Source organism: Dactylosporangium thailandense, from assembly GCF_059739745.1.
In genome coordinates this window covers 12153334-12210833 of the sequence record NZ_AP029195.1, presented here as the reverse complement: position 1 = coordinate 12210833, position 57500 = coordinate 12153334, and the positions used below count along the sequence as shown (strand labels likewise).

The 57500-nt window shown below is 71.9% G+C and carries 53 protein-coding genes (2 of these 53 only partly in view); 6 read left to right on the top strand and 47 right to left on the bottom strand.

Annotated elements, in window-relative coordinates; all coding sequences use genetic code 11:
* The 4 genes in view from carA to pyrR are tightly spaced (at most 26 nt apart) and all read right to left on the bottom strand, a layout consistent with a single transcriptional unit that may run on beyond the window.
* A protein-coding gene (carA, locus tag AC6JBM_RS55070; RefSeq protein WP_350612586.1) for a glutamine-hydrolyzing carbamoyl-phosphate synthase small subunit crosses the window boundary here: on the bottom strand, positions 1-809 show its 5' portion. It extends 304 nt beyond the left edge of the window; the window shows 809 of its 1113 coding nt (coding positions 1-809); it begins with the start codon at positions 807-809; the stop codon falls past the left edge of the window.
* The gene (locus AC6JBM_RS55065; RefSeq protein WP_497986748.1) at positions 806-2002 is read right to left on the bottom strand and encodes a dihydroorotase; all 1197 of its coding nucleotides are present in this window, start codon (positions 2000-2002) and stop codon (positions 806-808) included. Before AC6JBM_RS55065 ends, carA begins: the two co-directional genes overlap by 4 nt.
* Positions 2003-2028: 26 nt before the next feature.
* Positions 2029-2943 (bottom strand): aspartate carbamoyltransferase catalytic subunit, encoded by a 915-nt coding sequence (locus tag AC6JBM_RS55060; RefSeq protein WP_350612588.1) that lies wholly within the window; start codon positions 2941-2943, stop codon positions 2029-2031.
* Complete coding sequence (pyrR, locus tag AC6JBM_RS55055; RefSeq protein WP_497981395.1) at positions 2940-3509, bottom strand: bifunctional pyr operon transcriptional regulator/uracil phosphoribosyltransferase PyrR; 570 nt, start codon at positions 3507-3509, stop codon at positions 2940-2942. The genes AC6JBM_RS55060 and pyrR overlap by 4 nt, the downstream gene beginning before the upstream one ends.
* Positions 3510-3700: 191 nt before the next feature.
* Between pyrR and bldD the strand changes: the two genes are divergently transcribed.
* Positions 3701-4189 carry a transcriptional regulator BldD gene (bldD, locus tag AC6JBM_RS55050; RefSeq protein ID WP_033356835.1) on the top strand — a complete coding sequence of 163 codons (489 nt, stop codon included), beginning with the start codon at positions 3701-3703 and terminating at the stop codon, positions 4187-4189.
* Positions 4190-4345: 156 nt separating this feature from the next.
* Here bldD and nusB read toward each other — a convergent pair whose 3' ends face one another.
* Positions 4346-4753, bottom strand: coding sequence for a transcription antitermination factor NusB (nusB, locus tag AC6JBM_RS55045; protein WP_497986747.1), 408 nt, complete (start codon positions 4751-4753; stop codon positions 4346-4348).
* Positions 4754-4877: 124 nt separating this feature from the next.
* Positions 4878-5435: an elongation factor P gene (efp, locus tag AC6JBM_RS55040; protein WP_497981394.1), complete on the bottom strand. Its 558-nt coding sequence runs from the start codon at positions 5433-5435 to the stop codon at positions 4878-4880.
* 191 nt (positions 5436-5626) lie between these two features.
* Here efp and mptB point away from each other — a divergent pair, with 191 nt between their 5' ends.
* Positions 5627-6979, top strand: coding sequence for a polyprenol phosphomannose-dependent alpha 1,6 mannosyltransferase MptB (mptB, locus tag AC6JBM_RS55035; protein WP_497981393.1), 1353 nt, complete (start codon positions 5627-5629; stop codon positions 6977-6979).
* 133 nt (positions 6980-7112) lie between these two features.
* Here the strand turns inward: mptB and aroB are convergent, their stop codons facing one another.
* The 14 genes from aroB to AC6JBM_RS54965 all read right to left on the bottom strand — a co-directional run bounded on the left by aroB (position 7113) and on the right by AC6JBM_RS54965 (position 24481).
* Entirely contained in the window at positions 7113-8171 is a 1059-nt protein-coding gene (gene aroB, locus AC6JBM_RS55030; RefSeq protein ID WP_497981392.1) for a 3-dehydroquinate synthase, read from the bottom strand.
* Positions 8168-8665 (bottom strand): shikimate kinase, encoded by a 498-nt coding sequence (locus AC6JBM_RS55025; protein WP_497981391.1) that lies wholly within the window; start codon positions 8663-8665, stop codon positions 8168-8170. The genes aroB and AC6JBM_RS55025 overlap by 4 nt, the downstream gene beginning before the upstream one ends.
* Entirely contained in the window at positions 8662-9840 is a 1179-nt protein-coding gene (gene aroC, locus AC6JBM_RS55020; protein ID WP_497981390.1) for a chorismate synthase, read from the bottom strand. Before aroC ends, AC6JBM_RS55025 begins: the two co-directional genes overlap by 4 nt.
* A 55-nt stretch (positions 9841-9895) precedes the next feature.
* Positions 9896-10681, bottom strand: coding sequence for a shikimate dehydrogenase (locus AC6JBM_RS55015; RefSeq protein ID WP_497986746.1), 786 nt, complete (start codon positions 10679-10681; stop codon positions 9896-9898).
* Positions 10682-10696: 15 nt separating this feature from the next.
* Positions 10697-11893, bottom strand: coding sequence for an endolytic transglycosylase MltG (gene mltG, locus AC6JBM_RS55010; protein WP_497981389.1), 1197 nt, complete (start codon positions 11891-11893; stop codon positions 10697-10699).
* Positions 11894-11915: 22 nt separating this feature from the next.
* Entirely contained in the window at positions 11916-12383 is a 468-nt protein-coding gene (ruvX, locus tag AC6JBM_RS55005; RefSeq protein WP_350612604.1) for a Holliday junction resolvase RuvX, read from the bottom strand.
* Positions 12384-12656: 273 nt separating this feature from the next.
* Entirely contained in the window at positions 12657-15317 is a 2661-nt protein-coding gene (gene alaS, locus AC6JBM_RS55000; protein WP_497981388.1) for an alanine--tRNA ligase, read from the bottom strand.
* Complete coding sequence (locus AC6JBM_RS54995) at positions 15314-15580, bottom strand: hypothetical protein (RefSeq protein ID WP_497981387.1); 267 nt, start codon at positions 15578-15580, stop codon at positions 15314-15316. The genes alaS and AC6JBM_RS54995 overlap by 4 nt, the downstream gene beginning before the upstream one ends.
* Before the next feature lie 52 nt (positions 15581-15632).
* The gene (locus AC6JBM_RS54990; protein WP_497986745.1) at positions 15633-16079 is read right to left on the bottom strand and encodes a DUF948 domain-containing protein; all 447 of its coding nucleotides are present in this window, start codon (positions 16077-16079) and stop codon (positions 15633-15635) included.
* Positions 16080-16198: 119 nt separating this feature from the next.
* Positions 16199-17926 (bottom strand): hypothetical protein, encoded by a 1728-nt coding sequence (locus tag AC6JBM_RS54985; RefSeq protein WP_497981386.1) that lies wholly within the window; start codon positions 17924-17926, stop codon positions 16199-16201.
* A gap of 1214 nt (positions 17927-19140) precedes the next feature.
* Positions 19141-20574 carry a replication-associated recombination protein A gene (locus AC6JBM_RS54980; protein ID WP_497981385.1) on the bottom strand — a complete coding sequence of 478 codons (1434 nt, stop codon included), beginning with the start codon at positions 20572-20574 and terminating at the stop codon, positions 19141-19143.
* A 25-nt stretch (positions 20575-20599) separates the two neighbouring features.
* Positions 20600-22423: an aspartate--tRNA ligase gene (aspS, locus tag AC6JBM_RS54975; RefSeq protein ID WP_497981384.1), complete on the bottom strand. Its 1824-nt coding sequence runs from the start codon at positions 22421-22423 to the stop codon at positions 20600-20602.
* Positions 22424-22465: 42 nt separating this feature from the next.
* Entirely contained in the window at positions 22466-23791 is a 1326-nt protein-coding gene (hisS, locus tag AC6JBM_RS54970) for a histidine--tRNA ligase (protein WP_497981383.1), read from the bottom strand.
* A gap of 6 nt (positions 23792-23797) precedes the next feature.
* Positions 23798-24481, bottom strand: a complete 684-nt coding sequence (locus tag AC6JBM_RS54965; protein WP_350612616.1) for an MBL fold metallo-hydrolase — start codon at positions 24479-24481, stop codon at positions 23798-23800.
* Between the two features lie 169 nt (positions 24482-24650).
* Between AC6JBM_RS54965 and AC6JBM_RS54960 the strand changes: the two genes are divergently transcribed.
* Positions 24651-25556, top strand: a complete 906-nt coding sequence (locus AC6JBM_RS54960; RefSeq protein ID WP_497981382.1) for a peptidylprolyl isomerase — start codon at positions 24651-24653, stop codon at positions 25554-25556.
* Between the two features lie 44 nt (positions 25557-25600).
* Positions 25601-26482 (top strand): peptidylprolyl isomerase, encoded by an 882-nt coding sequence (locus AC6JBM_RS54955; protein WP_497981381.1) that lies wholly within the window; start codon positions 25601-25603, stop codon positions 26480-26482.
* A gap of 104 nt (positions 26483-26586) precedes the next feature.
* Here AC6JBM_RS54955 and AC6JBM_RS54950 read toward each other — a convergent pair whose 3' ends face one another.
* The 8 genes from AC6JBM_RS54950 to ruvC all read right to left on the bottom strand — a co-directional run bounded on the left by AC6JBM_RS54950 (position 26587) and on the right by ruvC (position 35542).
* Complete coding sequence (locus AC6JBM_RS54950) at positions 26587-29169, bottom strand: RelA/SpoT family protein (protein ID WP_497981380.1); 2583 nt, start codon at positions 29167-29169, stop codon at positions 26587-26589.
* Positions 29170-29223: 54 nt separating this feature from the next.
* The gene (locus tag AC6JBM_RS54945) at positions 29224-29760 is read right to left on the bottom strand and encodes an adenine phosphoribosyltransferase (RefSeq protein WP_497981379.1); all 537 of its coding nucleotides are present in this window, start codon (positions 29758-29760) and stop codon (positions 29224-29226) included.
* A gap of 62 nt (positions 29761-29822) precedes the next feature.
* Positions 29823-30989 (bottom strand): protein translocase subunit SecF, encoded by a 1167-nt coding sequence (gene secF, locus AC6JBM_RS54940; protein ID WP_497981378.1) that lies wholly within the window; start codon positions 30987-30989, stop codon positions 29823-29825.
* 2 nt (positions 30990-30991) lie between these two features.
* Entirely contained in the window at positions 30992-32842 is a 1851-nt protein-coding gene (gene secD / locus AC6JBM_RS54935; RefSeq protein WP_497981377.1) for a protein translocase subunit SecD, read from the bottom strand.
* Positions 32843-32922: 80 nt separating this feature from the next.
* Positions 32923-33270, bottom strand: coding sequence for a preprotein translocase subunit YajC (gene yajC / locus AC6JBM_RS54930; RefSeq protein WP_350612627.1), 348 nt, complete (start codon positions 33268-33270; stop codon positions 32923-32925).
* Positions 33271-33375: 105 nt separating this feature from the next.
* On the bottom strand, positions 33376-34434 hold the full coding sequence (gene ruvB / locus AC6JBM_RS54925; RefSeq protein WP_497981376.1) for a Holliday junction branch migration DNA helicase RuvB: 1059 nt from the start codon (positions 34432-34434) through the stop codon (positions 33376-33378).
* Positions 34431-35033 carry a Holliday junction branch migration protein RuvA gene (gene ruvA, locus AC6JBM_RS54920; protein ID WP_497981375.1) on the bottom strand — a complete coding sequence of 201 codons (603 nt, stop codon included), beginning with the start codon at positions 35031-35033 and terminating at the stop codon, positions 34431-34433. Before ruvA ends, ruvB begins: the two co-directional genes overlap by 4 nt.
* A complete protein-coding gene (gene ruvC, locus AC6JBM_RS54915) occupies positions 35030-35542 on the bottom strand; it encodes a crossover junction endodeoxyribonuclease RuvC (RefSeq protein WP_350612631.1) in 513 nt (170 codons plus the stop codon). The genes ruvA and ruvC overlap by 4 nt, the downstream gene beginning before the upstream one ends.
* A gap of 141 nt (positions 35543-35683) precedes the next feature.
* Between ruvC and AC6JBM_RS54910 the strand changes: the two genes are divergently transcribed.
* Positions 35684-36451: a 3-hydroxybutyrate dehydrogenase gene (locus AC6JBM_RS54910; protein WP_497981374.1), complete on the top strand. Its 768-nt coding sequence runs from the start codon at positions 35684-35686 to the stop codon at positions 36449-36451.
* Between the two features lie 10 nt (positions 36452-36461).
* Positions 36462-38354, top strand: a complete 1893-nt coding sequence (locus AC6JBM_RS54905; protein ID WP_497986744.1) for a helix-turn-helix domain-containing protein — start codon at positions 36462-36464, stop codon at positions 38352-38354.
* Between the two features lie 90 nt (positions 38355-38444).
* Here AC6JBM_RS54905 and AC6JBM_RS54900 read toward each other — a convergent pair whose 3' ends face one another.
* From AC6JBM_RS54900 to AC6JBM_RS54810, 19 genes are all read right to left on the bottom strand, one after another.
* Positions 38445-39056 carry a TetR/AcrR family transcriptional regulator gene (locus tag AC6JBM_RS54900; protein WP_497981373.1) on the bottom strand — a complete coding sequence of 204 codons (612 nt, stop codon included), beginning with the start codon at positions 39054-39056 and terminating at the stop codon, positions 38445-38447.
* Between the two features lie 59 nt (positions 39057-39115).
* The gene (locus AC6JBM_RS54895; RefSeq protein ID WP_497981372.1) at positions 39116-40741 is read right to left on the bottom strand and encodes an MFS transporter; all 1626 of its coding nucleotides are present in this window, start codon (positions 40739-40741) and stop codon (positions 39116-39118) included.
* A 109-nt stretch (positions 40742-40850) separates the two neighbouring features.
* Positions 40851-41783: a branched-chain amino acid ABC transporter permease gene (locus AC6JBM_RS54890; protein ID WP_497981371.1), complete on the bottom strand. Its 933-nt coding sequence runs from the start codon at positions 41781-41783 to the stop codon at positions 40851-40853.
* On the bottom strand, positions 41780-42652 hold the full coding sequence (locus tag AC6JBM_RS54885; RefSeq protein ID WP_350612636.1) for a branched-chain amino acid ABC transporter permease: 873 nt from the start codon (positions 42650-42652) through the stop codon (positions 41780-41782). Before AC6JBM_RS54885 ends, AC6JBM_RS54890 begins: the two co-directional genes overlap by 4 nt.
* A gap of 6 nt (positions 42653-42658) precedes the next feature.
* Positions 42659-43900, bottom strand: a complete 1242-nt coding sequence (locus tag AC6JBM_RS54880) for an ABC transporter substrate-binding protein (protein WP_497981370.1) — start codon at positions 43898-43900, stop codon at positions 42659-42661.
* A gap of 14 nt (positions 43901-43914) precedes the next feature.
* Positions 43915-44607: an ABC transporter ATP-binding protein gene (locus AC6JBM_RS54875; protein WP_497981369.1), complete on the bottom strand. Its 693-nt coding sequence runs from the start codon at positions 44605-44607 to the stop codon at positions 43915-43917.
* Positions 44594-45352 (bottom strand): ABC transporter ATP-binding protein, encoded by a 759-nt coding sequence (locus tag AC6JBM_RS54870; protein WP_497981368.1) that lies wholly within the window; start codon positions 45350-45352, stop codon positions 44594-44596. Before AC6JBM_RS54870 ends, AC6JBM_RS54875 begins: the two co-directional genes overlap by 14 nt.
* Positions 45353-45455: 103 nt before the next feature.
* Positions 45456-46559: a branched-chain amino acid ABC transporter permease gene (locus tag AC6JBM_RS54865; RefSeq protein WP_497981367.1), complete on the bottom strand. Its 1104-nt coding sequence runs from the start codon at positions 46557-46559 to the stop codon at positions 45456-45458.
* Positions 46556-47443 carry a branched-chain amino acid ABC transporter permease gene (locus AC6JBM_RS54860; RefSeq protein ID WP_497981366.1) on the bottom strand — a complete coding sequence of 296 codons (888 nt, stop codon included), beginning with the start codon at positions 47441-47443 and terminating at the stop codon, positions 46556-46558. The genes AC6JBM_RS54865 and AC6JBM_RS54860 overlap by 4 nt, the downstream gene beginning before the upstream one ends.
* Positions 47440-48159, bottom strand: a complete 720-nt coding sequence (locus tag AC6JBM_RS54855) for an ABC transporter ATP-binding protein (protein ID WP_497981365.1) — start codon at positions 48157-48159, stop codon at positions 47440-47442. Before AC6JBM_RS54855 ends, AC6JBM_RS54860 begins: the two co-directional genes overlap by 4 nt.
* Positions 48156-48899, bottom strand: coding sequence for an ABC transporter ATP-binding protein (locus AC6JBM_RS54850; RefSeq protein ID WP_497986743.1), 744 nt, complete (start codon positions 48897-48899; stop codon positions 48156-48158). Before AC6JBM_RS54850 ends, AC6JBM_RS54855 begins: the two co-directional genes overlap by 4 nt.
* Before the next feature lie 64 nt (positions 48900-48963).
* Positions 48964-50172: a substrate-binding domain-containing protein gene (locus tag AC6JBM_RS54845; RefSeq protein ID WP_497986742.1), complete on the bottom strand. Its 1209-nt coding sequence runs from the start codon at positions 50170-50172 to the stop codon at positions 48964-48966.
* Positions 50173-50293: 121 nt separating this feature from the next.
* Positions 50294-51217, bottom strand: coding sequence for an alpha/beta hydrolase family protein (locus AC6JBM_RS54840; protein WP_497981364.1), 924 nt, complete (start codon positions 51215-51217; stop codon positions 50294-50296).
* A 70-nt stretch (positions 51218-51287) separates the two neighbouring features.
* Positions 51288-52517: a glycoside hydrolase family 5 protein gene (locus AC6JBM_RS54835; protein WP_497981363.1), complete on the bottom strand. Its 1230-nt coding sequence runs from the start codon at positions 52515-52517 to the stop codon at positions 51288-51290.
* 218 nt (positions 52518-52735) lie between these two features.
* Positions 52736-53407 (bottom strand): response regulator, encoded by a 672-nt coding sequence (locus tag AC6JBM_RS54830; protein WP_350612648.1) that lies wholly within the window; start codon positions 53405-53407, stop codon positions 52736-52738.
* Positions 53404-54423, bottom strand: coding sequence for a sensor histidine kinase (locus AC6JBM_RS54825; RefSeq protein WP_497981362.1), 1020 nt, complete (start codon positions 54421-54423; stop codon positions 53404-53406). The genes AC6JBM_RS54830 and AC6JBM_RS54825 overlap by 4 nt, the downstream gene beginning before the upstream one ends.
* 5 nt (positions 54424-54428) lie before the next feature.
* A complete protein-coding gene (locus AC6JBM_RS54820) occupies positions 54429-55886 on the bottom strand; it encodes a hypothetical protein (RefSeq protein WP_497981361.1) in 1458 nt (485 codons plus the stop codon).
* Positions 55887-55899: 13 nt separating this feature from the next.
* The gene (locus AC6JBM_RS54815) at positions 55900-57417 is read right to left on the bottom strand and encodes an ArnT family glycosyltransferase (RefSeq protein ID WP_497981360.1); all 1518 of its coding nucleotides are present in this window, start codon (positions 57415-57417) and stop codon (positions 55900-55902) included.
* A 79-nt stretch (positions 57418-57496) separates the two neighbouring features.
* On the bottom strand, positions 57497-57500 hold the final stretch of the coding sequence (locus AC6JBM_RS54810) for a glycosyltransferase (RefSeq protein WP_497981359.1). It continues 1298 nt past the right edge of the window; the window shows 4 of its 1302 coding nt (coding positions 1299-1302); its start codon lies beyond the right edge, outside the window; its stop codon occupies positions 57497-57499.

Sequence of the window (57500 nt, the reverse complement as noted above, 5' to 3'; positions counted from 1 at the left end):
TAGGTGCCGAAGCCGAGCGCCCGGCCGAGGATCTGGCTGCCGAAGCAGATGCCGAAGAGCGGGATGCGCGCGCCCAGCACCGCCTTGGCCAGGCTCACCGGGCCGTCGGCGGTCGCCGGGTCGCCGGGGCCGGGCGAGAAGAAGACCGCGTCGGCGCCGAGCGCCCGGATGTCCTCGAGCGTCGCCGAGGCGGGCAGCACGTGGGTGGTGACCCCGCGGGCGGCGAGCCGGCGCGGGACGTTGCGCTTGATCCCGAGGTCGATCGCGGCGACCGTGAACCGGTGCTCGCCCTCGGCCTGCACGGTGTACCGCTGCGCCGTGCTGACCTCGGCGGACAGGTCGGCACCGAGCATCTGCGGCTGGCGGCGGACCCGTTCGAGCAGCGCCTGCGGGTCGGACTCGACGCTGGAGACGCCGACCCGCATGGCCCCGCGCTCGCGCAGGTGCCGGGTGAGCGCCCGGGTGTCGATGCCGCTGATGCCCACCACGTCCTCGGCGGCCAGCCGGTCCTCGAGGCTGCCGGTGGCGCGCCAGTTGGAGTGGCTGCGGGACGGGTCGCGCAGCACGTAGCCGGCCACCCAGATCCGGTCGGACTCGTCGTCCTCGTCGTTGACCCCGGTGTTGCCGATCTGCGGCGCGGTCTGCACGACCACCTGGCGGTGGTAGGAGGGGTCGGTCAGCGTCTCCTGGTAGCCGGTCATGCCGGTGTTGAAGACGGCCTCGCCGAAGGTCTCGCCGATGCCACCGAACGCCTCACCCCGGAAGGTGCGCCCGTCCTCCAGGACGAGCAGGGCCTCTCTGCGCCTCACCGTGTCGCCTTTCCGTTCAGCACCGTCGGCTCGCCGCGCAGGTAGGTCGCGTCGATGCGGCCGCGCAGCTCCATTCCGGCGTAGGGGGTGTTGCGGGAGCGGCTGGCCAGGGCCGTCGGGTCGACGGTCCAGCGCACGCTCGGGTCGAAGATCGCGATGTTGGCGGGCTGCCCGGCGGCCAGCGGCGTCCCGTGCCCGCTCAGCCCGGCGATGCGGGCCGGCGCGGCCGACATCCACTCGGCGATGCGGTCCCAGCGCGGGCCCATCGTCTGCACCACGATCGCGAGCGCCGTCTCCAGCCCGAGCATGCCGGGCCGGGCGTACGCCCACTCGCACTCCTTGTCCTCCACGCTGTGCGGGGCGTGGTCGGTGGCGACGCAGTCGATGGTGCCGTCCAGCAGGCCCTCGCGCAGGGCCAGCACGTCGGCCTCGGTGCGCAGCGGCGGGTTGACCTTGAAGACCGGGTCGTACTGGGTGGCGCGGTCCTCGGTGAGCAGCAGGTGGTGCGGGGCGACCTCGGCGGTGACCCGCCAGCCCTTGGACTTGGCCCAGCGGATCAGCTCGACGCTGCCCGCGGTGGAGACGTGGCAGATGTGCAGCCGCGCGCCCACGTGCCCGGCCAGCAGCACGTCGCGGGCGATGATCGCCTCCTCGGCGACGGCCGGCCAGCCGGTGAGCCCGAGCCGCGCGGCGACCGCGCCCTCGTTCATCTGCGCGCCGATGGTCAGCCGCGGCTCCTCCGCGTGCTGGGCGATCACCCCGTCGAAGGCCTTCACGTACTCCAGCGCGCGGCGCATGAGCCGCGGGTCGTGCACGCAGTGCCCGTCGTCGGAGAAGACCCGGACCTTCGCCGCGGAGTCGGCCATCGCCCCGAGCTCGGCGAGCTGCTCGCCGGCCAGGCCCACGGTCACGGCCCCGATCGGCTGGACGTCGACCAGGCCGGCCTCGCGCCCGAGCCGCCACACCTGCTCGACCACGCCCGCGGTGTCGGCGACCGGCGAGGTGTTGGCCATCGCGCACACGGCGGTGTAGCCGCCCAGGGCCGCGGCCCGGGAGCCGGACTCGACGGTCTCGGCGTCCTCCCGGCCCGGCTCGCGCAGGTGGGTGTGCAGGTCCACGAGGCCGGGCAGCGCGATGACGGGCCCGGTCTTCGCCGGGTCGATCGCGACGATGACGCCGTCCTCGACGGTGATCTCGCCGAGCTGGGTGTTGGGGATGATCACGATTTTCCTCCGAGCAGCAGGTAGAGCACGGCCATCCGCACGGAGACGCCGTTGGCGACCTGTTCGACGATCGTGGAGCGGGCGGAGTCGGCCACCTCGGGCGCGATCTCCATGCCGCGGTTCATCGGGCCCGGGTGCATGACGATCGCGTGCTCGGGCAGGCGGCGCATGCGGGGCACGTCGAAGCCGTAGCGGCGGGAGTACTCGCGCTCGGAGGGGAAGTACGCCTGGTTCATCCGCTCCCGCTGCACGCGCAGCATCATCACCACGTCGGCGTCGGGCACCACCGCGTCGAGGTCGTAGCAGGTGCGGGCGGGCCACGCCTCGACCCCGACCGGCAGCAGCGTCGGCGGCGCGACGAGCGTCACCTTGGCCCCGAGCGTGTGCAGCAGCTGCACGTTGGAGCGCGCGACCCGCGAGTGCAGCACGTCGCCGACGATCACGACGTTGAGCCCGGCGAGGCGCCGGAGGCGGCTGCGCATGGTGTACGCGTCCAGCAGCGCCTGCGTCGGGTGCTCGTGGGTGCCGTCGCCGGCGTTGACCACGCTGCCGTCGACCCAGTTGGCGAGCCGGTGCGGCGCCCCGCTGGCCGGGTGGCGCACCACCACGGCGTCGGCGCCCATCGCCTGCAGCGTCAGCGCCGTGTCCTTGAGACTTTCACCCTTGGAGACGCTGGAGCCCTTGGCGGAGAAGTTGATGACGTCGGCGGACAGGCGCTTGGCCGCGGCCTCGAAGGAGATCCGGGTGCGGGTGGAGTCCTCGTAGAAGAGGTTCACCACGGTCCGGCCGCGCAGCGTGGGCAGCTTCTTGACCTCCCGCGCGGCCAGGCTCGCCATCTCCTCGGCGGTGTCCAGCACCAGGGTGGCGGTCGGCGCGTCGAGGTCGGCCGCGCTGAGCAGGTGCTTGATCATGCCCGGTCCCCCTTGCTCTTGATCAGGACGGCGTCGCTGCCGTCGATCTCGGCCGTCAGCACCCGCACGTTCTCGTCCATCGAGGTCGGGATGTTCTTGCCCACGTAGTCGGCCCGGATGGGCAGCTCGCGATGGCCGCGGTCGACCAGCACGGCCAGCTGGACGGCGCGGGGCCGGCCGAGGTCCTTGAGCGCGTCGAGCGCGGCGCGGACCGTGCGCCCGGAGAACAGGACGTCGTCGACGAGGATCACGCGGCGCCCGTCGAGGCCGCCGGGTGGAATTTCCGTGTGACCCACAGCACGCGTCGCGTGGAGCCGCAGATCGTCTCGGTAGAGCGTGATGTCCAACACACCCACCGGGACATCAAAGCCCTCGAACGCGGCGATCCGGGCAGCCAGACGGCGAGCCAGCGGAACGCCACGAGTAGGTATGCCCAGCAGCACCGTTTCGGCCGCTCCGGACGTCTTTTCCAGAATCTGGTGGGCAATCCGGTCCACCACACGGGCGACATCCGTCGCCGTTAGGATGGTTTTACCCAGCTCAGTGCCGGTTGTCGGGGACGACAAAACCAGACCTCCTTCCCCGCCTCTCCGGACGGGTCGTTAAAGGACGTCGAACGTCAACTACCCTAACAACCGCCCTGACCAGGGCAACGGAAGGGTCTCGACCACTTGACCCCGCGTCGTGCGCCAGTTACGGTCACGCTCCGTAGCGATCGCTGGGGAAACCCCTCAGGCCAGTGACTGGGAGTGTCCGTATGCCGTCTGAGTACGCCAAGTCTCTTGGTGCTCGCCTGCGCTCCATCCGACAGCAGCAGGGGCTGTCTCTGCAGGGTGTCGAGGAGAAGTCGGCCGGGCGCTGGAAGGCCGTCGTCGTCGGGTCGTATGAGCGTGGCGACCGTGCCGTCACCGTCTCTCGCCTGGCCGAGCTGGCCGAGTTCTACCGCGTGCCCGTCGCCGAGCTGCTGCCCGAGGGCAGCGGTGTGCGCCACGAGCCCACCAACAAGATCGTCCTCGACCTGGAGCGCCTTTACGACGCCGGCGCCGAGGACCTCGCCTACGTCGCCCGGTACGCCCGGGCCATCCAGCAGCAGCGCGGCGACTACAACGGCCGCGTGCTGTCCATCCGCGCCGACGACCTGCGCGCCCTGGCGATCGTCTACGACGCCTCGCCGTCGGGCCTGGTCGAGCGCCTCAACGAGCACGGCGTGCTGGTCACCGACCCGCGGAGCCTGTTCCAGAGCTGACAGCACGACGCAAGGGCCGCACTCGGGATCGAGTGCGGCCCTTTGCTCTTGGCACCGCGCAGTCGCAGGGCCAGGGCCAGCGAAGCTGGGCCCCGGCCCGAGTCGCCCGGGAGGAACGGTCCGCAGGTGACGCGGTCCGGGCCCCGGAAAGCACCCTCAGGTGGCGTAGTCCGCGATCCGGCCCAGGATGCCGTTGAGGAAGCGGGGCGAGTCGTCGGTGGAGAGCGTCTCGGCCAGTTCGACCGCCTCGGTGATCGCCACCGGGTTGTCGATCTCGTCGTTGTAGAGCAGCTCGTAGACGGCGATGCGGGCCAGGTTGCGGTCCACCACCGGCATCCGCTCCAGCGTCCAGCCCTCGGCGTAGCTGGCCAGCAGCTCGTCGATGCGGGCCGAGTGGTCCTCGACGCCCTCGACCAGGCGGACCGTGTAGGGCAGGTAGGACGGCTTCGGCTCCTCCAGGTTGGCCACGTAGGCGGCCAGGACCGACCCGCGCGACTCCTTGCGCAGGTCGGCCATGTACAGCACGTCCAGGGCCCGCTTGCGAGCCTTGCGGCGGGCCGTCATCTGGGCGGTGACGTCACCGCCCAGAAAAGAATTGTTCCCGGTCACGCCGCCTCCGCTTCGCTCCGGCGCCGCGACTTGGGCCTGCGCCCCTGGTGACCGGCCCCTCCGCTTCGCTCCGGACCGGTCACGCCCGGCCCAGGTAACGGCTGTCGCGGGTGTCGACCTTGATCTTCTCGCCGGTCGAGATGAACAGCGGCACGTTGACGGTCGCGCCGGTCTCGACGGTGGCCGGCTTGGTGCCGCCGGTGGAGCGGTCGCCCTGCAGGCCCGGCTCGGTGTAGGTGACCTCGAGGATCACCGAGGTCGGCAGCTCGACGTAGAGCGGCGCCTCCTCGTGCGTGGCGACGATCACCTCGGCCTCGGGGAGCAGGAACTTGCTCGCCTCGCCGACGACCCCGCCGGGAACGGTGATCTGGTCGTACGTGTCCAGGTCCATGAACACGAAGTCCTCGCCGTCGGCGTAGAGGTACTGCATCGTGCGCTTGTCGACGGTGGCGGTCTCGACCTTGGTGCCGGCGTTGAACGTACGGTCGACCACCTTGCCGGAGAGCACGTTCTTGAGGGTGGTCCGCACGAACGCGCCGCCCTTGCCCGGCTTGACATGCTGGAACTCAACGACGGTCCACAGGTCGCCGTCGAGGTTGAGCACCAGGCCGTTCTTCAGGTCGTTCGTGGATGCCATGTGATTCGACGTCACTTTCGTCACTGCCGGCCCAGCGGACCGGGAAGATGTGATCCCGAGCGGTACGCGGGAAAAGGCCCGGTGAAGTGTACCGGGAAGGCAGGAGTGGCCCGACGCAGTGTACCGGGCACAGCGGCCCGTGTTCATCTTTCCGTATCCATCGAGACACCTGACTCTGCCAGCGTGCCGGGGTGGGAAGACCGGACCTCCTCAACCGTACCCTGGGCTTCGCCGGATCCGTCGCCATCGCACTGGGCGGTCTGGCCGCCGGCGCTCTTCCCGAACGCGGTGACCCGTTCGCCCACTGGCCGGTGATCCGTGAGCTGCGGCACTTCCCCCTGGTGGCGATCGCGGCGGCCTACGTGGGGATCGCCCTGCTGTGCGGCGCCTGGCTGCGGCTGCGGCGCACGCTGGACGAGCACAGCCCGGCCGACCTCGTGCGGACGCTGCTGTGCTGGGCGGCCCCGCTGGTGCTCGTCCCGCCGATGTTCTCCCAGGACGTGTACAGCTACCTGGCCCAGGGCGCGATGGTGCACGAGGGGTTCGACGCGTACAAGTTCGGCCCCAGCACCATGGGCGGCCCCTTCGCCGCGGAGGTCCCCGCGATCTGGCAGAACACCCCGGCGCCCTACGGCCCGCTGTTCCTGCGCGCGGCCGCCGCCGTGGTCAACCTCACCGGCGAGCACGTGATGCTCGGCGTCTGGGCCTTCCGCCTGATCTCCCTGGCCGGCGTGGCCCTGGTGGTGCTGTGCCTGCCCGGCATCGCGGCGCGCGTCGGCGTCCCGCCTCAGCGGGCCCTGTGGTTCGGCGCCCTGAACCCGCTGCTCCTGCTGCACCTGGTGGCCGGCATGCACAACGACGCGCTCATGGTGGGCCTCATGACGGCCGGCATCTACGCCGCGCTCCGCCGCCACCCCGCGCTCGGCGCCGCCCTCATCAGCGCCGCCGCCCTGATCAAGGCCCCGGCCGCGCTGGCCCTGCTCACCGTGCTGGTGCTCGCCCCGCGCGCGTGGCTGCGCATCGGGGCGGCCGCGGCCGCGTCGGCCGCCGGGCTGCAGCTCGCGTCCGGGCTCGGCCTCGGCTGGATCGGCGCGATGCGCACCCCGACGTCGGTGCGCAACGGCCTGTCCTTCAGCACCGACCTGGGGCTGCTGCTCGGCGCGGTGGGCTGGCCCGAGCCGATGCAGATCATCCGCACGGCGGCCGCGGTGGCCGGCTGCCTGCTGGCGGGCTGGGCGCTGCTGCGCGCCCCGAACCCGGTGGCCGGGCTCGGGCTGGCGCTCAGCTCGATCATCCTGCTCGGGCCCGTCGTGCATCCGTGGTACCTGCTGTGGGCCTTCGTGCCCCTGGCCGCGGGCCTGCGCCGGGTGCCGCAGGCGGCCGTGTGGGGCTCGGTGGGCCTGGCGCTCTTCCTGCTCCCGACCGGCGCGCCGGGGTATCCGGAGGCGGTGGTCGCGGCGGTCGTCGGTACCGTGGCCGGGCTGCTCTACCTGCGGATGCGTCCACCGGTCGCGGCACCGCTGGCGGCCGTGCCCGCCGCCTGAGCACGCCGCACCCGACATGCCGGACACTGCGTGACACGACATGTCGGATTTATACCCTGACGGGGGATTATTGCTCGGGTCCGCCGGGGTCCGGACCGTCGCTCCCGCCAGGAATCCCGGCCTTCGAGGGTGGTTACGCCGCCACGGCGGTGTACGCGGCCCGCAGCAGCTCGTCGGAGGGACCCTCCAGCGTGCCGGGCGCCGCCAGCGCGTCGAGCACCACGAAGCGCAGCATCGAGCCGCGGGCCTTCTTGTCGACCCGCATCGCGGCGTGGAGGTCCTCCCAGGCGTCGGCCGGGTAGGAGACCGGGAGGCCGAGGCGCTCGAGGATGGCCCGGTGCCGATCGGCCACGTCCGCGCCGAGGCGGCCCGAGAGCCGGCCGAGCTCGGCGGCGTAGACGAGGCCGACGCTGATGGCGTGGCCGTGCTTCCAGCGGTACCGTTCCCGCCGCTCGATCGCGTGGCCCAGCGTGTGGCCGTAGTTGAGGATCTCGCGCAGGCCGCTCTCGCGCAGGTCCTCGGAGACCACGCGCGCCTTGACGGCCACGGAGCGCTCGATCAGCTCGGCGAGCACGTCGCCGCGCGGGTCGAGGGCCGCGGCCGGGTCGGCCTCGACGAGGTCCAGGATCACCGGGTCGGCGATGAAGCCGCACTTGACGATCTCGGCCATGCCCGCGAGCAGGTCCTCGGCGGGGAGGGTGTCCAGGGCGGCCAGGTCGCACAGGACCCCGGCCGGCGGGTAGAACGCGCCCACGAGGTTCTTGCCGGCCGCGGTGTTGACGCCGGTCTTGCCGCCGACGGCCGCGTCGACCATGCCGAGCAGGCTCGTCGGCACCGTCACCAGGCGCACGCCGCGCAGCCAGCACGCCGCGACGAAGCCGGCCAGGTCGGTGACCGCGCCGCCGCCGACCCCGACGACCGCGTCGGTGCGGGTGAAGGCGGCCGCGCCGAGCTCGTCCCAGCAGCGGGCCGCGACCTCGATGTCCTTGCCGGCCTCGGCGTCGGGGACCTCGATCGGCAGCACCGTGGCGCCCGCCGCGGTCAGGGCGGCCTCGATGCGGGCCGCGTGCGCGCGCACCGGGCCGGCGAAGATCACGGCGACCTGATTGGCCCCCTTGACCAGGTCCGCGACGGCGTCACCGGCACCGCGGCCGATCTGCACGGCGTAGCCGGACACGTCGACGAGCTTCATACCGCCGCCGCCAGCTGCTCGGCGATCTCCTCGGGCGTGCGGCCGCCGGTCGGCACGGTCACGGTCGCCACCTCCTCGTAGAGCGGGCGGCGCTGGTCGAGCAGGTGCTTGAGCGTGGCCCGGGGGTTGAGGGCGAGCAGGGGGCGGCCGGCGCCGAGGCCGACGCGGGACAGGGCGTCGGCGAACTCGACGGAGAGGTACACGACCGTGTGCCCGGCCAGCGCCTTGCGGGTCTCCTCGGCCATGATCGCGCCGCCGCCGAGGGCGAGGACGCCGTCGAAGCCCTCGAGGGCGGACCGGATCGCGGCGCGTTCGAGGGCCCGGAAGTGCTCCTCGCCCTCGTCGAAGAAGATCTCGGGGATGGGCTTGCCGGCCTCGGCCTCGATGAGGGCGTCGGCGTCGGCGAACGCCACGCCGAGGTGCCCGGCGAGCAGCTCCCCCACCGTGGTCTTCCCGGCCCCGGGCGCGCCGACGAGCACCGCGCGCGGGCTCACCTGATCACCAGGTTCTCGAGGTAGCCGGTCAGGTTGCGGCGGATCTCCGGCACCGAGTCGCCGCCGAACTTCTCCAGCGCCGCCTCGGCCAGCACCAGGGCGACCATGGCCTCGGCCACGACGGCCGCGGCCGGCACGGCACAGACGTCCGAGCGCTGGTTGATCGCCGTCGCCGCCTCGCCCGTGGTCACGTCGACAGTCTGCAGGGCGCGGTTCAGCGACGAGATCGGCTTCATCGCGGCGCGCACGCGCAGGGGCTCGCCGGTGGTGATGCCGCCCTCGAGGCCGCCGGCACGGTCGGTGACGCGCTTGACGCCGTCGGGGGTGTTGACGATCTCGTCGTGGGCGACCGAGCCGCGCGAGCGGGCCTGGGTGAACGCGTCGCCGATCTCCACGCCCTTGATCGCCTGGATCGACATGAGCGCGGTGGCCAGGCGGGCGTCGAGCTTGCGGTCCCACTGCACGTGGCTGCCGAGGCCCGGGGGCACGCCGTACGCCAGCACCTCCACGATCCCGCCCAGCGTGTCGGCGTCCTTCTTGGCCGCGTCGACCTCCTCGACCATGCGGGCGCTCGCCTCCGGGTCGAGGCAGCGCAGCGGGTCGGCGTCGATGCGCTCGAAGTCGTCGGGGGTGGGCAGCAGACCGGGCTTGGCCGCGACCGAGCCGAGCTCGATGACGTGCGAGACGATCTCGATGCCGAGGGCCTGGCGCAGCATCGCCTTGGCGACCGTGCCCACGGCGACCCGGGCGGCGGTCTCGCGGGCGCTGGCGCGCTCGAGGATCGGGCGGGCGTCGGTGTGGCCGTACTTCTGCATGCCCGCCAGGTCCGCGTGGCCGGGCCGGGGCCGGGTCAGCGGGGCGTTGCGGGCCTGGGCGGCGAGGAGCTCGGGGTCGACCGGGTCGGCGGCCATGACCGTCTCCCACTTGGGCCACTCGCTGTTGGCCACCCGGATCGCGACCGGGCTGCCGAGCGTCAGCCCGTGCCGGAGTCCGCCGATGAACTCGACGACGTCCTGCTCGAAGGCCATCCGCGCGCCACGGCCGTAGCCGAGGCGTCGACGGGCGAGCTCAGCCGCCACGGACGCACTCGTCAGCTCCACCCCGGCGGGCACACCCTCGAGGATCGCGACGAGCGCCGGGCCATGGGATTCCCCAGCAGTCAACCAGCGCAGCACGCTCGCCAGTTTGTCACGTGCGTGTTACCCGGCGGCCCGCTGGGCCGCGGTGATCTCACCTGGTGGCGGTGAGGGCCGCGCGCATCGCGGCGACGGGCGCCTTGGCCGAGGTGAAGAGCTCGAACTGGTCCACCGCCTGCCACAGGAGCAGGTCCAGGCCCGAGACGATCGGGCAGCCCGCGTCCTGGGCCGCGGCCGCCAGCGGGGTCGGCCAGGGGTCGTAGATCGCGTCGAAGACCACGGGCCGCGCGGAGAAGTCCGCGACCGCCAGGTGGTCGGCCGCGCCCTTCGGGACCGTCGAGATCAGGACCGGGGCCGTGGCCGCCTCCGCGGCGGCCGTCCAGGGCTTTGCCGTCAGCTCCACGTCGAGGGCCTCCGCCACCGGGCGCAGCTCCTCGGCCGCCTCCGGGCGCCGCGTGTAGACCGTCACGTCCGCCGCCAGGCTGGCCGCGGCCGCGATCGCCGCCCTCGCCGTGCCGCCGGCGCCCAGCAGGGCCACGGCCGGTGTCCGGGAGACGCCGGCCTCCAGCAGGGCTCGCACCATGCCGGGGGCGTCGGTGTTGTACGCGTGCCAGCCGTACGGACGGCGCACGAGCGTGTTCGCGGCGCCGATCGCCGCCGCGAACGGGTCGACGAGGTTCGCGACCCGCAGGGCCGCCTCCTTGAGCGGCATGGTCAGGGAGAGCCCGGCCCACTCGGGGCCGAGCCCGCCGACCAGATCCGCCAGGGCGCTCTCGTCGCATTCGATGGCGTCGTACGTCCAGCCGCCCAGGCCCGCCGCGACGTACCCGGCGCGGTGGATCGCCGGTGAGCGCGAGTGGCCCACCGGCTTGCCGAGCACCGCGGCACGGGGCACCTACTTCACGCCGTTCTTCTGCGCCTGGGTCCACAGCGACTGGAACTCCGGGTACGTCTTGGCGTACGCGGTGTCGCCCTGCGTGTTGATGGCGAGGAAGTAGTAGTAGTCCGACTTCGGCGGGTTCATGGCCGCGCTCAGCGCGCTGTTGCCCGGATTGCTGATCGGGCCGCGCGGCATGCCGGGGAAGTCGTGCGTGTTGTACGGGTTGTTCTTGTTGTGGATCTCGCTGTTGAGCAGCTCGGTCGACGGCTTGGCGCCCTTGTTCGTGATGCGCAGGTAGTAGTTGACCGTGCTGTCGACCTGCAGGCAGTTGCACGGGAACTTGCCGCTGTAGACGCGGTTGTACAGCACCCGCACGATGCCGGCCTGGTCCTTGTCGAGGCCCTCGACCTGGGCGATCGACGACGCCACGAGCGCCTCGTAGGGCGAGATGTGCAGCGCGCTCTGGACCGTGTCGATGAAGCCGATCTTCTCGATCTCCTGGTTGAACCGGGCGACGATGATCTTCAGGATGCCGGCCGCGTCGACGTTCGGCGGGAGGTCGTAGGTCGCCGGGAACAGGAAGCCCTCGATGCCCGGGTCGCGCTCCTTCTTGTCCTGCCGCGTGTACCAGACGTCGCCGACGCCGAGCGCCTTCGGGTCCTTGGCCGCGTTCTCGAAGTCCGCGTAGGGGATCTTCGTGACGTCCGCCAGCTTCTTGAACGTGTCCTGCCAGGTCAGGCCCTCGGGCAGGGTCACCTTGTTCACGACGCGGCTGCGCGGGTCGAGCATGAGCGACAGCGCGGCCGAGGCCTTCATCTGCTTGCGGAGGCTGTAGAAGCCCGCCTGGAGCTTGCGGCTGCGCTCGTCGTTCTTGGCCGCCTCGATGAACGCCTTGGCGCTCTTGACGACGTCCTTCTCGACCAGGGTGTTGGCGATGTCGGCGGCGAGCTGGCCCTGGACGACCTCGACCGTCACCTCACCGGTGCCCCCGCCGTTGTAGTCGGGGGCGTTGAACATGTCCTTGACCTTGTCGATGCCGACCCACACACCCAGAGCGAGGCCGCCGACGACCAGCAGGCTGATGAAGAAGGCGAGGAAGGTCTTGCCGCCGCGGCCCTTCTTGCGCTTCCTGGCCGGGGCGGAGTTGGAGTTGGAACGGTGCCGGTGACGCGGCCGCTCCTCGTCCTCCCACGCCAGATCCAGCTCGTCCATCTGCACTCTGCCTCCTGGGCGCTCAGCCACGAACTGCTCCGGCACGCCTGGCGTCGAGCCAACCCTGCAGGATCTCCACCGCGGCCGCCTGGTCGACGACCGCGCGCTGGCGTTTGCCTCGGACGCCGCGCTCCGACAGCCTACGTGCTGCCGTGGCGGTGGACATCCTCTCGTCCGTCAGCACGACAGGCACCGGCGCCGCCGCGGCGGCCAGCCGATCCGCGTACTGCCTGATGAGGGTCGCCGCCGGACCCTCGCGGCCGGCCAGATTGATCGGCAGGCCCACGACGAGCTCGACGGCTTCGTATTCGGCGACGTACCGGAGAATCTCCGAGATGTCGGACGGCTGCTTGTCCGGCTCGGTCTTCTGGTCTCGCGCGACGGTGGCCACGGGGCTGGCGAGGATGCCGTCGGGGTCACACACGGACACACCGACCCGCACCGACCCCACGTCGATGCCGAGACGCCTTCCCCGAGTCCACTGCTCCACACGCGCACCCTAGCCGCTTCGCGCACCGTTGCGCGCCACCCCCCGCTCGCCCGGGTGCCCGTTACGGAAGACTTAAGACGGGCTTGAACCGTTGTCCGGACAGGGTTTTCCGGACGGTGACGCGGCCCGTGCGCGCCGCGTCACCGTCCGACACGCCGGTTGCGTGGACTGTCCCCCACTAGGGTGATGAGTCCGGTAATTCGGATTTCGGCGAATCGGCACGGACAGCAAAAGGGCGGCCCCTTCCGGGACCGCCCTCTTTTTTGCTGCTGTTTACAGGGCCTTCTCCACCGCGGCGAGCAGGTTCGGCGCCTCGGCGGCCGGGACGCCGCCGCCCTGCGCGAGGTCGGCGTTGCCGCCGCCACGGCCGGACAGGGCGCCCTTGACCAGGTCGCCCGCCTTGAGGCCGCGGTCCTTGCCGGCCGCGTTGACGGCCACGACCAGCGACGCCTTGCCGCCCGCCCGCGAGGTCACGGCCACGACGGCCGGGCGCTCCGCCGGGATGCGGCCGCGGATCTCCTGCACCAGCGTGCGCACCTCGTTGGCCGACGTGCCCTCGGGCGCCTCGGTGCCGACGAACGCGACGCCGCGCACGTCGCGGGCCCCCTCGGCCAGCGCGCCGGCGCCGGCCAGCACGACCTGCGTGCGCAGCTTCTCCAGCTCGCGCTCGGCGTCGCGCAGCTGGGCGACCGTCTGCTCGACGCGATCGGCGACCTGGTCGCCGGGCACGCGGAAGAGCTCCGCCAGCCGGGACACGAGCACGTGCTCGCGGGCCAGGTGACTGAACGCGTCCAGGCCGACCAGGGCCTCGACGCGGCGCACGCCGGAGCCGACCGACGCCTCGGAGAGGATCTTGACCAGGCCGAGCTGCGAGGAGCGCTCGACGTGGGTGCCGCCGCACAGCTCGCGGGCGTAGTCGCCGACCTCGACGACCCGGACCTCGTCGCCGTACTTCTCGCCGAACAGCGCCATGGCGCCGATCTTGCGCGCCTCCTCCTGCGAGGTGATGAAGGCGTGCACCAGCAGGTCACGCAGGAGCACCTCGTTGACCTGCTGCTCCACGTCGTGCAAAACGCTCGCGGGCACGGCCCCGGGGGTGTTGAAGTCGAAGCGCAGGCGGCCCGGGGCGTTGAGCGAGCCCGCCTGGGTCGCCGACTCGCCGAGGAAGTTGCGCATCGTCTGGTGGATCAGGTGCGTCGCGGTGTGCGCGCGGGACACGGCCCGGCGCCGGTCGACGTCGATCTCGGCGTACGCGGTGTCGCCGGGGTGGACCTCGCCGGCCACCACGCGGGCGCGGTGCACGATGAGGCCGGGCAGCGGCGACTGGACGTCGAGCACCTCGACCCGGCCGGCGCCGAGCGTGATGAACCCGGAGTCGGCGAGCTGGCCGCCGCTCTCGGCGTAGAACGGGGTCGCGTCGAGGATCAGCGAGACCTCCTCGCCCTCCCCCGCCACTTTCGCGCCGAGCAGGGAGCGGACCCGGGACTCGCGGGCGACCTCGCGGTAGCCGGTGAACTCGACCGGGCCGCCCTCCTCCAGCGCCGCGCGGTAGGCGGAGAGGTCGGCGTGGCCGGTCTTGCGCGCCTGGGCGTCGGCCTTGGCGTTGGCCTTCTGCTCGGCCATGAGCCGGCGGAAGCCGTCCTCGTCGACCCGCAGCCCCTGCTCGGCCGCGATCTCCAGGGTCAGGTCGATCGGGAAGCCGTAGGTGTCGTGCAGCTGGAACGCCTTGTCACCGGCCAGCAGCTTGCCGCCCTTGGCCTTCGTCTCGGTGACGGCCAGGTCGAGGATCGTGGTACCGGCGTTGAGGGTCTGCAGGAAGCGCTCCTCCTCGCCGTACGCGTACTGCGAGATCCGGTCGTACTCCTCGGCGACCTCGGGGTAGGACGGGGCCATGCAGTCGCGGGCGATCGGCAGCAGCAGCGGCAGCGCCGGGCCCTCCTGCCAGCCGAGCAGGCGCATCGAGCGGATCGCGCGGCGCAGGATCCGGCGCAGCACGTAGCCGCGGCCCTCGTTGCTCGGGATGACGCCGTCGGAGATGACCATGAGCGCGGTGCGCACGTGGTCGGCGATGACGCGCAGGCGCACGTCGTCAGGGTGGCTCTCGGCGGCGACGTGGGACACGCCCTGGCCGTAGCGCTTGCCGGTCAGCTCCGCGGCCTTGGCCAGGATCGGCTGGACCTCGTCGATCTCGTACAGGTTGTCGACGCCCTGCAGCATGGAGGCGATGCGCTCCAGGCCCATGCCGGTGTCGATGTTCTTGTTGGGCAGGTCACCGACGATGTCGAAGATCTCCTTCGACTTCACGTTGGTGATCTCGTGCTGCATGAAGACGAGGTTCCAGTACTCCAGGTAGCGGTCCTCGTCGACCTCGGGGCCACCGGCCTTGCCGTAGGCGTCGCCGCGGTCGTAGTACAGCTCCGAGCAGGGGCCGGCCGGGCCCGGGATGCCCATCGACCAGAAGTTGTCCTTCTTGCCGCGGCGCACGATGCGCTCGGCCGGCAGGCCGGTGCGCCGCCAGATGTCGATGGCCTCGTCGTCGTCGAGGTAGACGGTGGCCCAGATGCGCTCCGGGTCCAGCCCGAAGCCGCCGTCGGCGACGGAGTTCGTCGACAGCTCCCAGGCCAGCTTGATGGCGCCTTCCTTGAAGTAGTCGCCGAAGCTGAAGTTGCCGTTCATCTGGAAGAACGTGCCGTGCCGGCTGGTCTTGCCGACCTCGTCGATGTCGGGCGTGCGGATGCACTTCTGCACGCTCGTGGCCCGGCTGTAGGGCGGGGTGCGCTGGCCCAGGAAGAACGGCACGAACTGGACCATGCCCGCGTTGATGAACAGCAGGTTGGGGTCCGCGATCGCCGGCAGCGGAGCCGACGGCACCACCGTGTGCCCGTTGTTCTCGAAATGGGCGAGGAAGCGTCGCTTGATCTCGGCGGTTCTCATCGGTACTGCGGGCCTTCCGGGTAAAGGTCGTCATCGAGGGTCAGGCCGTCGGCGAACGCGGCCTGGATCTCGGCCTCGCGCTCGGCCATGCCGTCACGCACGTCGTCGACGAAGTTGCGCACTCCGGCGGCGATGCCCACGGCACCGTCCCGCGCCGACGCCGCGATGCCCTGCGGGGTGAAGGCCTGGGCCTTCTTGGTGACCGCCCGGACCACCAGCGCCCCGACGGCGAGTCCGATTCCGAGCCACAGCAGACGCCGCATGGCTCAACCCTTCCCTTGTTGTGTTGGTCGTACCTTCAGTCGGCCGCTTTGCTCAGCCGCGCTTGCGCCGCTGCTTGATCTGCTCGCGGACCTCGGCCTCGTCGGCGTCACGGCGCCGGTTGGCCGCGGCCTTGCGCACGCCGTAGCCGAACGCGGCGACCTTCACCAGCGGGTTGGCCGCGGCCGCACTGACCACCGTGGACAGGTTCGCAACGTTCGCGCTGACGTGCGACACGTTTTCGGTGATCGTGTCGATCCGCGCGAGCTGCATGTTGACCCCGTCGAGCGTGGTGTGCACCTGCGTCAGCGCGGTGTTCACGTTGTCGATGGTGGTGTTGACCCGCTCCAGCATCGGCGTGGTCTGGTTGGCGGCGTCGCGCAGCGCACCGGTGGCCGCGTCGATCGTGTGCCGCGCGCGCAGGATGGGCACGGCCAGCACGAGGACGAGCACGAAGAAGCCACCCGACGCCACCAGCGCCGCGATACCGCCCAGGGACACGGTCACGCCGTTCCTCCTCAACCCGCATGAATGCGTGATTCCAACGGAGGAACCCTACCCTCCGTGATGCATTGCCGCGCTTCGACCGGCGCAGGATGTGCGCTTTCACTTCGCGCGGTTCACGGGCCGGGTTGCCCACCGCCCCCGGGGTCGTAACTGATGCGATTGAAAACTTTGATCGTCGTGACGGCCAGCGGGCAGATCGCCGTCGGCGCCGGACCGGGATCGCCCTCGCCGCCCGGCACGGCCTCGGACGCCTTCGCCGACGGTTTCGCGGTCGGCGTCTTCGCGCCGGCGCTCGGGGGCGGGGCGGCGCTGATCGTCGGGCGGGCGCCCTTCACGTCGCAGACGGCGGCGCGGACCCACAGGTCGAGCACGTACTCGTCGCGCTGCCAGCACGTCTCGATGCCGTCCACGCCCTCGGCCTGGCAGTCGGGGATGCTCCACTCCACCCAGCCGGCATCGCGTAGCTTGCCCACGAAGGCGCGGTTGGTCTCGTCGGGCCCGCGCGCGGACTCCCACGTACGTTGGCGAGACCGGCACTCGTTGATGCACCACCGGCTGCCGACCGCCCCGTCGGTGGGGTTGCGAGCGGCCCACTCGGGCAGATCAAGATCATCGAGCTCGGCGAACACGGGATCGCGCGAGAGCTCGCGAATGACGAAGAACGCGGCCGGCGCACTGACGACGGCGAGCACCAGGAAGATGATCGTGAAGTACCGCAGCTGCCGCACCCGCTTGACCTGAGCCCGCTGCAGCAGCCCGAACGGCGCGATCTGCGTCGTAGACTCCCAGTCGAACGCGGCGGGCGAGCTGGCCGTGCCGCGATACGTGACCGGGTTGGGATCGAAGCGCGCGAGATCGACGAACGGCTTCGGCGGCGGGCCGTCGGCCTGGGACCGGCCACCGGGAGCCCTGCCGTTGCCGGGCGGGCCGCCTCCCTGGCCGTTGCCGGGTCCGCCACGGCCGCCGGGTCCGCCCGGGCCACCCTGGCCGCCTTGGCCGCCGCGGCCACGGGGACCGCCGGGACCGCCCTGACCCGCCCCGGGACCGCCACGACCGCCGGGGCCTTCCTGGTTGCCTTGGTTGCTCTGGTTGCCTTGGTTGCCCTGGCCGCTGCCGGGGCCGTTGCCGGGGCCGTTGGGGCCGCGGCGGCTCGGGGCCTCGGCGGGCATGCCGGCGCGGGTCTCACCGGTGCGCGGGTCGCCGCCTCGGACCTCGCCGGTGCGCTGGTCACGGCCCCGCCCGTCGCCACCCCGGACGTCACCGCCACGCTGATCGGAGCCACGCGCGTCGCCGCCCCGCTGATCGGGAGCGCGCAGGTCGCCGCCGCGCTGATCGGAACCACGTATGTCGCCGGTGCGCTGATCGGGGCCGCGCACGTCACCGGTCCGAGAGCCGCCACCGCGGACATCGCCACCGCGCACGTCGCCGGTGCGCTGGTCGGGGCCGCGCACGTCACCGGTCCGAGGGCCGCCACCGCGCACGTCACCGCCGCGGGCATCGCCGCCGCGCGGGTCGCCGCCGCGGACTTCGCCGGTGCGCTGGTCGGGGGCCGGGCCGGGGTGGCCGGTGTGGAAGGCGGCGGGCTCGTCGGGTTCGGCCGCGTGCCGGCGACCACCGCCACCGGCGGGACCGGCCGACCGCCGTCCGGCCGGGGGTTCGGTCTCGCCCCGGCGCGGCTCGGGCAGCGCATGGGCGGCCCGGCGTCCGGCCGGCGGCTCGGCCTCGGTTTCAGGCGCACGCCGACGCCCGCCCCCGGCCGGCGGCGCGGCGGGAGGTCCCGGAGGCGCCGAGTCGGACGGTGCCAGCGTGGCGGCGGCGGTGGCTTCCCAGGCGGCGGCCATCTCGCGAGCCGTACGGCGCCCGCGCGACCCGCCCTCGGCACCCCCGGCGGACCGCTGCTCGCGCCAAGGCTCGCGGGAGTCCGATGTGGACTCCCGATGGGGATCCGCGGCCGGCTCGCGCCAAGGCTCCGACGGATTCGCGGCACGAGCACCGGACGCCGACTCACGCCGCGGCTCCGCGACCGGCTCACGCCGGGGCTCCGACGGGCTCCCGGCACGAGAGCCGGACGTCGACTCACGCCGCGGATCCGACGGATTCGCGGCACGAGCACCGGACGCCGGCTCACGCCGCGGATCCGACGGGTTCGCAGGACGAGAGCCAGACGTCGACTCGCGGCGGGGATCCGTGGCGGACTCGCGGCGAGGATCGGCCGGCCGGGATCCCGAGGTGGACTCGCGCGTGGCTCCGCGGGGCACGCGCCAGGCCTGCGTCGCGTCCGGGTTCGCCGGAGCGGCGGGTGCGGCGGCGGCCGGAGGCGGCGGGGCGGCCTCGGTGGACTCGCGCAGCACGTCGCGCGGGGGACGCCAGGTCGGCATCGCCTCGGTGGCCGGGCCGGCGGCGTCGCGTGGCACACGCCAGGCCTGCGTCGGCTCGGCCGGCGGCGCGGGAGCCTCGGCACCCGACCGGGACGAACGGGAGCGCCCGCCCGACCGCCCCGACGGCGGCTCGGCATCAGGCGCGCCGGCACCGCCACCAAGGCCGGAACCGCCGGCGCCGGGACCACCAGGACCGCCGCGACCAGCACCACCGGGACCAGCACCACCGGGACCAGCACCACCGGGGCCGCCAGGACCACCGCCACCGGGACCCCCGCGACCAGCACCGCCGGGACCACCGCCACCGGGACCGCCGGAACCGCCGGGGCCACCAGGACCGCCGCCACCGGGACCGCCGCGACCAGCACCACCGGACCCGCCAGGACCGCCGGGAGGGAAGCCGCCGGAGTTACCGGGCGCGAAGCCACCAGTGCCGGGGCCCGCGTTGGCCGGGGCGTCACCGCGCGACTGCGGCGGCACCGCGCGGCGCGGATTCACCCCATCGAGCACGTCCGCCGCGGCCGGCGCGCCGTAGCCGGGGGCCTGGGCGCCGAAGTCGTCCGCCGGGTCGTTGCCCACGCCGCGCAGCTCGGCCAGCCAGCCGAGTTCGTCCTCGCTCGAGCCTGGATCGGCCTTGCCGCGGCCGCGCCGCTTCTTGGCCTCGTCTCGACCCGAACTCACCGGTGTCGCTCCTCCACGCTGCTGTTCGGCTCCGGAGCGTCACCTGCCCCGGAGGCTCCGGTCGCTCCGGTCCCCCGCACGATACGCCGCAGTTTGGGCAATCGTTCCGCCACGGCGCGCTCCGCGCCATGGCCCTTCGGGCGGTAGTACTCCCGGTCGCGAATCCCTTCCGGGGCGTACTCCTGCTGCACCACGCCGCGCGGATCGTCGTGAGGGTATTTGTACCCCTTCCCGTGCCCGACCCGGCTCGCCCCCTTGTAATGCGAATCGCGTAAATGCGCGGGAACTGCACCGCCGTGCCCGGAGCGCACGTCGGCCATGGCCGCGCCGATGGCCGCGACCACCGCGTTGGACTTCGGCGCGAGCGCGAGATGGATCACGGCCTGGGCGAGGACGATCTGGACCTCGGGCAGCCCGACGTACTCGACGGCGTGCGCGGCGGCCGTCGCGATCGGCAGCGCGGTCGGGTCGGCCATGCCGATGTCCTCGCTGGCCGAGATGACCATGCGCCGGGCGATGAACCGGGCGTCCTCCCCCGCCGTGATCATGCGGGCCAGGTAGTGCAGGGCCGCGTCGACGTCGGAGCCGCGGATGCTCTTGATGAAGGCGCTGACCACGTCGTAGTGCTCGTCACCGTCGCGGTCGTAGCGCAGCGCGGCCACGTCCACGGCCTTCTCGGCGGTCGCGAGGTCGACGGTGGCCATGTCCTGCGCGATCGCGGCCCCCGCGGCCGCCTCGAGGGCCGTGAGCGCCTTGCGGACGTCGCCGCGGGCCAGCCGTACCAGATGCGCCTCCGCGTCGGCGTCGAGCGACACGGCGCCGTCCAGCCCGCGGGCGTCGGTGACCGCGCGGTCCAGCAACGCGCGCACGTCGTCGTCGGTGAGCGGCTGGAGGGTCAGCAGCACGCAGCGCGACAGCAGCGGGGAGATGACGGAGAAGTACGGGTTCTCGGTCGTGGCCGCGAGCAGCGTCACGGTGCGGTCCTCCACCGCGGCCAGCAGCGAGTCCTGCTGGGTCTTGCTGAAGCGGTGCACCTCGTCGATGAACAGCACCGTGGGCGGGCCGCCGCGGCGGCGCTCCTTGCGGGCGGTGTCGATGACCGCGCGCACGTCCTTGACCCCGGCCGACAGGGCCGAGAGCGCGACGAACTTCCGGTCGGTGGATCCGGCGACGAGGTGCGCGATGGTGGTCTTGCCGGAGCCGGGCGGGCCCCAGAGGATCACCGACATCGGCGAGGCGCCGCCGACCAGCTGCCGCAGCGGCGCGCCCGGGGCCAGCAGGTGTTGCTGGCCGACGAGCTCGTCGAGGTTCGCCGGGCGCATCCGGACCGCGAGCGGCGCGTCGCCCGCCACCTCGGTGAAGCCGCCGGCGGCGCCCGGATCCCCGCCTGGGAGCTCCGGGCTGCCACCAACTTCGAACAAGCCGTCCACGGCCCCCGACCCTACAGTCCGGAGCTCAATTCGAGCGCTCGACCGGGACCTTCACGTCGGCCGGGACCGGGGCCTTGGGCTTGGCGTCGACGCCGGCCTCGGCCCGCTGCTCCTTGGTGATCGGGGTCGGCGCGCCGGTGAGCGGGTCGAAGCCGCCGCCGGTCTTCGGGAACGCGATGACCTCGCGGATCGACTCCGCGCCGGAGAGCAGCATGCAGATGCGGTCCCAGCCGAAGGCGATGCCGGCGTGCGGCGGCGGGCCGTACTTGAACGCCTCGAGCAGGAAGCCGAACTTGTCCGCGGCGTCCTCGGCGGAGATGCCGAGGATGTCGAACACGCGCCGCTGCACGTCGCCGCGGTGGATACGGACCGATCCGCCGCCGATCTCGTTGCCGTTGCAGACGATGTCGTACGCGTAGGCGAGGGCCTCGCCGGGCGACTCCTCGAACCGGTCGATCCACTCGCGGTTCGGCGACGTGAACGGGTGGTGCACGGCCGTCCAGCCCTTGGCTCCGCCCCCGGTGCCGCCGGCCTCCGGGTCGGTGGGCTCGAACATCGGCGCGTCGACGATCCAGCAGAACGCCCACGCGCTCTCGTCCACGAGCTTGGCCCGCTTGGCGATCTCGATGCGGGCCGCGCCCAGCAGTTCCTGCGCCTCGCGCCGCTCGGTCGAGGCGGCGAAGAAGACCGCGTCGCCGGGCTTGGCGCCGACCGTGTCGGCCAGGCCGCCAAGGTGCTCGGCGGAGAGGTTCTTGGCGACCGGGCCGCGGGCCTCGCCCGTCTCGGCGTCGAGCACCACGTAGGCCAGGCCCTTCGCGCCGCGCGCCTTGGCCCAGTCCTGCCAGCCGTCGAGCTCCTTGCGGGTCTGCGCGGCGCCACCGGGCATCACGACCGCGCCCACATAGCCGCCCGCGTCGATCGCGCCGGCGAAGACGCGGAACTCGGTGCCGCGCAGGTACTGCGTGAGCTCCGTCAGCTCCACCGAGTAGCGCAGGTCCGGCTTGTCGGAGCCGTAGCGCGCCATCGCGTCGTGCCAGGTCAGGTGCGGGATCTCGCCGTTGATCTCGTGCCCGGCGAGGTCGGACCAGAGCGCCCGGACGATCGACTCGCCGAGCTCGATGATGTCGTCCTGGGTCACGAACGACATCTCGATGTCGAGCTGGGTGAACTCGGGCTGGCGGTCGGCCCGGAAGCCTTCGTCGCGGTAGCAGCGGGCGATCTGGTAGTACCGCTCCAGGCCGCCGACCATGAGCAGCTGCTTGAACAGCTGCGGCGACTGGGGCAGCGCATACCAGGTGCCGGGCTGCAGCCGGACCGGCACCAGGAAGTCGCGGGCGCCCTCCGGCGTGGAGCGGGTCAGCGTCGGGGTCTCGACCTCGACGAAGTCCCGGTCGGCGAGCAGGTTGCGCGCGATCTGGTTGGCCCGGCTGCGCAGCTTCATGGCCTTGTGCGGGCCGGAGCGGCGCAGGTCGAGGTAGCGGTACCGGTAGCGGACGTCGTCACTTGCCGCCTCGCTGTCGTCGATCGGCAGGGGCAGCGGCGCGGCCTCCGAGAGCACCTCGAGCCCGGTGGCGACGACCTCGACCGCGCCGGTGGGCAGGTCGGGGTTCTCGTTGCCCTCGGGGCGCAGGCGCACCTCGCCGGTGACGAGCACGCAGTACTCGTTGCGCAGCGCGTGCGCGGCCTGCATCTCCTCGCGGAAGACGACCTGGACCACGCCCGAGGCGTCGCGCAGGTCGACGAAGATGACCCCGCCGTGGTCGCGGCGGCGGGCCACCCAGCCGGCCAGCGTCACGGTCGTTCCGGCGTCGGCGCCACGCAGGGTGCCGGACTCATGGGATCGGATCACGGGGTCTCCTTCGGCGAACTACGCAAAGTCACCCACATTCTTTCACTGCAGTCTCGGCGCCATGTCCTCGGCCGGGGGGGTCCACTCCGCGCTCGTGGCGGGCACCTGCTCGCCGGAGCGGATGTCCTTGACCTGATCGCCGCCCTCGGCCGAGGCGCTGGCCGGGAACCACACGAACGGGATGCCCCGGCGCTCGGCGTGGCGGATCTGCTTGCCGAGCTTCGCGGGGACGGGCGCGACCTCGGTGGCGATCCCCCGGGCGCGCAGGTCGGCGGCGATGCGGTTGCTGGTCGCCCGCTCCTCCTCGCTCCACAGCGCGACGAGCACCGCGGTCGGGGTGGGGCGGCTGACGGCCAGCTCGCCGGCGTCGAAGAGCAGGCCGAGCAGGCGGGACACGCCGATGGAGATGCCCACGCCCGGGAAGACGTCCTTGCCCGCGCTGGCCAGGTTGTCGTACCGGCCGCCGGAGCAGATGGAGCCGTACTGCTCGTAGCCGGCCAGCTCCGTCTCGTAGACGGTCCCGGTGTAGTAGTCGAGCCCGCGGGCGATCTTCAGGGTGGCCTCGACCAGGCCGGGGCTGTGCTCCCGGGCCGTCTCCACGACCGCGGCGAGCTCGCTCACGCCCTCGTCGAGCAGCGGGTGCTCGACGCCGAGCGCGCGCACGGCGTCGGCGAAGGAGGCGTCCTGGGCCCGGATCTCGGCCAGCGCGAGGCACGCCTTGGCCTGCGCCTCGCTGCCGCCGGCCGCCACGATGAGCTGGGCGACGGCGTTCGGGCCGATCTTGTCCAGCTTGTCGACTATCCTGAGGATTTCCTCGGGGTCGGAGAGTCCGAGGCCGCGGTAGAAGCCCTCGCACAGCTTGCGGTTGTTCACCATGATCTTGACCGGCGGGATCGGCAGCGAGCGCAGCGCGTCGCCGATGACCAGCGGGATCTCGGCCTCATAGTGGGGCGGGAGGGTGTCGCGGTCGACGATGTCGATGTCGGCCTGCAGGAACTCGCGGTAGCGTCCGGCCTGTGGCTTCTCGCCCCGCCACACCTTCTGGATCTGGTACCGCCGGAACGGGAACTGGAGCTTTCCGGCATTTTCAAGCACATAGCGGGCGAACGGAACGGTCAGATCGAAGTGCAACCCCAGGCTCACCTCGTCCTCGCCCTCGACGGCCTGGAGGCGGCGGAGGGTGTACACCTCCTTGGAGGTCTCCCCCTTGCGCAGCAGCTGGTCGAGCGGCTCGACGGCCCGGGTCTCCAGCGAGGAGAAGCCGTAGAGCTCGAAGGTGCGGCGCAGCCGGTCGAGCACCTGCTGCTCGGCGATGCGCTGGGCGGGAAGCCACTCCGGGAAGCCGGACAGCGGCGTGGGTCGGGTCATCGGTGTCTACCAGCCTTTACGCGGCGCCTCGAGCGCCTCACGGAGATAGGGGTTGCGGGCCCGCTCGCGGCCGATGGTCGTCTCGGGGCCGTGCCCGGGCAGCACGACGGTCTCGTCGGGCAGCGTCAGCACCTTGTCCCGCAGGCTCGCCATCATCTGCTCCATGCTCCCGCCGGGCAGGTCGGTGCGGCCGATCGAGTCGCGGAAGAGCACGTCGCCGGAGAAGCACAGCCGGTCGTCGCCGTCGCCCCCGCGGAACATCACCGAGCCGCGGGTGTGCCCCGGCGCGTGGTCGACGGTCAGCTCCAGCCCGGCGAGCTTGAGCACCAGGCCGTCCTGCAGCGGCGCCACGTCCTCCGGCTCGCTCCACGTCAGCCGGCCCCCGAACAGCGCGGTGAGGTCGGTGCTCAGGCCCTTCGTGGGGTCGGCGAGCATCTCGGCGTCGTCGGGATGGATGTACGCGGTGATCCCGCGCGCGCCGCAGACCGGCGTCACGGAGAACGTATGGTCGAGGTGACCATGCGTGAGCAGCACCGCGGCGGGCTGGAGACGATGCTCGGCCAGCACCTCGTCGAGGCGGTCCGTCACCCCGATGCCCGGATCGATGACCACGCACTGCTCACCCGGCCCGGGGGCCACCACGAAGCAGTTGGTCCCGAACGCCTCGGCCGGGAAACCGGCAACCAGCACGGCGGCGCTCCTCACTGTCGATGCCTGATCAATGACCAGCTAGACCCTATCCGGAGGTCAGGCACAGCGAACCGTGACCGGGCGGCGACCCGCATTCCGGGTTCTACCCGTACACTCTGGCGGGCGTGTGACGTGGCACCCAAATGTATTTTCCTGGAGGGGAGCACAGGTGGCTTCCAGTAAGAGCCGGCAGCGCGCTCTGGCGCGGGCCAAGACCGAGCGACAGATTGCCCGGAGGGCGGCCGCGGCGCGGCGCCGCCGTCAGTGGCAGGCGGGCATCGGCACGGCCGTGGTGCTCGCGTTGCTGGTCGTGGTGGTGATCTGGAAGACCGGTGGCTTCTCTCCCGCCCCGGCCGTGGCCGCGGAGTGTGCGTACACCTCCGTCGACCAGGCCACGGGCATCGTCGACGTCGGCAAGCCGCCGGTGAACGACGTCGTGAAGAACGGCGTCGAGACGATGACGATCACGCTCGGCCAGGGCACGGTCACCGCGAAGCTCGACCCGAGCAAGGCGCCGTGCACCGTGAACAGCTTCCGGTACCTGGCGGGGAAGAAGTTCTTCGACAACACGACCTGCCACCGTTCGACGGACACCATCCTGCAGTGCGGCGACCCGTCCGGCACCGGCAGCGGCGGCCCGGCGTACCGCTTCCCGGACGAGAACCTGCCGTCGCCGACCGCCCCGTCGGCCGACCCGAGCGCGCCCGCCGACGCCTCCGCCCCGGCGGCGGACACCGCGCTGTATCCGGCCGGCACGCTGGCGATGGCCAACTCCGGCGCGAACACCAACAGCAGCCAGTTCTTCCTGGTCTTCAAGGACCAGCAGTTCCCGCCGAACTACACGGTCTTCGGCACGATCGTCGGCGGCCTCGACGTGCTGCAGAAGATCGGCGCGGCCGGCAACGACGGCTCGATCCAGGCCGGCGGCGGCAAGCCCAACGAGGAAGTGAAGATCAGCTCGCTGACCGTCACCGACCAGGCGCCGGCGGAGCCCGAGCCCGTCCCGTCGACGAGCGGAGCGGCCTCGACCTCCGCCTCCGCCGCGCCGTCGGCCGGCGCCTCCAGCAACTCCTGAAGCGTGAAGTCCACCCCATCCCTGTTGAGCAAGGAGTACCAACCGTGAGCACCAACCGGGACCGTCAGCGCGCCGCGGCGCGTTCGCGGCTGGAACGGGAGATGGCCGACCGGGCCGAGCAGTCCCGAATCCGGCGCCGTAGGAACACGACGATCGCCGCCGGGGCGGGCGCCCTGGTCGTGGTGCTCATCGCGGCCTGGGTGGTGATCGCGCTGACCAGCGGCGACGACAAGAAGGACGCGGCCTCGGCGAACCCGTCGGGCTCCGCGGGCGCCCCCGGAGCGTGCGCCTGGCAGCCGCTGGTCGACCCGAGCGCGAGCGCGGCGCCGGACCCGGAGCTGGCGAAGAACACCAAGGACGTGGGCAAGCCCCCGGCCACGGGTGAGGCGCGCACCGGCACCCAGACGATGACGCTGGACACGAGCGTCGGCACGATCAAGATCGAGGTCGACACCGCCCACGCCCCGTGCACGGCGGAAAGTTTCACCTACCTGGCCAGCAAGAAGTTCTTCGACGACACCACCTGCCACCGCCTGGTGCTGCAGAGCATCTACGTGCTGCAGTGCGGCGACCCGTTCGCCACCGGCTACGGCGGCCCCTCGTACCGCTACGCCGAGGAGAACCTGCCGACCGGCAAGCGCCCGGCCTACGGCGAGGGTGTCGTCGCGATGGCGAACAACGGCCAGCCCGCCTCGACCGGCAGCCAGTTCTTCATCGTCTACAAGGACATCGCCCAGCTCGACGCGAACTACACGGTCATCGGCAAGGTGACCGAGGGTCTGGACCTGGTGAAGAAGGTCGCGGAGGCCGGCGTGGTGCCGGACCCGTCGGCGCCGGCCGCGGACCCGTCCGCGGCCCCGAGCGAGGGCAAGCCGAAGACCGAGGTGCGCATCAAGAGCCTGACGATGAGCGCCCCGACCCCGTAAGTTCCGCAAGCGAAGGGGCCGCCCACCGAATCCGGTGGGCGGCCCTTCTCGTGTCTGCCGTGCGTCAGGCAGCTCTGCCGTGCGTCAGGCAGCTCTGCCGTGTGTCAGGCGCCGGACGTGACGCGGTAGGCGTCGTAGACCCCGTCGATGCGCCGGACGGCCGCCAGCAGGTGGTTGAGGTGCTTGGGGTCGGCCATCTCGAAGCTGAACCGGCTGATGGCCACCCGGTCCCGCGTGGTCGTGACCGTGGCCGAGAGGATGTTGACCTTCTCGTCGGACAGGACCCGGGTCACGTCGGCCAGGAGCTTGTGCCGGTCGAGCGCCTCCACCTGGATGGCCACCAGGAACGTCGAGGCGCTCGTGGGCTTCCAGCTGACCTCCAGGACCCGTTCCGGCTGCTCCTTGAGGTCCGCCGCGTTCGCGCAGTCGTCGCGGTGGACGGAGACGCCGCCGGAGCGGGTGACGAAGCCGAAGACGGCGTCGCCCGGCACCGGGGTGCAGCAGCGGGCCAGCTTGATCCACACGTCGTCGACGCCGAGGACCTCGACGCCGGGGTCGGAGGCGGCGGTGCGGGCGCGGGCCGGGCGGGTCGGGATGGCGGTCTCGGCGATGTCCTCGACCGCGCCCTCCTCGCCGCCGTAGCCCTGCACGAGGCGCTGCACGATCGACTGGGCCGAGGCCTGCCCGTCGCCGACGGCGGCGTAGAGGGCGGCCACGTCGGAGAGGTGCAGCTCCCGGGCGATCGTCATCAGCGACTCGGACGTGAGCAGGCGCTGCAGCGGCAGGCCCTGCTTGCGCATGGCCTTGACGATCGCCTCCTTGCCGGCCTCGATCGCCTCCTCGCGGCGCTCCTTGTTGAAGTACTGCCGGATCTTGGTCCGGGCCCGCGGGCTCTTGACGAAGCCGAGCCAGTCCTGGGTCGGGCCGGCGGTCTCGGACTTCGAGGTGAAGATCTCGATGACGTCGCCGTTGGACAGCGTGCTCTCCAGCGGCACGAGCTTGCCGTTGACGCGGGCGCCGATGCACTTGTGGCCGACCTCGGTGTGCACCGCGTAGGCGAAGTCGACGGGCGTCGAGCCGGTGGGCAGCGCGATCACGTCGCCCTTCGGCGTGAAGACGTAGACCTCCTGGCTCGACAGGTCGAACCGGAGCGCGTCGAGGAACTCGCTGGGGTCGCTCGCCTCGCGCTGCCAGTCCAGCAGCTGCCGCAGCCAGGTCATCTCGTCGATGTGCGCGGGCGGCCCGGCGATCGTGGCGTTCTTGGTCTCCTTGTAGCGCCAGTGCGCGGCGATGCCGTATTCGGCCGTGCGGTGCATCGCGTAGGTGCGGATCTGCAGCTCGACGGGCTTGCCGGTGGGTCCGATGACCGTCGTGTGCAGCGACTGGTACATGTTGAACTTCGGCATGGCGATGTAGTCCTTGAACCGGCCCGGGACGGGCTGCCAGTTCGCGTGGATCACGCCGAGGGCCGCGTAGCAGTCGCGCACGGTGTCGACCAGGATGCGCACGCCGACCAGGTCGTAGATGTCGCCGAAGTCGCGGCCGCGGACGATCATCTTCTGGTAGACGGAGTACAGGTGCTTCGGCCGCCCGGTCGTCTCCGACTTGATCTTGGCGGCCTTGAGATCGTTGGCGACCTTCTGGGTCACGGTGCGCAGCAGCGAGTCGCGCTGCGGGGTGTGCTCGGCGATGAGCCGGCTGATCTCGTCGAAGCGCTTGGGGAACAGCGTGCGGAACGCCAGGTCCTCCAGCTCCCACTTGATCGTGTTCATCCCCAGCCGGTGCGCGAGCGGGGCCAGGATCTCCAGCGTCTCCTTGGCCTTCTGCTCCTGCTTGGGCCGCGGCAGGAAGGTCAGGGTGCGCATGTTGTGCAGCCGGTCGGCGAGCTTGATCACCAGCACCCGCGGGTCCTTGGCCATCGCGACGACCATCTTGCGGATGGTCTCGGCCTTGGCCGCGTCGCCGAGCTTCACCTTGTCGAGCTTCGTCACGCCGTCGACGAGCAGCGTGACCTCGCCGCCGAAGTCGACCTGCATGCGCTCGATCGTGTATTCGGTGTCCTCGATCGTGTCGTGCAGCAGGGCGGCCACCAGCGTGGTGGTGTCCATGCCCAGGTCGGCGAGGATGGTGGCGACCGCGAGCGGGTGCGTGATGTAGGGGTCGCCGGACTTGCGGTATTGCCCCTTGTGGAAGTGCTCCGCCATGTCGTAGGCGCGCTGGAGCAGCCGCACGTCGGCCTTCGGGTGGCTGGCCTTGTGCTGGGCGATGAGCGGCTCCAGCACCTCGCTGACGGAGGGGCTCTGCCAGGGCGCGTTGAAACGGGCCAGGCGGGCCCGCACGCGGCGGCCGGTGGGCGCGGCCCCGACGAGGCCGGCCATGGCGCCTGTGACCCCGCTGGCGGCGTCGGTCAGGTCCTCGGTGTCCTCGTTGAGGATCTCCTCGGGCGTGCGGCGCGGGGGCTGCTGGTCGGACGCGCGGCGCTGGGGCGTGCCGGGCGGGGTCGGGAACTGCAGCACCACGCCGCCGGCCTCCGCCGTCTCCGGCTGGGTCGATTCGCGGACGTCCTGCGGTTCATCCTGCACGTGGTCGACCGTACCCTCAATGGGGGGTGCGATGTCGCCGGTCACCGGCCGCTCCTCATCGCCGACAACGTTCCGAACCGCAAGCTTACCCGTCCGGGCCGACATTTCCCGTCAGCGGAAGGGCCGGGAAAACGGGGTGCAAGCCCCCGTGAGCGGCCCTCAGACGGTCAACAGGGCATGAACCGGACGTGGCGCGAGTCTCTGCCGCCCCTCCAGGAACGACAGCTCCAGCAGGACGCTGAAGCCGCTCACCGTCCCGCCGGCGCGCTCGACCAGCCCGAGGGTCGCCGCGGCGGTGCCGCCGGTGGCGAGCACGTCGTCGACGACGAGCACCCGCTCCCCCGCGATGAACGCGTCGGCGTGCACCTCCAGGGCCGCCTCGCCGTACTCCAGCGCGTAGGTCTCCGAGACGGTGGCGCGGGGCAGCTTGCCGGCCTTGCGGACGGGTACGACACCCTTGCCCGTCGCGTAGGCGATCGCGGCGGCGATGACGAACCCGCGCGCCTCGATGCCGGCCACGACGTCGAAGCTCTCCTCGCCGTGCTCGGCGATGATCGCGTCGACGGAGGCCGCGAACGCCCGGCCGTCGGCGAACAGCGGCATGAGGTCCTTGAACACGATCCCCGGCTTCGGGAAGTCCGGCACGTCGAGGACCTTGCTCGCGACCAGCTCGGCGATGTCCACGGAGCTCCTCACCCAGAAAACGTCAACGGGCGCCGCGAGGACCGCGGCGCCCGTTGATTTTCGCAGTTGACCGGCTACCGCCGCCCGCCGCCCCCGGCGGGACGGCCGCCGGCGCGCGGGCGCTTGCCCTGGCCGGGCCGCGCCGCCGGGCGAGCCCCCGGACGGGGGGCCGCGCCGGCCAGCTCGGAGCGCTCGACCGCCTTCGCCGGGCCGCCGATCGGCACCCCGTCGCTGTCGCGGGCCGGGCCGGCCGCGCGGGTCGCCGCCTCCTTGGCCTGCGCGGTGCGCTTGGCCTTGACCCGGTTGGCGTGCTGCTGCAGGCGCGGCTCGCGGCTCTTGAGCTCGGCCAGCACCGGGGTGGCGAAGAAGATCGACGAGTACACCGCGACGCCCATACCGATGAACAGCACGAGACCGAGGTCCTTCAGCGTGCCGGCGCCCAGCAGGCCGGCGCCGATGAAGAGCAGGCCGCCGACCGGCAGCAGCGCCACCAGACCGGTGTTGATGGAGCGCATCAGGGTCTGGTTGACCGCGAGGTTGGCCGCCTCGGAGTAGGTCGACGTGCTCGAGCCCGTGATGCCGCGGGTGTTCTCCTGCACCTTGTCGAACACCACGACGACGTCGTAGAGCGCGAAACCGAGGATCGTCAGGAAGCCGATGACCGTGGACGGGGTGACCTCGAAGCCGACGAGCGAGTACACGCCGCCGGTGAGGATCAGGTCCAGCAGCAGCGAGGCGATCGCGGCGACGGCCATCCGCCACTCGAAGCGCGCGACGAGGTAGACCAGCACCGCGGCGAGGAAGATCGCGAGGCTCAGCGCGGCCTTGTTGGTGACCTGGCCGCCCCACGAGGTGCTCACCGCGCTGTCGGAGATCTGGGTCGCGTCGATCCCGAAGGTCTTCGCGACCGAGTCCTTGATCTCGGTCTGGCGCTGGGCGTCGTTGATCAGCTCGGTCTTGATGATGTACTGGCTGTCGCCGACGGTCTGGCCGGTCTTGACCTCGACCCCGGCGTCGCCGAACGCCTTCTCGACCTGCTCCAGCGTGCCCACCTTGACCGGCACGTTGTACTGGTTGCCGCCCTCGAACTCGATGCCGAGGGTGAAGCCGCGGATGAGCATGCTCGCGATCGCGATGATGATCGCGACGGCGGCGACGGTGAACCACACCTTGCGGCGGCCGACGATGTCGACGCCGGCCTCACCGCGGTAGAGCCGGGCTGCGATGCCACTGGCGCTCATCGTCAGGCCTCCTTCGGGCGGTTACGACGGGTGGTGGGCGCCGCGTCGGTGGTGGATCGCTGTTCGAGCACGCGGCCGAGACCGCTGACCCGCGGCGACAAGAACGCCTTGCTGCGGGCGAAGAGCGTCATGATCGGGTGACGGAAGAGGAACACGACCACGAGGTCGAGGATCGTCGCCACGCCCAGGGCGAAGGCGAAGCCCTTCACCGAGCCGATCGAGACGAAGTACAGGATCGCTGCGGCCAGCAGCGTGATCGTGTTGGCCGAGATGATCGTGCGGCGGGCCCGCACCCAGGCGCGCGGCACGGCGCTGCGCGGGCTCCTCCCGTCGCGGATCTCGTCCTTGAGCCGCTCGAAGTAGATGACGAAGGAGTCCGCCGCCACACCGAGCGAGACGATGAATCCGGCGAAGCCGGCGAGGCTCAGCGTGAAGCCGATCCAGCGGCCCAGGATGATCAGCGACATGAAGACCAGCACGCCGGAGAGCACCAGGCTCAGCATGATGACGCCGCCGAGGAGCCGGTAGTAGAAGAACGAGTAGAGCACGACCAGCAGCAGACCGATGCCGGCGGCGAGCAGGCCGGCCTCCAGGTGCGAGCTGCCCAGCGTGGCGGAGATGCTCTGCGCGTCCTGCGAGGTGAACGACAGGGGCAGGGCGCCGTACTGCAGCTGGCTGGCCAGCAGCTGGGCCTCGGTCTTCGTGAAGGTGCCGCTGATCTCGGCGTCACCCGGGATGACGTTCTGGATCGTCGGGGCCGACACGACCTCGTTGTCGAGCACCACGGCGACCTGCTTGCTGTCCTGGCCGTTGTTGTAGGCCACGCGGGTCAGGTCGGTCCAGCGGTTCTGCCCGTCGCTGTGGAAGGACAGGTTGACCGTCCACTTGCCGTTCTGCGAGTTGATGCCCGAGGTCGCGCTCGACACGTCGGTGCCGAGCACCTTCGCGGCGTCGAGCTGGTACTTCACGCCCGGCCCGCACGCGACCGCGGGCTCGTCGGCCTTGCTGATCGAGCCGACCGGCCGGTGGTTGAGCTTGTCGCAGGTGATGTAGGGGATGTTGTACTGCATCGACGCCGGCAGCACCGCGACCTCGGCCGGCGTCAGGTCCTTGAAGCCCTTGTAGGTCTCGGCCTTGGCGGCGTCCTGGGTGAAGTCGACCGGGGCCTGCTCGGCCATGGCGGCGGCCCAGACGCTCGCGCCCAGCTTCTTCTGCACCGCGGCGCGCTGCGTGGCGACGTCCGGCGCGAGGGACTCCGGCGCCGAGGCCGACGCGCCCGCACCGGCGGCCGCGGAGCCCGACGGGTCCGCGGTCGGCGCGGCGCTCGTGGCCGTCGGCGTGGCGGACGGCTGCCCGGTCGCCGAGGCGGGGGCCGACGCCGGGGCCGAGGCGGGGGCCGACGCGCTCGGGGAGGCCGGCGCCGAGGCCGACGCCGACGGGTCGGTCGCGCCCGTGTCGCCGGTCTGCCCGGTCACCATGCGGAAGCGCAGCTCGGCGGTCTGGCCGATCTGCTTGAGCCGGTCGTCGCTCTTGCCCGGCAGGGAGACGACGATGTTGTTGCTGCCCTCGACGACGACCTCGGCCTCGGCGACACCCAGGCCGTTGACCCGCTGGTCGATGATGCGGCGGGCGGTCTCCATCTGATCCTGGGTGGGCGGCTTGTTGCCCTCCAGGTTCTGGGCCTGCAGCGTGACCGTGGTCCCGCCGATCAGATCAAGGCCGAGCTTGGGCTCGAGCCGGTCGCGCCAGCCACCCTTGCCGCCGAACCATACGATGGCGGCGAGGATGATGAAGATGGCGGCAAGCACGGCGAGCTGGCGGCTCGGGCGCATCGGTGCCTGAGGTTGTGCCACGGCTGTCGGGTCTCCCTACACGACGCCGGCGGAGGTCGCGCGGCGTGAATGTTTCACATAGCGGGCAGCGAGCGGGGCTTTCAGTCGGTGTCCGCCGGAGGCGCGGACTCCTCGTCGGCGGGGGGCTCTTCCTCCGTCGCCGCCTTCCGGTTCACCTTGCCGATCGCGGCCCGGGCGTACTTGGCGGAGACACCCGGAGCGATCTCGAGCATGACGGTGTCGGCGTCGACCTCGGTGACGATGCCGTAGAGGCCTCCGACCGTCACCACCTCGTCGCCGATACCCATCGTGGACTGCATGCTCTCGACCTCGCGGCGGCGCTTCTGCTGCGGGCGGATCATGAGGAAGTACACGAAGGCGGCGAAGGCGACGACGACAAGAAGCGGGAGCGCCGAGCTGCCGCCCGAGGACTCCGCGGCGTTATACACGATTATGGCCTTCCCGATTAAGGTGTCTGATGTCCGCGCAGCGGATCGCGGCGAGTCTAGTCGGTGTGTCGGAAACCACGATGACCGGCGTCCGTCACGGTCCGATCACAAATCGAATAGACCGGGCGTTTGGGACAAGCCGCCCGCGGATTTTCCGCCCTCGACGGTACCAGCGGGCCCTGGGATGCCAAGATGCTGCCAGGCGCTCGCCGTCGCGATCCGACCACGGGGCGTGCGCGCCATGAGCCCCGAGCGCAGCAGGAACGGCTCGCACACCTCCTCCACCGTGTCCGGCTGCTCACCGACGGCCACCGCGAGGGTGGACAGCCCCACCGGCCCGCCGCCGTGGCGCAGCAGGGCCAGCAGCACCGACCGGTCGAGCCGGTCCAGGCCCAGCTCGTCGACGTCGTACACCCGCAGCGCCGCCCGGGCCGCGGCGATGTCCACGACCCCGTCCGCCCGCACCTCGGCATAGTCGCGGACCCGCCGCAGGAGACGGTTGGCGATGCGGGGCGTGCCACGGGAGCGCCGCCCGATCTCGACCGCCCCGTCCTCGGTGATCGGCACGTCGAGGATGCGGGCCGAGCGCGAGATGATCCGCTCGAGCTCCTCCGGGTCGTAGAAGTCCAGCTGGCCGACGAAGCCGAAGCGGTCCCGCATCGGGCCGGTGAGCAGTCCGCTGCGGGTCGTGGCGCCGACCAGCGTGAACGGCTCCACGTCGAGCGGGATGGCGGTCGCGCCCGGGCCCTTGCCGACCACGACGTCGACGCGGAAGTCCTCCATCGCGCTGTAGAGCAGCTCCTCCGCCGGCCGCGCGATGCGGTGGATCTCGTCGATGAACAGCACGTCACCCCGGGTGAGGCTGGTCAGCACGGCGGCGAGGTCGCCGGCCCGCTCGATGGCCGGGCCGCTGGTCATGCGCAGCCCGGCCCCCAGCTCGGCGGCGACGATCATGGCCATCGTCGTCTTGCCGAGCCCGGGCGGGCCGGAGAGCAGGATGTGGTCGGGCGGGCTGCCGCGGCGCAGGGCGCTCTGCAGCAGCAGTTCGAGCTGCTCGCGGACCCGGTGCTGGCCGATCAGCTCCGCGAGCCGCTTGGGCCGCACGCTCTGGTCGGCCGCGAGGTCCTCGTCGGAGGCGAACGCACTGACCAGCGGATCCGTCATCGGATCGTGCCCAGCATCCGGATCGCCTGCTTGAGCAGCACCGGCACCGGCGGGACGGTCTGCCCGTCGAGCTGCTCGGCGACCGCCGCCACCGCCTGGTCGGCCTGCTTCTCGTTCCAGCCGAGCCCGACGAGGGCCTGACGGACCTGCTCGGGCCACACCGCGCCGCCGGCGACCAGGGCCGCCCCGGCGCCCGGCAGCGCGCCGATCTTGTCCCGCAGCTCCAGCACCAGCCGCTCGGCCCCCTTCTTGCCGATGCCCGGCACCTGGGTGAGGGTCGAGGTGTCGGAGGCCGAGATCGCGCGGCGCACGACCTCCGGGGTGTGCACGGCCAGCACCGCCTGGGCCAGCCGCGGCCCGACCCCGGTCGCGGTCTGCAGCAGCTCGAACAGCTGCTTGGCCTCGTCGTCGGCGAAGCCGTAGAGGGTCAGCGAGTCCTCGCGCACCACGAGCGAGGTGGCCAGCCGGGCCTCCTGGCCGACCCGCAGCTCGGCGAGGGTGTGCGGGGAGCACTGGACCGCCAGCCCGACCCCGCCGACCTCGATCACCGCGCCGTCGGGCGACACCGCCGCCACCTTGCCGCGCACGCTCGCGATCATCGCGTCCTCCTCACCGCCGCGCTGATGCGCTCCCGCGCACCGCCCCGCCACACATGACAGATGGCCAAGGCTAAGGCGTCGGCGGCGTCGGCCGGGCGAGGCGCGACCTCGAGCCGCAGCAACCGGGTCACCATCGCGGTCACCTGGGCCTTGTCGGCCTGCCCGTTACCGCTCACGGCGGCCTTGACCTCGCTCGGGGTGTACATCTGCACGGGCAGCCCGGCGCGGGCCGCGGCGAGGATGGCCACCGCGCCGGCCTGGGCGGTGCCCATGACCGTGCGCACGTTGTGCTGGGCGAACACCCGCTCCACGGCGACGCTCTCGGGCTTGTGCTCGGCGAGGAGCTCCGTGAGGCGCCGGTCGAGGTTGAGCAGGCGCAGGGACAGGTCCAGGTCGGCGTCGCTGCGGACGACCTCGTAGTGCACCAACCGGCACGGGCTGCCCGGGCGGCCCTCGACCACCCCGACGCCGCATCGGGTCAGGCCCGGGTCGACCCCCAGCACGCGCACCGCCGCTCCCCTCAAACGTGTGTTCGACACCCTATCGGACGATCGCCGCGCGCCGATCGCGCGACACACACACCGAGTGCGGTAAAGGTATGTGGGCCTCCCCCATGGGACGGCGGAGCGAAGCCTCGTACGTTTCCGGCCATGACGACGGAGCATGTGGTCGCGCTGGACCTGCGGGGCCGCACCGCGATGGTCACGGGGGCCGGCAGCGGCATCGGCCGCAGCGTCGCCGAGCGGCTGGCGGCCGCCGGGGCCCGGGTCGTGGCCGTCGACCGCGACGAGGACCACCTCAAGACCCTCGACGGTGTGGTACCGGTGGTGGCCGACCTGTCCGACCCGGCCGGCCTGGACGCCGTCCTGCGCGACTGCCCGGACGTGGACGTCCTGGTCAACAACGCCGGCCTGCAGCACGTGGCCGCGCTCGAGGAGTTCCCGCCGGACCGCTTCGCCTACATCCAGGCGGTCATGGTGACCGCACCCTTCCGCCTGGTGCGCGGCGTGCTGCCGCACATGTACGCCGGGAACTGGGGGCGGATCGTCAACATCTCCTCCGTGCACGGGCTGCGCGCGTCGCCGTTCAAGGCCGCGTACGTCACCGCGAAGCACGCCCTCGAGGGCCTGTCGAAGACCGTCGCGCTCGAGGGTGCCCCGCACGGGGTGACCTCGAACTGCATCAACCCCGCCTACGTGCGCACCCCGCTCGTCGAGGGGCAGATCGCCGACCAGGCCCGCACGCACGGCATCCCCGAGTCCGAGGTCGTCGAGAAGATCATGCTCACGAGCGCGGCCATCAAGCGGCTCATCGAGCCCGCGGAGGTGGCGGAGCTGGTCGCGTACCTCTGCACGGACGTCGCCGGGTTCATCACGGGCACTTCGCTGTCGATCGACGGCGGCTGGACCGCACACTAGGCACGTGACGATGCTGGAGTACCTCGAGCTACTGGCCCGTGAGGCGGCGGCCGTCGAGTTCGAGGGCCCGCTGGTCGCCGCCCGGGGGGCCGGACTGCCCCCGGAGCGCATCGCCGAGCTGGAGCAGGGCAAGGTCGTGGCCCTGCGGGTGCGGGCCCTGATCGAGCGCCGCCGGCGCCGCGAGGAGGAGCTGTCGGGGCTCTTCGACACCGCCAGCGACCTCGCCGGGCTGCGCGACGTCGACGCCGTGCTCGCCGCCATCGTGCACCGGGCACGCACGCTGCTCGGGGCCGACGTGGCGTACATGACGCTCAACGACGAGGCCCGCGGCGACACCTACATGCGCGTCACCGACGGCTCGATCTCGGCCCATTTCCAGGCGCTGCGGCTGCCGATGGGGGCCGGGCTCGGCGGGCTGGTGGCGCAGACGGGCAGCCCGTACGTCACCGCCGACTACCCGCGCGACGCGCGCTTCCGCCACACCGGCGACATCGACACCGGCGTGGGCGAGGAGGGCCTGATCGCGATCCTGGGCGTGCCGCTGCGGCTCGGGGCGCGGATCATCGGCGTGCTGTACGCCGCGAACCGCTCCGCCCGCCCGTTCGCGCGCGAGGAGGTGTCACTGCTCGTCTCGCTCGCGGCCAACGCCGCCGTCGCGATCGACACCGCCCGCCTGCTGGGCGAGACCCAGGAGGCCCTCGCCGAGCTCTCCACCGCCAACGGGGTCATCCGCGCGCACAGCGACTCCGTCGAGCGCGCGGCGGCGGCCCACGACCGCATGACCGCCCTGGTGCTGCGCGGGGCCGGGGTCGAGGACGTGGCCGCGGTGGTGGTCGAGGTGCTGGGTGGCTCGCTGCTCGTGCTGGACGCCGAGGGCCGGACCGTGGCGCTGGTCGGCGAGCTGGAGCGGCCCGAGCCGAGCGCGATCGCCGAGGCCCTGGCGGCGTCGCGCACCGAGGGGCGCAGCGTGCGCCGCGGCGAGCTGTGGGTGGCCGCGGTCGTGGCCGGCGCGGAGAACCTCGGCGCCCTGGTCATGCGCCCGGACAGCCCACTGGTCGACGCCGACCAGCGCATCCTCGAGCGGGCCGCGGTGGTGACCGCGCTGCTGCAGCTGTTCCGGCGTACCGTCGCCGAGGCCGAGGGCCGCGTGCGCGGCGAGCTGCTGGACGACGTCATCACCCGCCCCGTGCGCGACGCCGACGCGCTGCGGACGCGGGCCAAGCGCCTCGGGGTGGACCTGGACGCCCCGAACGTCGTGGTGGCCATCGGCGCCGACGCGCTCGCCGGCGGCTCGATCCGCCAGCGGGCGGTGTCGTGGGCGCAGACGTATGCCCACAGCCGCTCCGGCCTCGCCGCGGCCCGCGACGGCCACGTGGTGCTCCTGCTGCCCGGCGACGCACCGGGCGACGCGGCCCGGGCGGTCGCCCGCGACCTGGGCAAGCTGCTGGGCCGCCCGATCACGGCGGGCGCCGGCGGCCCGGCCGTGCGCCCGGAGGCGATCTCCGCGGCGTACCGCGACGCCGACCGGTGCGTGACGGCGCTGACCGCCCTGGGGCGCACCGGCACCGGCGCGAGCACCGCGGAGCTCGGCTTCGTCGGGCTGCTGCTGGGCTCGGCCCCGGACGGGCGCGACCGCGACGTGCAGTCGTTCCTGGCCGCGACGATCGGGCCGGTGGTCGACTACGACGTGCGGCGCGGGACGGCGCTGGTGAAGACGCTGGAGGCGTACTTCGGCGTGGGCGGCAGCCTGGCCCGGGCCGCCGAGCTGCTGCACGTCCACGTGAACACGGTGACCCAGCGCCTGGAGCGGATCGCCCAGCTGCTCGGCCCCGACTGGCAGAAGCCGGAGCGGGCCCTGGAGGTCCAGCTGGCGCTGCGTCTGCACCGCCTCCAGACGACCTAGTCCCCCTGCAATCCCGTCCCCCCGATACGCCGATCGGCCCGGCCGCGCCAGGAGGGGCACGACCGGGCCGATGTCGAAACGGGTGACGCGTCAGGCGTGGGCACCGCGCAGGACGAAGTCCACCAAGTTCTCGGCGAAGCCCTCGTCCGGCACGTTCGGGTTCCAGCGCAGCATGTTCTGGGCCAGCGTCGGGCCGGACAGGACGAGCAGCGCCAGCTCCACGTCCAGGTCCGCGCGCAGCTCCCCCGAGGCGATGCCCCGGCGCAGCACCCCGCGCATCAGCTCGCGGCGGGGCTCCACGACGCCCTGGTAGACCCGGGACATCTCGGAGCTCTTGAACAGCTCCGGCATGAGACACGCCGTGACCTTGCCGTACTGCGCCATGCGCTTGTTGCGCATCGCCGTGATCAGCGTGATCAGGTCGCCCCGGACCGACTCGCCCTTGAGCTCGGGCATCGGGCCCTTCATCGCCAGGACGGCGTCGATCAGCAGCGCCTCCTTGTTGGGCCAGCGGCGGTAGATCGTCGCCTTGCCAACGCCGGCCTTCGCGGCGACCGCCTCGATCGAGATGGCGTCCGCGCTCTGGCCGGAGCTGAGCAGCTCGAACACCGCCTCGACGATCGCCTCGTCGACCCGGGCGCTGCGGGGCCGACCGGGACCCTTCCGGTCCTGGTCAGGCACCGCGTCCACGCTGAGCGTCATGGTTTCCATTGTTACCGAGTTTTCACACCGAAGCTACTCACCGGTTTCCTCCCGATCCGTCAGTCGCCTACGCCCACCAGCTCCACGCCCTGTTCCTCCGCCAGACCCTCGGCGTTGGTGGGCGCGGGAGCGTCGGCCGGGCGCTTGCCGGGCAGGCCGATCAGGGCGACGACCGCGCCGAGCAGCGCGAAGACCGCCGAGCCGATGGCCGCGTAGTGCATGGAGGTGATGAAGGCGTCGTTGGCGTGCTGGATCAGCGCCGGCGCCGCGGCACCCGCGTGCTCGGCGACCCCGTACGCACCCGAGATCGACTCGTTGGCGGCGTCGCGCGCCGCGGCCGGCAGGTTGCCGGTGGCCGACTCCATGTGGCTGCGGTAGATCGAGGAGATGACGGCGCCGAGCGCGGCCACGCCGAGGGCGCCGCCGACCTGACGGATGGTGTTGCTGACGGCCGATCCGACGCCGGCCTTCTCACGGGGAAGCGCGGACATGATCGCCTCCGTCGCGGGCGGCATCACGTTGGCCATGCCGACGCCCATCAGGAAGAACAGCGCGCCCACGATCCAGATCGGCGTGTCGGCCTGGATGAACATCCACGCGGACAGGCCGGCCGCGACCAGCAGCAGACCGGTGGTGCCGACGGCCTTGGGGCCGAAGCGCTTGACCATGGCGGCGCTGCGCGGGGCGAAGATCATCTGGGCCACCGCGAAGGGCACGAACAGGGCGCCGGAGGCGAGCGGGCCGTAGTCGCGGACCAGCTGCAGGTAGAAGGCGCTGATGAACATGATGCCCATGGCCGCGAAGAAGACGAGGCCGATCATCGCGGTCGAGGTGCTGAAGGCCCGGTTGGCGAACAGCTTCACGTCCAGCGAGGGGAACTCGATGCGCCGCTCGTAGACGGCGAACGCGGCGAGGACGACCACCGACGCGGCCAGGGTGCCCCAGGACTCGATCTTGCCGAAGCCGTGGTCACCGCCCTCGATCACGCCGTACGTCAGCAGGGTGAGCCCGATGATGGACAGCAGCACGCCGACGAAGTCGATGCGGCCCGGCTTCGGGTCGCGCGACTCGGGGATGAGCACGTTGACCAGGATCAGGCCGACGATGACGATCGGGACGTTGATCAGGAAGACCGAGCCCCACCAGAAGTGCTCGAGCAGCAGGCCGCCGACGATCGGGCCGATGGCCACGCCGAGGCCCACGGCGCCGGCCCACACGCCGATGGCGCGGCCGCGCTCGCGCGGGTCGAAGACGTTGGCGATGATCGACAGAGTCGAGGGCATGACCGCCGCGGCGCCGAGGCCCATGAGGGCGCGGGCCCAGATGAGCTGGTCGGCCGAGCCGGCGTAGGCCGACACCAGCGAGGCGATGCCGAAGAGCGCGAGGCCGACGGTCAGCGTGATGCGGCGCCCGAGCCGGTCGGCCAGGATGCCGGCGGTGAAGAGCAGGCCGGCGAAGACGAGCGTGTAGGAGTTGATCGCCCACTCGAGCTGGCTCTGGGTCGCGCCCAGGCCCTTCTGCGGGTCGGCGATGGTGCGCATGGCGACGTTGAGGACGGTGTTGTCCAGGACGACCACGAGCAGGCTGATGACGAGCACGCCGAGGATGGCCCAGCGGCGGGGATGCCCGGTGTTGGCCGGCGCCACGGCATTGCCCGGCGCCGCGCTTGCGGTAGGTGCGCTCACGGTGTTGCTCCCCCTGGTCGGAACGCGATAACGATACGGAACAGTTCCGTATCAACGTAGCCCTCCGGGCCGCGATACGGAACCGTCTCGTATTGAATAGTGCGTCCCGTCACACCCGGCGCCACCTGCGGAATAAACCGGCGATCGTGCCCCACAGCCCCCGCCGGAACAGCAGCACCACCAGCACGAAGATGCCGCCGGTGACCAGGCCGACCAGGTCGAAGCCGGCCTGGGAGAGCTGGTCGGTGAGGTTCACGACGAGGCCGGCGCCGAGCACGCCGCCCCACAGCGTGCCGATCCCGCCGAGCACGACCAGCACCACGCCCTGACCCGAGGTCGTCCAGTGCAGGACGTCGAGGGCGACGAAGCCGTGCGCGACCGCGAACAGGCCGCCGCCGAGCCCCGCGAGGAAGGCCGAGAGCACGAAGGCCAGCAGCTTGTACCGCGTGGCCGCGAACCCCAGCGCCCGCGCCCGGCTCGCGTTGTCCCGGACCGCGACGAGCACCCGGCCGAACGGCGAGTGCACGATCCGCCAGGCCAGCAGCAGGCCCAGCGCCACGATGGGCAGCGCCGCGTAGTAGAAGTAGTACGGGTCGGACAGGTCGAGCCCGAACAGCTCGCGCGGCACGCTCTGCAGCCCGTTCTCGCCGCCGGTGACCGAGGACCACGCGTTGGCCACGTAGTAGATCATCTGGGCGAACGCGAGGGTGACCATCGCGAAGTAGATCCCGGTCCGGCGCACCGCGAGCCAGCCGATCGGCACCGCCAGCGCGGCCGCCGTCAGCGCCCCGCCGAGCACGGCGACCGGGAACGGCGCCCCGAGCCGGGCCGCGATCAGCCCGGCCGTGTACGCCGACGTGCCCCAGAAGGCCGCGTGGCCGAAGGACAGCAGCCCGCCGTAGCCGAGCAGCAGGTCGATCGCGACGGCGAACAGCGCCCAGCAGAGCATGTCCACCGCCACCGCCGGATAGAGCCCGTTGGGCAGCCAGAGCGCGACCGCCGCCCCGGCGGTCACCAGCATCACACGCGGTGCCCACCTCATGCCGTGCCCTCCTCGCGACCGAACAGCCCGGCCGGGCGCACCAGCAGCACCAGCGCCATGACCAGGAAGATGAGTGTCTGGGCCAGCAGCGGCGGCGCGTACGCCTCGCTCCAGGCCTGCAGCAGGCCGATGGCGAACCCGGCCGCCACCGAGCCGAAGACCGAGCCGAGCCCGCCGATGACGACGACGGCGAAGACGCCGATGATGAGGTCGCCGCCCATGAGCGGGTTGACCGCCCGCACCGGCGCGGCCAGGACCCCGGCCAGCGCCGCGAGCGCCACGCCGAAGCCGAACACCGGCGCGATCCACCGCCCCACGTCGATGCCGAGCGCCCGGGTCAGCTCGGGCCGCTCGATCCCGGCCCGCACGACCATGCCGACCCGGGTGCGCGCCAGCACCCACCAGACGACGGCGCACAGCGCGACCGCGACGGCCAGGACGAACACGCGGTACGCCGGGAAGTCGAACACCCCGAAGTCCACCGTCCCGCCGAGCCCGGCCGGCGCCCCGTACGGCTTGGACTGCGTGCCGTAGCGCGACTTCACCGCGTCCTGGAGGATCAGCGTCAGGCCGAACGTGAGCAGGAAGTTGTAGAGCGGGTCCAGGGCGGCCAGCCGGCGCACGACCGTGCGCTCCAGCGCCACGCCGAGCAGGCCGAGCACGACCGGCACGACCGCCAGGGCGACCCAGAAGGACAGCCCGAGGGAGTCCAGCAGGAAGAAGGCCCCGACCGCGCCGAGCATGTAGAACGCCCCGTGCGCGAAGTTGACCACGCGGAGCAGGCCGAAGATGACGGCCAGGCCGAGGGCGAGCAGCGCGTAGAAGCCGCCCCCGACCAGACCGTTCACCGTGTGGGTGAGCAGGCCCATCGCGGATCAGAGCCTGCAGTCCGGCGACGGGGCGCGGAAGGCCTCCTGGGCCGGGATGGTCTTGACGATCCGCTCGTAGTCCCACGCCTCCTTGACCTCGGAGCCCGGCTTGACCTTCGCCAGGTACGCGTCGTGCAGCACCCGGTGGTCGGCGGCCCGGAACTCGCCGCCGCGCAGGAAGAAGTCGTCGACCTTCTTGCCCTCGAGCTGCTTGACCACCGCGTCGGCGTCGTCGGTGCCGGCCGCCTGGACCGCCTCGAGGTACTGCGTCGCGGCGGAGTAGTTGGCCGCGTGGGCGAACGTGGGGCGCTGCCCGCCGGTGCGCGCGGCGAACTTGTCGGCCCAGGCGCGGTTGCGCTCGTCGAAGTTCCAGTACCACGCGTCGGTGAAGGTGGTGCCGGCCAGCGCGTCGGGGGTGAGCGAGTGGATGTCGGTCAGGAACATGAGGCCGACCGCCAGCCCGATGCCCTTGTCCTTGAGCTTGAACTCGTTGTACTGCTTGACGAGGTTCACCAGGTCGGCGCCCGCCTGCATGGTGCCCAGCACGTCCGGCTTCGGGTTCAGCGTCGGCGCCTTGAGCAGGAACGTGGAGAAGTTGTCGTTGGGAAACGGCGTCGGGTCGCTGGCCACCACCGTGCCGCCGCCCTTGCCGACCGCCGCGGCGAAGGACTTCTGCATGTCCTGGCCGAATGCGTAGTCGGGGTAGACGATGTACCAGTTCTTGGCCCCGGCCTGGGTGGCCGCGGTGCCGGTGCCGTTGGCGAGCATCGCCGTGTCGTAGGCGTAGTGGAACGTGTACTTGTTGCAGGACTTGCCGGTCAGGTCCGTGGTGGCGCCGGAGATGTTGAAGTACAGCTTCTTGGCCTGCTTGGCGACGTCGGCGACCTTCAGCGCGGCCGAGGACGTCGGCACGTCGAGGATCGCGTCGACGCCCTGGCGGTCGTACATCTCGCTCGCCCGGGTGTTGGCGACGTCGGGCTTGTTCTGGTGGTCCGCGGTCTCCACGGTGATGTTCGTGGTGATCGCCTTGTCGCCGTACTTGGCCTTGAAGTCCTCGATGGCCATCTGCACGGCCACGACGGAGTTCTTGCCCGACAGCTGCGCGTAGACGCCGGACTGGTCGTTGAGCACGCCCAGCACGATCTTGCCGCCGGTGAGCCCGCCGCCGCCCGACGAGCGGGGGCCACCGCCGCCGCACCCGGCGAGCAGCAGAACCGCGGCGGTGCCGAGAACAACCAAACGCTTCATAGGTGTACCTCCGGTCAGATGCCCAGGTGCGCGAGGAGCTCGTCCTCGCGGGAACGCACGTCGGCGTTGTCGAACTCGCCGGCGATACGGCCCTCGGCGAGCAGGTAGTGGCGGTCGGCGACGGTGGTGGCGAAGCGCAGGTTCTGCTCGACCAGCAGGACCGTGACGCCGTGGTCGCGGGCCCGGCGCAGGATCTCGCCGACCCGCCGCACGAGCAGCGGCGAGAGCCCCTCGGTGGGCTCGTCGCAGAGCAGGACGGTGGCGCCCATCCGCAGGACCCGGGCCAGCGCGAGCATCTGCTGCTCGCCGCCGGACAGCGTGGCCGCCGGGCTGCGGCGGCGCTCGTGGAGGTTCGGGAACGCCTCGTGGATCGCCGCCAGGCTCCACGGCCGGGGCCCGACCACCGGCGGCAGCGCCAGGTGCTCGGCGACGCTGAGCGTGGCATAGGCGCCCCGGTCGTCCGGCACCCAGCCGAGGCCGGCCCGCGCCCGGGCGTGCGGCGGACGTTCCGTGATGTCCCGCCCGGCCAGTTCGACCGTGCCGGACTGGCCGGCGTGCAGGCCCATGACGCAGCGCAGGAGCGTGGTCTTGCCGGCCCCGTTGCGCCCGCAGAGGGTCACGACCTCGCCCTCGGCCACGTGCAGGCCGACGTCGCGCAGCACGCGCGCCTCGCCGTACCAGGCGGACAGCCCCTCAATGCGCAGCATCGGCGCTGCCAAGGTAGGCCTCGACCACGCGCTCGTCGGCGCGCACCCGCTCGTACGGGCCCTCGGCGAGGACCCGGCCGGCCTGCAGGACCGTGACCCGGTCGGCGAGCCGCCCGACGACGCTCATGTTGTGCTCGACCAGCACGACGGTGCGCCCGTCGCGGACCGCCGCGATGAGCTCGACGGTCCGCTCGACGTCCTCGACCCCCATGCCGGCGGTCGGCTCGTCCAGTAGCAGCACCTTCGGGTCGAGGGCGAGCGCGATCGCCAGCTCCAGGGCCCGCTTGCGCCCGTACGGCAGGCGGCCGGCGGGTTCCTGCGCGGACGCGGCGAGCCCGACGCGCTCCAGCAGGTGCAGGGCGCCCTCCCGGAAGCGCCGCAGCGGCCGCTCGGAGCGCCAGAAGGCCCAGCCGAGGGAGGTGCCGCCCTGCAGCGCCAGCTCGACGTGGGCCTGCACGGTCTGCTGCGGGAAGAGGCTCGCGATCTGGAACGAGCGGGCCAGGCCGAGGCGGGCGACCCGCTCGGGCGCGAGCCCGGTGATGTCCCGTCCGGCGAGCTCGATCCGCCCGGCGGTCGGCGCGAGGAACCCGGTCAGCAGGTTGAACAGGGTCGTCTTGCCGGCCCCGTTGGGCCCGACGAGCGCGTGCACGGCACCGGCCGCGACATCGAGATCGACCCCGTCGACGGCCCGGAAGCCCCGGAAGTCGCGGGTGAGGCCGCGCGCGACGAGCGCGGAACCATCCATGTGGGACACACCCCCTTGGACAACGAGAAGTGACGGCCGTCACAAGCTACGGCCGCCACTCCCCGGGTCACCACGGAGGTAATCCACATATTTACATATAAAGCTATGTGCGCCGCTCGGGGATCCACTTGGCCAACGGGCCCAGTCGCGTGCGCAGGCCGGCCAGTCCGCCGGGGAAGAAGTACACCGCCAGGATGAACACGGTGCCGAGGATGAACAGCGGCTGCGACAGCGGCCCCCGCAGGAACCCGGGCAGCCCGGCGACCGCGTCCGAGTCGCCCAGGGCCACGAGCCGGTAGTCGAGGTAGGTGAACAGGAACCCGCCGATGAGCGGCCCCCAGCGCGTGCCCGGCCCGCCGAGCACCACCATCACCAGCAGCGTCAGGGTCTGGTCGGAGGCCGCGATGTGCGGGGTCGCGCCGCCGATGAGCAGCGCGTACATGGCCCCCGCGAGCCCGGCGAGGCCGCCGGCGACGGTGAAGGCGAAGAGGCGGTAGCGGTACGGGTCGAGGCCGAGCACCCCGACCCGGCGCTCGTCGTCGCGGATCGCGGCCAGCACGCGCCCGGCCGGGGAGTCGCCGATCGCGTGCACGACGAGCACGGTGATCACGAGCGCGGCGAGGGCGAGCCAGTACAGGTTCACCGTGTTGGCCACGCCCACGAGGAAGTCCGGCACCTTCGAGGAGTCCATCGGCAGGCCCTCCTCGCCGCCGGTGGCCCCGCCCGGGTTGCGCCCGATGGTGATCGCGGCGACCTGTGCGAAGGCGAGCGTCACCATGGCGAACGCGATCCCGCCGGTGCGCAGCGCGATCGCGCCGAGCAGCGCGGCGAGGACCGCGGTGCCGATCACGGCCAGCAGGATCGCGGTCCACAGCCCGTAGCCGGCCTTGGTGACGAGCATGTCGGTGCCGTAGACCCCGGCCGCGAAGTAGAGCGCGTGGCCGAACGAGAGCATCCCCGTGCGGCCGAAGAGCAGGTCGTAGCCCATCGCCAGGGCGCCGAAGACCAGGCACAGGGCGAGCAGTTGCAGGGTGCCGGGGGCGTTCACGGCCGAGTCGAAGACGCCGGGAAGCCGCAGGCCGCAGTACGGCAGCGCGATGAGGATCACGAGGGCCACGAGCGGGCCGAAGCGGGCGAGCGGGACCCGGCCCCGCCGCGGCGCGGGGGCCGGGGCGCTGCGGGCGGACTGGGCGGTCTGTGTCGTCATGAGGTGGCGACCTTCCCGGTGATCCCTTGGGGACGGACGAGGAGCACGACCGCGAGCAGGGCGACGACGCAGATGTCCCCCAGGCCCGACGAGGTGTAGTTGACGAACTGCTGCAGCAGCCCGACCGCGACCGCGGCGTAGGCGGCGCCGGTGACCGAGCCCATGCCGCCGATGACGACGACGATGAACCCGAAGATGAGCAGGGAGCTGCCGCCGGTCGGCGAGATCGCGCCGGTGAACACGCCGCCGAGCGCGCCGGCCAGGGCCGCGGCCGCGCCCCCGATGGCGAACACGAGGGTGAACGCGCGCCGCACGTCGATGCCGAGCGCGGTGACCATCGAGCGGTCCTCGACGCCCGCGCGGATGACCAGACCGATCCGGGTGTACTTCAGGAAGGCCAGCAGCCCGAGCAGCACCGCGATCGCGGCCCCGATGAGCAGGAACCGGTCGTTGGGCACGCGCGCCCCGGCGATCGTGGTCAGCTCCTGTGTCCACTGTGGACGCGGGTAGGGCCGGGGGTCGCTCCCCCACGACGCCTGCAGCAGCGCCACGCCCGCCAGCGAGAGCCCGACGGTCACGAGGACCTGTTCGATCGTCCGGCGGTACAGCGGCCGGATGAGCACCAGCTCGACCAGCGCGGCGACGGCCGTCCCGCACACGACGCCGAAGAGCACGGCGAGCGCGAAGCCCCAGCCGCTCGGCCCGGCCCCGGGCAGGTGCCCGGCCGCCCACCAGGTGGCGTAGGCCCCGACGGAGAGGAACAGCCCGTGCGCGAAGTTGAGCACGTCCGCGAGGCCGAAGACGAGCGCGAGCCCCGAGGCGACCAGGAAGTACAAGGCCGCCAACCCCAGCCCAGTCAGCGTGAGCAACACGATCGTGCTCATGCGTGGTCCGCCTTTCCGACGCCCAGCAGCGACTTGGTCTTCTCGGTGTAGTCCAGGAGATCGGGCGCCGGGCCGGTGTAGGCGACCTTTCCGGCCGCGATGACGACCGCGTCCTGGGCCAGGCGCCGCACGACGGCCAGGTTCTGCTCGACCAGCAGCATCGGCACCACCTGGGCGACGGCGTGCAGGGCGGCCGCGACCTCGCCGACGACCTTCGGCGCGAGGCCCTTGGTCGGCTCGTCGATGAGCAGCAGCCGGTTGGGGTTGAGCAGCACCCGCCCGATCGCGAGCATCTGCTGCTGGCCGCCCGAGAGCGTGCCGGCCCGCTGCCGGCCGCGGCGCTGCAGCTCGGGGAAGAGGCCGTAGACGCGCTCGTAGTCCGGGGCGGTGCCGGGGCGCTCGGCGAGGCGGAGGTTCTCGGCCACGGTCAGGCCGCCGAAGACGCCGCGGTCCTCGGGCACGTAGCCGAGCCCGTCGCGCACCAGCCGGAAGGTCTGCTGCCGGGTCACCCGCCGCCCGCCGAAGCGCACCTCGCCGGCCAGGTCGGCGCCGCGCGGCAGCAGGCCGAGCACCGCCTTGAGGGTCGTGGTCTTGCCGACGCCGTTGCGCCCGAGCAGCGCGGTGACGCCCTGCGGCGCGACCCCGAACGTGACGCCCTGCAGGATGTGCGAGCCGGCGATGCGGACGTCCAGTCCCGCGATGTCGAGGATGGTCACAGCTTCTCTCCCAGGTACGCCTCCTGGACGGTGCGGTCGGCCATGACCACGTCCGGGGTGTCGCAGACCAGCAGGGCCCCGTGGTGCATGACGGCGACCCGGTCGGCCAGGTCGAGCACGATGTCCATGTGGTGCTCGACCATGAGCACGCTGCGCCGCTCCTCGCGGGTCAGGGTGCGGATCAGCGCCACCAGGCCGGGCACGTCCTCGGCGCTGACCCCGGCCATCGGCTCGTCGAGCAGCAGCACCCGCGGCTCGCCCGCGAGCAGCAGCGCGATCTCGAGCTTGCGCTTCTCGCCGTGGGCCAGGGTGCCGGCGTCGGCCCCGGCGCGGTGGTCGAGGCCGACCCGCCACAGCACCCGCTCGGCGCGCTCGGCGACCTCCCGGTCCCGGCCCGGCAGCGGGAAGGGCCGGATCGAGCCGCCGCGGCGGGCCTGCACGGCCAGGCGCACGTTGGCCGCGACGGTGAGCGAGGCGAAGACCGAGGACGACTGGAACGTGCGCCCGAGGCCGAGCCGGGCCCGGCGATGCGGCGCCAGCCGGGTCACGTCCCGCCCGTCGAGCGACACCGAGCCGTCCGACGGCTTGCGCAGCCCCGAGATGAGGTTGAACAGCGACGTCTTGCCGGCGCCGTTGGGGCCGATGACGGCCAGGAACTCACCCTCGGCGAGGTCGAGGCTGACCCCGTCGACGATGGCGACCCCGCCCACCCGCCAGGTCAGGCGCCGGGTGCTGAGCAGGCCGGAGGCCGGGGCGTCCGCGAGGACACCGCCGGCCGCCGGCACCGGGGCTTCGGCCACCGGCTCAGCCCTTCATCTGCGCGACCGGCGGCGCGGCGTCGGCCGGGTCGATCGCCTTCACCAGCTCCGGCTTGAGGTCGGCGCCGGAGCCGCTGAACTTGCCCTGGAACATCGGCTGGAGCAGGGCGTGGTCCTCCTTGCGGACCGTGAGCTTGCCCTTGACACCGTCGAACGACCAGCCCTCGAGCGCGGCGACCATCTTGTCGACGTCGTCGCCGCCCTCCTGCGCGGCCCGGACCACCATCTGCGCGGCGGTGAAGCCGTCCGGGTGGAACAGGTCGACCTTCCCGCCGTCGACGCCCTTGCGCAGCGCCGCGGTGGCCTCGTTGTCGCTGGCCCCGTCGAAGTAGTGGGCCAGCAGCGAGATCTTCGACCCGGCGGCGCCGAACGTCGGCCAGGAGGCGCGCTGGTCGATGCCGGTGACGACGAGCGTCGAGCCGAGCACGCCCTGCTGGTCGAGGGCCTGCCACATCGCGGTGGCGGTGGTGCCCGCCCACGCGACGAAGATCATGTCGGCCTTGGCGTTCTTGGCCTGCACCGCGAAGCCGGTGAAGTCGGTGGCGTTGGCCGGCACCGAGATCGCGTCGACGGTGGCGCCCGCCCCGCCGACGACGGCCTTCACGGCGTCCGCGTTCGACTTGCCGAAGGCGCCCTCCTGCGTGAACACGAGGACCTTCTTGCCCGAGGGGGCGGTCAGGTAGGACTTGGCCGCGAGGACGTCCTGGTAGGACTGGCGGCCGGAGCGGAAGGTGTACTTGTTGATGCCGGTCACCGCGTCGGTGGCCGCGGGTCCGGAGACGAACAGGACCTTGTTCTGCGCGGCCAGCGGGGCCATCTGGCTCGCGACGCCGGACGAGGTGCTGCCGGCGAGGATCTTGTAGCCCTGGCCGATGAGGTCCTTGGCGGCCGAGACGGCCTTGGCGGCGTCACCGGCGTCGTCGGCCTCCTTGACCTCGATCGGGCGGTTGCCGACCTTGCCGGTGCCCTTGGTCGCGTAGGCGAGCCCGGCCTTCCATCCCTCGATGTACTGCTTGCCGTAGGACGCGAGCGGGCCGGTCTGCGAGTACACGAGCCCGACCTTGATGGGCGCGCCGTCGCCGGCCGGCTCCTGCGCGGCCTCCTGCGGGCTGCTGCACGCAGACGCGAACGTCGCGGCGAGCGTGAGTCCCAGCGCCGCGACCAACAGCCGCCGCGGCGCGCCTGAATGCCTGATCAACGCTTCCTCCGTGTGAACGCCGTGTTAAGGCCAGCGCCTGCTGGCGGGTGTTCGCACACGCTAGGAGTGGCGTCGGGCACGTCGCTATGTGGTCGGGCCACACAGAATCGGCGGAACCCTATGGGGCGACCCGTTCCAGGAAGGCCCCGAGCATCGGCAGGAACCCGGGAGAAAGCTGCTCGAACAGGGAAACACCGGCTCGCGGAGGTACCGGATACAGCATGTGGCCGACCCCCGGGAACACCCCGATCCCGTTCGTGCCCCGGTGCCGCGCCGGCAGCCGCTCCCCCAGGACCTGCAGGCTGCGCTCGACGGGCACGTGCTCGTCGTCGGCGCCGAAGAGGGCCAGCAGCGGGCACTGCAGGAACGGCAGCACCGCGGCGGGGTCGAAGGCCAGCATCCGGGCGAAGAACCCGAGCTCCTCCGGCGTGTCGTAGGGCCGGTCGCAGACGATCGCGGCCCAGTCGTCGCCGGCGAAGCCGGCCTGGTCGGCGTGCACCTGGGCCGGGTCCTCGCCGGCGGCCAGCCGGGCGGCGCGCTCGTCGGCCCAGGCCAGCCCGGCCGCGATGTGGTCCTCGGGCACGCCCTTGCGGCGCATGACCCGGGCGAGCAGGGTGCGCTCCTGCTCCTCGACCCCGACGTACGGCCCGCCGAGGGTGACCACGAAGTCGACCTGGTCCGGGGCGGTGACGGCGGCCAGCAGCGACACCCAGCCGCCCTGGCTGTAGCCGATCAGGCCGGCCCGCTCGACCCCGGCCTGCTTGCGCAGCACGGTCAGCGCCGCGAGGGCCTCGGCGGCGCGGTCGGCGAAGGTCTGGGTGCGCCAGTCGCCGGGCGAGCCGCCGCAGCCGGGCTTGTCGTGGCGCAGGGTGGCGATCCCCCGCTCGGCGAGCCAGCCGGGCACCCCCTGCCAGGCGTGCCGGTCGGCCGGGCCGGAGCCGTCGGACAGCACGAGCCCGGCGCGGGCCGGGCCGTCGGGGATGCGGACGATCGCGTTGAGCGGCCCGGCGATGGAATCGACGACCGTATCTGACTCAGGCATGAGCAAGGCCCTCCCCCCGCGCAATCTAGCAGCGGAGGGAGGGCCTTGCTGTACTACTACTGCGCAACTACTACTGCGCCGCGGCCGCCAGCGGCGCCTGGTAGGTCTTCAGGAGCGCGGCCTTGTCGGCGTCGACCGTCGTCCAGTCGTCCTTGAGGACCCCGCCGGTGTCACCGGAGTTCGGGTTCCAGGCCCAGTACGTGTAGCTGAGCCCGTTGTCCTTGAGGTACTTGACGAGGTTGCGCTGCCAGATGCCCTCCAGGTCCTTGTTGCCCTGGGCGTCGGTCTCGGCCACCGAGCGTCCGCCGAACTCACCCATCAGCACCGGGGCGGTGTTGTTCTTCACCAGGTAGCCGAACTGCTTGTCCCACAGCGCGGGCATGTTGGCCGGGAACGCCGGGTCGGTGAACCACTGCTGCGACCAGACCTTCGGGCTGTAGTCGTGCGCGGAGTACACCAGCTTGGACTGGTCGGAGAGCTTGACCGGGTGCTCCTTGGCGCCCTGCAGGTTGCCGCCCCACCAGTAGCCGTCGCTCTGGCCGTCGGCGGTCTTGTAGTTCTCGATGCCCTCGACGACGATGAGCCAGTTCGGGTTGGCCTTGAGCACCGCGTCGCCGGCCCGCTGCGCGGCGGCCTGCCAGTCGGTCTTCTCGTTGCCGTCGCCCCAGGTGGCCTCGCCGTGCGGCTCGTTGTGCAGGTCGGCGCCGACCACGAGCGGGTTGTCCTTGTACTGCTTGGCGAGCTTCACCCAGTCCGAGATCCAGCGGTCCTCGCTGACCTTGTCCGTGTACCAGAGGTTGCTCTGGCCCTGGGAGGTCGGGCGGTGCCGGTCGAGGATGACCATCAGCCCTCGTTTGGTGGCCCTCTGCACAACTTGGTCCATGAGCTGCGGGCCGGTCAGGCCCTTGAGGTCCGGGTTGAGCGCGTAGTCGACGCCGTTGGGCTTCGACGCCGGGTCGAACAGCTCGTTGCTGAACGGCAGGCGCATCGAGTTGAAGCCCTGCGCGACCATCTGGTCGAGCATGTCGTCGAGCTTGCGCGACCACAGCCCGTGCGGGGCGAAGGTGTTGGTCTCCAGCCCGAACCAGTTGACGCCGGTGAACTGCACGGTGACGCCGCGGGCGTCGACGATCTTCGAGCCTTCGGCGTGCAACGGCATCTGCAGCCGCTGGGCGGAGTCCGCCCGGGCGGGGTGGACCTTCTTGTCGTCCTTGTCGCTGACGAGCAGCGGCACCAGTGCGACGGCGGCAACGGCGAGCGCGACCAGTGCGGAAATCCAGTAAAGGCGCGTACGAGCCATAGAGCTGACCTGTCCTCACGTCTGACGGCGGGGCAGGTCAACACGTTACGGATTTCGGACATATGCGGTCAGCGTACAAATGCCGGAAATGTGCATCCACCAATTGCGGGAGAACGGCCCGCCGCGCGGCAGGCGCCGCAGGTCACGGGCCTTGAAGGTGGCTCGAAGGTGGCTCGGAGGTGGCTTGAGGGTGGCTCGAAGGTGGCTCCGAACGCGGGTCAGCCGCCCACCGACGACGAGGGGTCCCACTCCGCGGCCCGGACGACCGCCTCGAGCTTCGAGCGGGCCCCCATCTTGCTCAGCAGGTGCCGCACGTGGCTGCGCACGGTGGTGTAGCTGATGCTGAGCTCCCGCGCGATGTCCCGGTTGTCCATGCCCTCGGTCATGAGCGCGAGGATCTCCCGCTCCCGGGGCGTGAGGCTGTCGAGCCGGCGGGCGTGCTCCTCGGAGCGCTGGGCCTGCTCGCGGCGGCGGGCCAGGAGCTTGGCCAGCTGGCGGGCCGGGACGAGGATCTCCCCGTCGACGGCCCGGCGCACCGCCTCGGCGACGTCGGCCCCGCCGGCGCTCTTGACCAGGTACCCGGCCGCCCCCGCCTCCAGCGCGGTGAGGATGACCCGGTCGCTCTGGTCGGCGCTGAGGAACACCACGGCGACGTCGGGCTGGTGGGCCCGCAGCGCCGCGACGGCCTCGGCGCCGGTGCCGTCGGGCAGCCAGAAGTCGCACAGCACGACGTCGACCCGCTCCACGTCGGCCAGGTGCTCGACCTCGCCGACCCGGCCGGCCAGGGCCACCACGCGCAGTTCCGGGTGCTCGTTGAGCAGCGCCGCGAGCCCCTCGGCGACCACCTGGTGGTCCTCGACGATGAGCACCCGGTAGGGCGGACGAGTCACGGTACGGCTCCCTTGGATTCGAGGTCGGCGCCGCGCGGCACCCAGAACGTGACGGTGGTCCCGCGCCCCGGCAGGCTGCTGATCCGGAACCATCCGCCGGCCAGCGCCGCCCGCTCCCGCATGAGCAGCAGCCCGAGGTGGCCCGGGTCGGTGTGCAGGTTCTCGGCGCCGACGCCGTCGTCGACGACCCGGACCAGGTACCCGCCCTCCTCCTCGCCGAGGATGACCGTGCACCGATCCGCCCCGGCGTGCTTGCCGACGTTGGCGACCGCCTCCTGCAGCATCCGGAACAGCAGCACCCGGGTCGGCAGCGCGGGCTCGTCGGTGAGCCGGGAGTCGACGCGGACGCCGATGCCGTGCTGCTCGGCGAGGTCGTCGAGCAGGTCCTCGACGGCCGCGGCGAGCCCGTCGTCGGCCAGCCGCGGCGGGCGGAAGTCGAAGATGAGCCGCCGCAGCCGCTCCGCCGCCTGCACCAGCGAGGCCTCGAGCCGGTCCAGGATCGCCAGGTCCTCCGGGTCGGACAGGCGGTGGCGCAGCTGCTGCAGGCGCAGGGTGGCCGCGGTGATCACCTGCAGGCTGTCGTCGTGCACCCCGGCGGCGATGCGGGCCCGCTCCCGCTCCTGGGTGACGATCACGTCGCCGAGCAGCTCGCCCTGCTCCTGGCCGGTGAGCGCGAGCCGGGCGATGCGCTGCTCCATGGCCGCCCGGCGGCGCGAGTCGGCCACGCGCTCCTCCACGCGCAGGGAGAGCATCCCGCTCGGGTCACCCGCCAGCGTGCGCACCCGCACCTCGACGTCCAGCTCGCCGCCGTCGGGCAGCCGGATCACGGCCTCGGTCGGCGCCTCGGCCGTGAACGCGGGCCTGCCGACGAACAGCTCGTCCGCGCGGCGCCCCACCAGGTCGGCGGTGTCGCGGCGGAACAGGGCCTCCGCGGCGGTGCTGGCCAGGCGCACCACCCCGGCGGCGTCGAACACGACCAACGCCTCCGGGGCGGCGCGGAACGCCTGCCAGTACACCGGAATCAGTTCTCCAGATCCTTGGGCACCACGTAGGGCTTCGCGGACGGGATGTCGACCGGGCCGCCGGACTTGTCGACCTTGAAGTTCACCGTCGCGGTCGCGTCGCTGCGCTGGCCGTGCAGCTGGAAGACCACGGTGTCCTCGGTGTTGCCCGGGATCGTGTACTGCCCGACCGCTCGCGCCGTGCCCTTCGCGTCGACCCGGAACGCGGCCACCAGCTGCGGCGTGGCGCCCTTGGCGGTCCTGACGGTCACGTGCACGGCCTCGTTCGGCGCGAACTGGGTGGCGTAGAAGTTCACCACGGTGCCGGGCAGGCCGCCGTACGCGTTCGTGCGCGCCTGCGGGGTGAACGGCAGGATGGTGAAGCCGGTGGAGACCGCCGCCCGGCTCTGCTCGCCGGTGAACACCAGCGACTGGGCGCCCTTGAGCTGGAACGGCATCACCAGCCCGGCGCCCTTGAACACGCCGGCGTCGTCGGTCGGGATCGCCATGACCGGCTGGCCCCCGGCCGCGTTGAGGCGCACCAGCACCCGCTCCCCGGGCGCGAAGCCGGAGCCGGAGAAGGTGATCTTCTGGGTGGCCTTCACGGCGTACGGCGCCAGCTTGATCGACGGGTACAACCGCAGCACCTGGAACGGCGCGCTCGCCGCCGCGCCACTGGTCTTGCCCACGACCACCAGACTTGTCGTGCCGACGGCCGTCACGCCAACTCTGATGGGCGTCTTACCCACCGAGCCACCCTCGTCGGCCTTGAGGGTGAGGTTCGGGTCGCCGTTGATCCGGCCCCAGTAGACGTTGAGCTGCTCGCCGGGGGCGAACCCCTTCACCGTCAGGTTGATCGTGTCGCCGGGCTTGCCGACGATCGCCGAGAGCGTCGCCTGGCCGGCGCCCTGGGCCACCGACGCGTCGGCCTTCGCCACCTTGTCGCTGCCGCGCGCCTGCGCGGTGACCTCCTGCACGGGCACGGTCATCTTGTTGGGCATCGTGAAGTTGGCCGTGAACACGCCCCACTTGCCGGCCTTCGCGGTGGCCACCTGCCGCGGCTTGGAGCCGGGCGCGCCGCTCGGCGGGGCCTTCTGCCCCGGCGCCGTAGACGGGCCGAGGTACACGTCGACCATCGAGCCCTGGTCGAAGCCCGACCCCTGGACGGTCACGCCGCCGCCGAGCCGCACCAGGCCCGGGTTCAGGGTGATCATCGGCGAGCCGCCGCCCTGCACCATGACCCCGTTCAGGTCGATCGTCGGGGCCGGCGGGGCCTTGGTCACCACCGTGCTCGGGGTCTCCTCGGACGAGCCTCCGATGCCGGGGGCCGAGATGCCCATGGCGGGCAGCAGCGAGCGCCCCGCCATGACGAGCAGCACCACCGCCGCCCCGGCCAGCAGCAGCCGTTTGCGTGAGATCTTCGGTCGTTTCCGCTTCCGGTTTCGGCCGGCCGCCGGCCGGTGCTTGAGCGTCTGCATGGCTCCACTCCAGCTAGGACGTATTGCCGATCTTGACAATTGACAGCGAGACGTCGCCCCGGGTGGCCTGCCAGACGGTCTGCCCGTGCTGGTCGATCGCCTCGATGATCCAGGTCTCGCCGCCGCGCTGGAGGGCGTCGCGCATCTTGTTCGACATCACGACGTAGTCGACGTTCTCCCAGCTGGAGTGGAAGACCTTGTCCCGCACGTCCGGGTCGGACGTGGCCTTGTAGTGCGGGTGCGCGTTCTTGTACGGCGGGTTGCTGTCGTGCAGCGCCACCCATATGTCGTCGTCGATGATGAGCCGCGCATTGGTCGGGATGTTCGCCTTGATCCAGGCGACCTGCTGCTCCTGCAACTGGGTGAGCGGCAACCGGTAGGCGTCGCTGAACTCCAGCTGGCCCCTGGCGTTGTACTTCACCAGGAACCCGCCCGGCATCACCAGCACCGGCACCAGCAGGCAGGCGACGAGCACGGCCGCCCCGCCCTGGTTGGTGCGCCGGGTCAGCCAGCCGAAGAACATGCCCAGGTTCAGCGCGAACAGCGGCACCATGGGCGCGATGTAGAAGTCGAGCAGCGCGCTGCGGCTCAGGTAGAACGCGTATCCGAGGGCCATCAGGGCGCAGGCGAGCATCGGCGTGCGCAGCCGTTTGTTGCGCCGGCCCGAGATGAGCGTGAGCACCGTGGCGGCGACGCCGCCGATGAGGATGTACCGGTCCTTGAACAGCCAGCTCTGTTGCAGCAGGTAGGTGAACGACAGGCCGGTGGAGCTGTTGGAGTTGCGGTGCAGCTGCCACCAGATGGTGTTGAGCAGCGACACGTGGCCCTTGAGCTGGTTGTTGTCCGGGCTGAACTGCAGGCCCTCCGGGAACAGCTCGTTCTTGATCTGGGCGAACAGCAGGTACGCGGTGACCGGGGCCAGCACGGCGAACCACCAGAAGCTGAGCCCGAAGCGCCGGTTGGACTGCTCCCGGATGGACTTGTGCAGCAGGTACGCGCAGCCGGGCAGCAGGAACAGCGCGTTCTCCTTCGTCACCAGCGCCAGGCCGAAGCAGGCGCCGGCGCCCATCGCGGTGACGATCCGCCCGTCGCGCCGGGCCAGCAGGTAGAGCCCGAGCAGGATCCAGAACATCATGAGGTTGTCGAGCAGGACCTGGCGCTGGTAGTACACCCCGAGCGGCGAGAGGTTGAAGACGAACACGGCCAGGAACGCCGCCGGCTTGGAGGCGGTGAACCGGCGCACCGTCTCGAACATCAGGAACACCGACGCCAGGTGCACGATGAGCATGAGCGCCCGGCCGGTGTTGATGGCGTTGCCGAAGGCCTGGAAGCCACCCGGCAGGATGCCGACCCAGCCGGCCAGGGCCAGCCAGCCCATCGGGGCGTGGTCGTAGAAGTACGTGTACGGGGAGAGCTTGGCCTCCTTGAGCACCGACCAGGCCTGCTCCATGTAGATGCCCTCGTCGGTGAGGTACAGCGGATACCGGAACATGTTCCAGCCGTGGCTCACGAGCCCGATCAGCAGCGACACGGCGATGAGCAGCTTCGGGGCCTTCGGGGAGACCTTGACGCTGCGGGGCGATGGCTTGTTGCCAGGTCTGGTAAGAACGTCAG

Bases quoted from the DNA above. Each gene is read 5' to 3' on its own strand.
- AC6JBM_RS55060 (WP_350612588.1), bottom strand. From the start codon at position 2,943: ATGATCAAGCACCTGCTCAGCGCGGCCGACCTCGACGCGCCGACCGCC.
- bldD (WP_033356835.1), top strand. From the start codon at position 3,701: ATGCCGTCTGAGTACGCCAAGTCTCTTGGTGCTCGCCTGCGCTCCATC.
- nusB (WP_497986747.1), bottom strand. From the start codon at position 4,753: ATGACGGCCCGCCGCAAGGCTCGCAAGCGGGCCCTGGACGTGCTGTAC.
- efp (WP_497981394.1), bottom strand. From the start codon at position 5,435: ATGGCATCCACGAACGACCTGAAGAACGGCCTGGTGCTCAACCTCGAC.
- aroB (WP_497981392.1), bottom strand. From the start codon at position 8,171: ATGAAGCTCGTCGACGTGTCCGGCTACGCCGTGCAGATCGGCCGCGGT.
- mltG (WP_497981389.1), bottom strand. From the start codon at position 11,893: ATGGACGAGCTGGATCTGGCGTGGGAGGACGAGGAGCGGCCGCGTCAC.
- alaS (WP_497981388.1), bottom strand. From the start codon at position 15,317: ATGAGAACCGCCGAGATCAAGCGACGCTTCCTCGCCCATTTCGAGAAC.
- AC6JBM_RS54995 (WP_497981387.1), bottom strand. From the start codon at position 15,580: ATGCGGCGTCTGCTGTGGCTCGGAATCGGACTCGCCGTCGGGGCGCTG.
- AC6JBM_RS54985 (WP_497981386.1), bottom strand. From the start codon at position 17,926: ATGGCCGCCGCCTGGGAAGCCACCGCCGCCGCCACGCTGGCACCGTCC.
- hisS (WP_497981383.1), bottom strand. From the start codon at position 23,791: ATGACCCGACCCACGCCGCTGTCCGGCTTCCCGGAGTGGCTTCCCGCC.
- AC6JBM_RS54950 (WP_497981380.1), bottom strand. From the start codon at position 29,169: ATGTCGGCCCGGACGGGTAAGCTTGCGGTTCGGAACGTTGTCGGCGAT.
- secF (WP_497981378.1), bottom strand. From the start codon at position 30,989: ATGAGCGCCAGTGGCATCGCAGCCCGGCTCTACCGCGGTGAGGCCGGC.
- ruvB (WP_497981376.1), bottom strand. From the start codon at position 34,434: ATGACGGATCCGCTGGTCAGTGCGTTCGCCTCCGACGAGGACCTCGCG.
- ruvA (WP_497981375.1), bottom strand. From the start codon at position 35,033: ATGATCGCGAGCGTGCGCGGCAAGGTGGCGGCGGTGTCGCCCGACGGC.
- AC6JBM_RS54910 (WP_497981374.1), top strand. From the start codon at position 35,684: ATGACGACGGAGCATGTGGTCGCGCTGGACCTGCGGGGCCGCACCGCG.
- AC6JBM_RS54905 (WP_497986744.1), top strand. From the start codon at position 36,462: ATGCTGGAGTACCTCGAGCTACTGGCCCGTGAGGCGGCGGCCGTCGAG.
- AC6JBM_RS54900 (WP_497981373.1), bottom strand. From the start codon at position 39,056: ATGACGCTCAGCGTGGACGCGGTGCCTGACCAGGACCGGAAGGGTCCC.
- AC6JBM_RS54890 (WP_497981371.1), bottom strand. From the start codon at position 41,783: ATGAGGTGGGCACCGCGTGTGATGCTGGTGACCGCCGGGGCGGCGGTC.
- AC6JBM_RS54885 (WP_350612636.1), bottom strand. From the start codon at position 42,652: ATGGGCCTGCTCACCCACACGGTGAACGGTCTGGTCGGGGGCGGCTTC.
- AC6JBM_RS54880 (WP_497981370.1), bottom strand. From the start codon at position 43,900: ATGAAGCGTTTGGTTGTTCTCGGCACCGCCGCGGTTCTGCTGCTCGCC.
- AC6JBM_RS54875 (WP_497981369.1), bottom strand. From the start codon at position 44,607: ATGCTGCGCATTGAGGGGCTGTCCGCCTGGTACGGCGAGGCGCGCGTG.
- AC6JBM_RS54870 (WP_497981368.1), bottom strand. From the start codon at position 45,352: ATGGATGGTTCCGCGCTCGTCGCGCGCGGCCTCACCCGCGACTTCCGG.
- AC6JBM_RS54865 (WP_497981367.1), bottom strand. From the start codon at position 46,559: ATGACGACACAGACCGCCCAGTCCGCCCGCAGCGCCCCGGCCCCCGCG.
- AC6JBM_RS54860 (WP_497981366.1), bottom strand. From the start codon at position 47,443: ATGAGCACGATCGTGTTGCTCACGCTGACTGGGCTGGGGTTGGCGGCC.
- AC6JBM_RS54840 (WP_497981364.1), bottom strand. From the start codon at position 51,217: ATGCCTGAGTCAGATACGGTCGTCGATTCCATCGCCGGGCCGCTCAAC.
- AC6JBM_RS54835 (WP_497981363.1), bottom strand. From the start codon at position 52,517: ATGGCTCGTACGCGCCTTTACTGGATTTCCGCACTGGTCGCGCTCGCC.
- AC6JBM_RS54820 (WP_497981361.1), bottom strand. From the start codon at position 55,886: ATGCAGACGCTCAAGCACCGGCCGGCGGCCGGCCGAAACCGGAAGCGG.